We start from the raw sequence: 56,986 nt of genomic DNA on the forward strand, positions 1-56,986 counted from the left end.
TGAGCATTGAACATGAAACCCAATTGCCGGCGCAATTTCGCAACCGGTATTTGCTGGAAGCCCGGCGCCTGACGGTTTGCAATGGCTCCGAAGGCCGCATGACCACCCCGGCCCTGATCAAGGCCATATACGAGGTGAGTTTTCACTGCGGCATGGATATCGTCCTGATTACGGCACGTCACCCTGTTGACCGGATGTACCGGGCCATGCAGTTCAAGGATGCGCTGGATGGCAAGGAGCTATTGCTGCCAGACGTCAACAACGTGCCACACAGGTTGTTCTTCATGGAGGTGGCCACCGCAGACGCCACCTGGCGCGCCGTGAAATGGCCCTTTTACCCTTTCCTGGCCAAAACCTGGCATCCGGATATCGGGGTGGATTTTGAACTGGCTTACCAGCGCCTGTGCCTGCCCGCCGTGGCGATGCAGCGTGCTGGCTGACAGATTCAGCCTGGTTTTCTGGCGTCATATCGCCCCGCCGCACGAATCAAGCCCCAACGCCTAAAACTGGATAAGCCGTTGGTTACAGGCTTATTAAATGCTTGACATCCGAGGTCGCTGAAACATAAATTGCCGTCTGTGCGTCGCCCAGGTTAATCGTGGTCAACAATAGCTGGCCTTTCCTGGCTTCAAGTCTTCTGGCAGTTTGACTTTGAGTGATCACCTCATGCAGCGCATCTCGAGATCTCTGGGAAACAGAGGCTTTGCAAATCAAAGCCTGGAAGCTGATTTCATGGCAGCGTATCGCTCCTATGGTGCCAGTTTCCTGTTTGTTGCCTCGCTCGTCGGCGCCATTTACTTTCTGGTGTTCGTCCTGGTGGACCTCATTTCCGGTGCACGTGCACTCGATCATGTGGTCCAAGTGGCACGCCTGGGTGTTTCCGGATTTCTGCTGATATTCGGGATCTCTGCCCATTATTCCAAGCGTTTTTTCAAGGAGCACTATTCGATCAGTTATGCGCTGGTCGTGGGCTCTGTCATGGTGCTCAATGACTTCATTGCCTTTCAGGGTCATGTTGCCAATCAGCCCATGGCGGTTTACTGGAGCCTGACCTCCTCGGCCGTATTCGGCACCTTTCTGACCTATGGCTTTGCCCGCATGGGCGCGCTGGCTACCGTGTCGCTGGCTGTGGGCATCGGCGCAGGCGCCCTGGCCTTTGGCGCCCAAACCCGGCTCGATTTACCGGCCTATCAGCGGATGATCGTGCACATCACCGCAGCCAACGCGCTGGGTTTCCTGCTGTATCGCTTCTCCCTGCTGCGGGAACGCAAACTGTTCCTGCAATCCAAGCGCAAAAACCACATTGCCGAATTGCGCCGCATGAAGGATCAGGCGGAGGCGGCCAACCGCGCCAAGTCGGCTTTCCTGGCCAATATGAGCCACGAAATCCGCACCCCGATGAACGGGGTCATCGGTGCCTTGAGCATGCTCAATGACGAAACCCTGTCACAACGCGATCGGCTGTTCATCAAGTCGGCAAGGGATTCGGCCAAGAACCTCTTGCATGTTCTCAATGAAATCCTCGACTTTGCCAAACTCGACGCGCAGAAAATCCGGCTGACGCCCGCCCCTTTTGACCCGCGCGACACCATCATCAGCGCCTGCCAGGCTTTTCAAGCCACAGCCGAGCAAAAGGGCATCGGTATTCGCGGCCATGTCAGCGACATCCCGGACGACATCCGCACCTTGTCGGCCGATGAGGGCAAATTGCGCCAGGTCCTGCTCAATCTGGTCAGCAATGCCGTCAAGTTCACCCAGCAAGGTGATGTGGTGGTGAGCGCCGCCGTGCGCCCCCTGGATGCCGATCTGGCGCGCCTGACGATTGACGTGTCCGACACCGGCATGGGCATCCCCGATGACGCGCTGGACAGCCTGTTCCAGCCCTTCTACCAGGTGGAGTCAGGCAGCAAGCGCAGCTTTGGCGGCACCGGCCTGGGGCTGGCCATCTGCAAGCAGATCATTGACGAGATGGGCGGGCGAATCCAGGTCAACAGCGTGGTGGGCGTGGGCACGTCCTTCCAGATCGAGTTGACGCTGCCCTTCAGCCGCGAGGCCCTCGCACCCGTTGATGCCAGCGGCCATGACAGTGGTTTTCACGACACTTTGCCACCGCATGAAGCGGGCTTCCAGTTGAGTGGCGAGGTGCTGCTGGTCGAGGACAACGAGGTCAACGCCTTCATCGCGTCGATGACGCTGGAGAGCCTGGGCGTGACCTGTCAGCTGGCCCGCAACGGCGAAGTGGCCGTCGAGCTGTTCAAGACACACACCTTTGACGTGGTCCTGATGGACTGCGAAATGCCCGTGATGGACGGCTACGAGGCCGTGGGGCTGATGCGCGCCATCGAGGCGGAGGCCCCCGCCAGACAGCGCACTCCCGTGGTCGCGTTGACGGCCCACGCGCTGACAGGCGACCGCGAGGCCTGCCTGGAGCGCGGCATGGACGACTATCTCACCAAGCCCTTCGACCGCAACGCGCTGGCGCACACGCTGAGCAAGTGGCTGCCCGCCACAACCTCGGCGCCAGAGGCGAGCAGCCATTGAGCCCAGGCCTGCAGACGACCTTCAGGCGCCGCCCAGGTAATCGGCCTTGCCCAAGTCCACGCCACCGTGGCGCAGCAGCCCATAAGCGGTTGTCGTGTGGAAGTACAGGTTGGGCAGCACCCAGCCCGTCAGGTAGGCCTGGCCCTTGAACTCGAAGGTGCGCGAGGGGAAGCTCAGCACGATGTCGGCGTCTTCCTTGCCATCGATCTGTGCGGGCTGGATGGTCTTCAGGAAGGCCACGGTCTTGTCCAGGCGGGCCTGCAGTTCAGCAAACGTGGTCTCGTTGTCGTCGTAGCGCGGGATCTCGATGCCGGCCAGGCGGGCGGCCGCACCCTTGACCGTGTCGCTGGCGATCTGCACCTGGCGGCTCAGCGGGAACATGTCCGGGTACAGGCGCGCGCTCAGGAAGGCGTTGGGGTCGATCTTGCGGGCCTCGCAGTGGGCCGCGCCCTTGGCCAGGATGGCCGACAGGTTCTGAAGGGTGCGAATGGCCACGGGGATGAAGGCCGAGTACATGGTCAGGCTCATGGTGCTTCCTCTGTTGTGAAGGAGTGGGAGGCCGCTTTGTACCCCGTTGCGGCCGCCTTTGCTCAGCCGCGCCTGAAAAGGCCCATGATCTTTTGCCCCAAGGTGACCGCGGCCAGCACGATGGCCCCGGCTGCGATACCACCCAGGCCGTCGAGCAGCATGGGTGTGACCGCTGCCAGCGCCCCGCCCACCACGGGCACGCCATGGGCAGCATGTTCAGCCGCATCCAGCACCTCGTGTGCACCGGGCAGGCCATGCAACAGGATGCCGCCCCCCACCAGGAACATGGCGGCCGTGCCCACGACGGACAGAACCCGCATCATCACAGGCGCAGCGGCCAGCAGGCCCAGGCCCAGCTGGCGGCGTGAAGCAGCCAGGCCGCCCTGCCCACCTTGCTGGCTGAGGTACAGGCCAGCATCGTCCATCTTCACGATGGCCGCGACCAGGCCATACACCCCGATGGTCACCACCAGCGACACGCCGCTGAGCACCACGATCTGGTTGAGCAGCGAGGCTTCGGCCACGGTGCCCAGCGTGATGGTCACGATCTCGGCGGACAGGATGAAGTCCGTGCGGACTGCGCCTTCGATCTTGTCCTTCTCGAAGGCCACCAGGTCCACTTCGGCATCGGCCAGGGCATGGGCCAGCGCCTCCCGGTGGGTCTCGTCCTCGTGGTCGTCACCGTGCAGCAAGGGGTGCGCGAGCTTTTCGACACCTTCAAAGCACAGGTAGGCCCCGCCGGCCATCAACAAGGGCATCACGGCCCACGGTGCCAGGGCGCTGATGGCCAGTGCCGCGGGCACCAGAATCACCTTGTTGCGCACCGAGCCCTTGGCCACGGCCCACACGACGGGCAACTCGCGTTCGGCACGGATGCCGCTGACTTGCTGTGCATTGAGCGCCAGGTCATCACCCAGCACGCCGGCCGCCTTCTTGGCGGCCACCTTGGCCATGGCCGATACGTCATCCAGGACGAGCGTGATGTCGTCCAACAGTACCAGCAAGCTGGATACAGCCATGTGTGGGCTCCCTTTGATTCACTGCCTGATTGGCATTTGCCGAGGCGTGAATGTTAAGGGCTGCGCCAGCCCATGGGCGCCTCAGGCCGCTTCGAAGGTTTCCCGGAGCTCTTCTTCCCAGGCCAGCAGTTCGTCACCGCTGATCTGCAGCCATGCCATGGCCGCCCCGCCGTGGCTCTTCCAGTCCACATCGTGCTCCAGGCCTTCGTGGCGGTGCATGAAGTAGTCGGCCACCAGGCCCATGGCGATCAGGGTGTTGACCTCGGACTGCGAGCGGCTTTCTTCGAGCACTTCCAGGTCGTGGTGCAGGCGAATGGCCGCCGTCACCGTGGGCGCCAGGCGCCACACGCGCGACACCAGGGCGCCCACCACGGCGTGGTCCGTCCGGTGGTTGGCGTTCTCGGTTTCGACAAAGGAGCGGTCGATGCGAGCATGGGCTTCGACCAGGGTGCTCAGGTAGCCGCGCACGCTCTGCGCCATCACGGCCATGCCAACGTGGCAGAACAGGCCATAGGTGTGGGCCAGATCAGCCGACACGCCCGGCAGCTTGCCGGCCATGAAGGACATGGCCAGGGCGCGCTTGGTGCAGCGCTCCCAGAAGCGCATCAGTTGTTTGGAGCTGACCTTGATGGCGCGCTGCGCCAGGAAGCCGGTCATCACGGCCGCGGTCTGCTCCAGCCCCAGGCGGTTCATGGCCTGGCCGATGGTCTGCGCGGGCTGGCCCACGGCGTACAGGGGGCTGTTGGCCGAACGCAGCAGGGCGGCCGACATGGCCACGTCGCTGGTGGCGATGTGCGCCACCTCGTTGAGGTCGGGCTCGGCCTGAGCCATGGCGTGCTGCAGCCGGGTCAGCAGGTGAGGACAAGGGGGAATCAGGATGTCGTGCAGGGGCCCGTTTTTTCTGGCCCTGTCGAGTTCCCTGAGGATGTCGTCAATGCTGGTTGGCTCTGTGGCGGTCGTCATGGCGAGGGACTCGGTAGCGGATGGATTTTTATCGGTCTGGCCACCCGCTTCTTGAGGCCCGGATCAGGGTAAATTTGGTGACAAATTCAGGGTCAGACCCACCGGCGTCATGGTGAAGGACATGAGCTCGCGGGCCTCCTGCCCGTCGGGCGTGGCCACGTCGTCAATGTGGAACTGGCTCAGCAGCGTCGCCAGCGCCAACTTCATCTCGACCAGGGCCAGGTAACGCCCGGGGCAGACGCGCGGACCTGCGCCGAATGGGGTGGACACGCGCTTGGCGTGGCTCGCCGCCGCGGCGTCCGCCTCCAGCCAGCGCTCGGGCCGGAATTTTTCGGGTTCCGGGAAATGGGCCGCATCCAGGGCATCGTGGCGGGACACGCCCCAGATGATGGTGTTCTTGGGCACCGCCACTTCGGCCACCACGGTGTCCTGCAAGGCTTGCACCACCCGAAATGGCGCCACCGGCTTGAGCCGCATGGTTTCGTGGCACACCGCCTCCAGGTAGGGCAGTTGCGCCATGTGGTCCATGGTCAGTTGGGACAGGTCACGCCCCACCACCGCTTGTGCCTCTTGCTGCGCCTGGCGCAGGGTGTCGGGGTTGCGGTGCAGCAGGTGGATGGCCCAGGCCAGGGTGTTGGCCGTGGTGTCCTCGCCGGCCAGCAGCATGGTCATCACGTTGCCGGCCACGTCGGCATCGCTCACGCCGCTGTCGGGCTGGTCGGCAGCCACGATCATGGCTTCCAGCAGGTTGGTGGGCTGCGCCACGCGCGCCGGGTCTTGCTGGATGCGGGCACGGGCCTGCGCGATGAAGCCATCAATGGCCTGGCTGACCACCTCGATGCTGCGCTCCAGATCACGGTCACGTGCGAGCTTGAACCAGCGCCAGTAAGGCAACAGCGAGTTGACGCGGCGAAACAGCGCCGGAAAGATCTTGTCCAGGTGGTGCTGGATGATGTCGTCGTCGGACTCCAGCGTGTTGGTTTCGGCGCCGAAGGCCAGGCCCGCGATGGCGTCCACCGTGAAGCGCATCAGGTCGGCCTGCAGGTCGATGGGCTGGTGCGCCACGGCAGCCTTTTGCCAACGCCCTTGCAGGCGCTGCGCCACCGACAACAGCAACGGAAAATAGGCCCGCACATGGCTGGGCGAGAAGGCCGCCATCACCATGCGGCGCTGGGCATACCACTGCGCGCCTTCGGCGTTGAAGACGCCGGGCTTGAGCTTCATCTCCCGCGCGATTTCACCCAGCTTGGCGGGCCGTCGAAAGCCTTCGGGGCGATCCCGCATCACGGCATTGATGGCCTCGTGCTCGCGCAGCACCAGCACATCCACCGCCCCCAGCCTGACCTTGAAGACCGGGCCATATTGGTGTGCCCAACGTTCCAGATCGAGGTGGATCTGGTCGAGCTTGAGTTGCAAGGCACTGCCCACGAACGGCAAGGGCTTGGGGCCAGGCAGGTCTTCCCATCGACGTGTGGCGGTCTGGGTCGGGCGGTGGGCGTGCGCGGTCGTGCTCATCGATGGCTTTCGTGAAGCGGTTGGCGTTCCATGAGAGCCCATTGTGAATGCCTGCCCATACAAATCCGTACACTGGCGCCCCGGTTGTTCCCTTATTACCAGTCTTTACATGGCCATCCTGCTCGCCCCCATGGAGGGTTTGCTGGACTTCGCGTTGCGCGATGTCCTGACCCGCGTGGGCGGCATCGATCGTTGCGTGTCCGAGTTCATCCGCGTGACGGACACGCTCTTGCCTGCGCGCGCCTTCATGCGCGTGGTGCCCGAGCTGCGCCATGGCAGCCGCACACCAGCGGGCGTGCCCGTGCGTGCGCAGCTCCTGGGCTCGGACCCGGTCTGCCTGGCCGAGAATGCCGCCAGCCTGGCCGAGCTGGGCCCGGCCGGCATCGACCTGAACTTCGGCTGCCCTGCCAAGGTTGTCAACCGCCATGGGGGTGGCGCGGCGCTGTTGCAAGAGCCCGAACTGGTGCACCGCATCGTGCAGGCCGTGCGCCGCGCCGTGCCCGCCAGCATGCCGGTGTCCGCCAAGATGCGCCTGGGCTTCAACGATGACACCCAGGCCGAGGATTGCGCCCGTGCGATCGCCGATGCCGGCGCGGACGAACTCGTGGTGCATGCGCGCACGAAAGCCCACGGCTACAGGCCCCCTGCCTACTGGGACCGCATCGCTGATGTGCGTGCGGCCGTGTCCATCCCCATCGTGGCCAATGGCGAGATCTGGTCGGTGGAAGACGCCCGGCGTTGCCGCGAAGCATCGGGCTGCGATGACTTGATGCTGGGCCGCGGCATCGTGGCCGACCCGGGGCTGGCGCTGGCCATCCTGGCAGACCAGGGCCGCCCCATTGAAGGCATGCGCGAACCAGGCTGGGCCGAGCTGCAGCCCCTGCTGGCTGTGTTCTGGCAACGGATACTGGCCGAGATCGAGCCCCGCGCACGCGCCGGCCGCATGAAGCAGTGGCTCAACTACCTGCGCCGCCGCCACCCTGAGGCCGAACAGGCCTTCGCGCAGATCCGCACCCTGACGGATTCACGCGAGGTGGACGCCATCGTGCGCAGCTGGACCACGGCTTGTCAGTCCACCGAGACCATGTCCGACGACTGCCCCAGCACCCAGGCCACGGCCACGCCGCCCGCCAGATAACTGCGCGTCTTGACCAGCGGGCTGTCACGGAACACGGCGCCATTGAGGTTGTCGTAGCGCATGAACGCGCCCACCCAGGTGCGGTCAAAGCGCTTGCTCAGGCCGGCGATGAATTGCGCGCCCGAATAGCCCGCGGTGGCCCGATAAGCCGGGCGATCGGCGGTGGCGTACTGCGGGGCCACATCGTAGAAATAGGCATGGCGCTGGCGCGTGGCATAGATGGGCCCACCCAGCATGGTCAGGTTCCAGCCCTGGAAGCCCAGCACGCTGCGGATGTCGAGGTTCAAGTTGGGGCTGACCTGCCAGCCATCGGTGCCCACGCCGTTGCCGAGGGTGACACCGTAGGTTACCGGCACGCGCATCTTCAGGCGCACCTGGTCACCAGCGGATCGGTAGAAATGCACCTCCAGCGCCGGCCCGACTTCGATGGCCCCCGACAGGCTGGGCATGCCACGCCGCGCCGTGTTCTTCGTGCTGGACACGGGGATGCTGCCATTGAGCCCCAGGTCCACGTGGGCCTTGTCGCCGAAGTCGATCAATTCGGCGCGGGCGCCCTCGCGATCGGCCTTGAGCACATCCCCGCGGTACACCACATAGGGAATGGGAAAGGCGTAGACGTGTGATTCGTCCGAGCCGCGGTAATCGGGCAGGCTCAGGCCGGTGGCGCCCAGGCCCAGCTCCCATTTGGGTTTCTCTTCGGCGTGGGCGGTGGCGGTCAACAGCGCAGCAGACGACACGGCCAACAGCGCCGTCGCCAGGGCGTTCAAGGGTGTGCTCAACCACATGGCTGAACGCGTAGGCACAAGGCGCTGGAACATCAAACGGGACTCCTGATCGGTACGGTTGTGGTTGCTGCTGATTCTCACATCACGGCATGCCCGCGCCGGCGCGGATTCACCCTCAGGGGCCACCACGACTTCAGACGCCACGCCAGACACCACACCTGGCGCCTTTCCAACCCCTTTTCCAAGGACAATTGGCGCTGGCACCGCCGTGCCCCCATTTCGCACCAGAAAGAAGAGAACAAGCCGATGGCCATCCAATGGTTCCCCGGTCACATGAACGTGACCAAGAAAGCCATCATCGAACGCATGAAGGAGATCGACGTCGTCATCGAGATGCTCGATGCGCGGCTGCCTGGCTCCAGCGCCAACCCCATGCTGGCCGAGCTGACGGGCACGCGCAAGAAGCTCAAGGTCCTCAACAAGCAGGACGTGGCCGACCCCGAACGCACCACCGAATGGCTGGCCTGGTACAACGCGCAGGAAGGCACGCAGGCCATCGCGCTGGACGCCGGCGACACCGCCCCGGCCCAGCGCCTGATCAAGGCCTGCCGCGAACTCGCGCCCAACCGCCACGGCATGGACAAACCCTTGCGCGTGCTCATCTGCGGCATCCCCAATGTGGGCAAGTCCACCTTGATGAACACCCTGGTGGGCAAGAAGGCCGCCAAGACAGGTGACGAAGCCGGCATCACCAAGATCGAGCAACGCATCAACCTGGCCAGTGACTTCTACCTGTTCGACACGCCCGGCATGCTGTGGCCCAAGATCACGATCGAAAAAGGCGGCTACCACCTGGCGGCCAGCGGCGCCGTGGGCCGCAATGCTTATGACGAAGAAGAAGTGGCGCTGGAGTTGCTGACCAGCCTCAAGGGGCCCTACCCCCACCTGCTGGCGGCGCGCTACAAGCTGGACAAGGTCAACGAGATCCCCTCGCTGCACGACGAGGTGCTGCTGGCCGAGATCGGCCGCAAGCGCGGTGCCGTGATGACCGGCGGGCGCGTCAACCTGCAGAAGGCCGCCGAGATCGTGCTCAACGACTTCCGCAGCGCCATCCTGGGCCGCATCACGCTGGAAACGCCTGCCGAGTTCGAACAGTGGGCCGCGGTGGCCGCAGAGGCCGAAGCCGAGCGCCAGCGCAAGAAGGCCGAACGCAGCAAGAAAAAGGGCAGCGGGCGCCGCGCCGATGACGATGCCGCTGACGAACAGGCCGACTGAGCCGCTTCGCCAAGCCTTCAGCGCCCCACACCGCCAACACCCATGAGCGACGACCAACGTTTCACCCCCAAGGGCATCGTGCCCACGCCCGAGCAACTGGCCATCCAGCTGGGGCGGCACAAGCGCGTGATCGTTGAAGCCAATGCCGGCGCGGCCAAGACCACCACCCTGGCCCTGCGCCTGGCGCAAGCGCTGGCCCGTGGCGCCGACCCCGACCGCATCCTGGCCTTGACCTACACGGACGCCGCCGTGCTGGCCATGAAGAAGGCGCTGGAACGCATCGGCGTGGCCGCGGCGGTGCGCAACCGCCTCAAGATCCGCACGTTTGACGACTTCTGCCGCGCCCGCCTGCAGCACATCGAAGGCGGCAACGTGCACCACCACGACAAGCCCGAGCAGCTCAAGCCTTATGTGCTGCAAGCCATCGAGCGCGTCATGCTCAACCCCGACGAACGCCATTCGGACGAGTTCGCCGTGGAGGGCAATGGCGAGGTGATGGTCGAGAGCCTGCTCAACGCCTTTGCCCGCCTCAAAGGCACGCTGCAGTGGGCCATGGAGGCCGCCGACAAGGTGCTCACCCCCGCCCTGGCCGATGAGCTGGGGCACGACTACCTCACGCTGCGCGTCTTCTGGGCGTATGAAGCCATCCGCCGCGGCGGCCACCCGGATCACCCGGCCTTCCGCGCGCCGCATGACGCCACCTACGACCTGGCCTGCATGCTGCTGGGTGAAGATGCCTTTGTCGACCTGACGCCACCGCTGGCCCTGGGCCTGCATCTGGTGCTGGTCGATGAGATGCACGACACCAACCGCGCGATGTTCACGGTGCTGCGCCACCTGCTGGCCCAGAACCCGCAAACCGCCTTCGTGGGTGTGGGCGACCGCGACCAGGTGATCCATGCCGTGGCGGGCGCCGACGCCAGCTTCATGGCCGACACCTTCGAGCGCGAGATCGGCCCGGCCGAGCGCCTGCCGCTCACCGCCTCCTACCGCTTCGGCCCCACCCTCGCCGCGTCCGTCAGCCGGCTGTCCAACAAAGCGTACGAGTCCCTCAGCAGCATCCAGACCGATGTGAAGCTGATCACGCTGGAAGAGCCGAGGGAAGCCAACTGGCACATCATCGAGCTGATCCGCCAACGCACGGGGCTGGCGCCTCAGTCCACGTTGTCGGAGCTGGCCATCCTGCTGCGCCAGCCGCATCAGTCCGTGGCGCTGGAGAACCACCTGCTCGACAAGGGCGTGGACTACCGCACCAGCGGCTTCGACACCTACCTGATGCGCCCCGAGGTGCTGTTCGTGCGCGGCCTGATCGCCTGCGCGCAAGACAGCTTCGCCGGCATCGAGCAGATCGACACGCGCGTGCGCATCCTGCAGGCGATGCTGATGTTCGCGGGCTCGTTTGTGGAGAGCGATCAGGACAGCCCGGAAGACCGCCTCAAGGCCCAGCTTGACGCCATCAAGGAAGTGGCCCACGCACCTGATCTGGTCGGCGTCTTCCTCAACAACCAGATCCTGCGCAATGCCAGCGCCCAGGTGCGCCACCGCATCGAAGCGGCGATTGGCATCGCCAGCGTCAACACCACCGAGGTGCTGCTCGATCGCTTCGTGCAGGCCTTGTCACCCCAGACCCTGGCCGCGCGCGTGATGGTGCAGGCCAGTGACATCGAACAGGTCAGCGCCAACATCCAGGGCCTGATCGCCTCGGCGGCCACCTTCGACAATGTGGCATCCTTCTTCCGCGCCATGAACGAGCGCGAGATCCGCCAGCAAGGCATGCGCGGCAAGGATTGCGTGGTGTTGTCGAGCATCGAGGCCGCCAAGGGCCTGGAGTTCGACCACGTGATCATGCCGGGCCTCAACAAGGGCGAATTCGCCATCGGCGGCAATACCGCGGACAATCGCAACCTGCTTTATGTGGGCATGACGCGTGCCCGCCAGCGCCTCACCATCCTGTGCGAGCGCCGGCGCCCCAGTCAGTACCTCGTCGATGCCGGCCTGCTTTGACGCCGCATCACCCGAGCCACCCAACACAAGAAAGACAAGACAACATGGCCCTCCCACAAGACAACATCAGCATGGCGCTGTTCTGCGACTTCGAGAACGTCGCACTCGGCGTGCGCGACGCCAACTACGACAAGTTCGACATCAAGCGCGTGCTGGAGCGCCTGCTGCTCAAGGGCAGCATCGTCGTCAAGAAAGCCTATTGCGACTGGGAACGCTACAAGGGCTTCAAGGCCGCGATGCACGAGGCCAACTTCGAGCTGATCGAGATCCCGCATGTGCGCCAGTCCGGCAAGAACTCGGCCGACATCCGCCTGGTGGTTGATGCGCTGGACCTTTGCTACACCAAGTCGCACGTCAACACCTTCGTCATCATCTCGGGTGACTCGGACTTCTCGCCGCTGGTGTCCAAGCTGCGCGAGAACGCCAAGTACGTGATCGGTGTGGGCGTGAAGAACTCCACCTCCGACCTGCTGATCGCCAACTGCGACGAGTTCATCTTCTACGACGACCTGGTGCGCGAAAGCCAGCGCCAGGCTGCGCGACAAGGCAACCGCGACCAGCAGCCACGCCGCTCGCCCGAGGAAGACCGCCGCCGCCGCGAAGAGATGGACAAGCGCCGCACCAAGGCCATCGAGATGGCCGCGGAGACCTACGAAGCCCTGGTCACCGACCGCGACGAAGGCGGCCGCGTGTGGGCCTCGGTGCTCAAGGAAGCCATCAAGCGCCGCAACCCCGGCTTCAACGAGAACTACTACGGCTTCCGCACCTTCGGCAACCTGCTGGAAGAAGCGCAGCAGCGCGGCTTGCTGGAGTTTGGCCGTGACGAGAAGTCCGGCGCCTATGTGTCGCGAGGCAGCGGCCAGGCCACGCAGCGCGTCGAGCCTGTGACGGCGCCGGTGGTGGAAGAGGTGCTGGTGGCCGAGGTCATCGTGGAAGATGGCTCGGTGCCGGCTCACCATGTGGCGCCAACGGGTGAGGTGGAAGACGCCGTGGAGGTGCAACACCCCGCATCGGACGAGGCCACCAGCACGCGAGGCGAAAGGGGCCGAGGCCGCCAGCGCGACCGTCAGCCCGCAGCCAAGAAGAGCGGCCAACGTGGGCGTGGCGGCAGGCAGCGTGGTGAGGCTGAGGCACCGGCCAACACAGAAGCCGCCAGCACCACCGAAGCGGCACCCGTGGCCTCCAGCAAACAGCCCAAGGCCCCCAAGGAAGCGGCCGAGCCCGCGGCTCAAGCAGCCGCCACACCGGCACCGGCGCCAGCCCAGGCTGACGATGCGGCCACCACGGGCAAGCCTGCTGCCAAGAAGGCGGCAGCCCGCCCTCGCCGCCCGCGCAAGCCCGCTGCCAAGAAGAGCGCCGAATAAGCGCCCAGTAGGTCCCCATCCCCCTGTCCCAGGGCCTCCCCGTGGAAGCCCTGATGTTGCGGCGTGGTCCATTCACGCATATTGTTATGCAATATAACAATATTGCCGCCGCGCCCATTCGGGTGCGCCGGACTCGCACCATTCAACTTGAAAGGACCGGGACCATGACAAGCTTTTCCACCACCACCCTGCTCAAGCGGCTCATCCTGGGCGTCGCGCTGATCGGCTCGGCTGCACTGAGCAGCGGCTGCTACGCAGGCACCACCTCCACCACGGCCAAGACCCGCTACCCCATCGTGCTGGTGCACGGCATGGCGGGCTTCGATTCGATCCTGGGCATCGACTACTTCTACCAGGTGCCTGCAGAGCTGCGCCGCAATGGCGCCACCGTCTATGTGGCCTCGGTGTCCTCGTTCAATGACAACGACGTGCGCGGTGAACAGCTGCTCAAGCAGATGAAGGAATGGGCCGCCGCCTCGGGCTACACGCGCTTCAACCTGATGGCCCACAGCCAGGGTGGCCCCACTGCCCGCTATGTACACGGAGTGGCGCCCGAGATGGTGGCCAGCATCACCTCGATCGGCTCGCCGCATGACCTGAGCGCCATGCAAGGCAGCAACGCCCTGGGTGACCTGTTGACCAACTACAGCAAGGTCGTGGCGGCCTTTGGCAGCGTGATCGGCTGGGCGTCGGGCAACTCGAAGCTGCCGCAAGACCCCGTGGCCCTGCAGGCCTGGGCCGCCAACACCGCCGCCTTCAATGCCCGCTTCCCGGCCGGCAAACCCACGACCTATTGCGGTGAAGGCGCAGAGAAAGTCGGCAACACCTTGTTCTATTCGATCGCCGGCAACCAGCCCAAGACCAATGGCTGGGACATCTCGGATGCGGTGTTGGCGAAGGCCGCCGCCAGCACACCCGGCGTGGCCACCGATGGCCTGGTGCCGGTTTGCGCGGCGCACTGGGGCAAGGTCTTGCGCGACGACTACCCCTGGAACCACCTGGACGAAATCAACCAGGTATTGGGCCTGATCGGCAAGGAGGCACCAGACCCCGTGGCCTTCTATGTGCAACAGGCCGCGCGCTTGAAGCTCAAGGGCCTGTGAGGTCGGCACTCGGGGCCCAGCTCAGGCCGGATCGAACTGCTTGCGCCAGGCCCGGGGCGAGGTGCCCACGCGCTGTGTGAACACGCGCGACAAGGCCGAGGCATTGGCGTAGCCCAGCTCGTCGGCCACCTGTTTGAGCGAGCGGCCTGACCGCAACTGGGCTTGCGCCAGGCTCAGGCGCCACTGGATCAGGTAGTCAGCCGGTGTCTCGCCCACCGCCTGCTTGAACAGGGCGGCAAAGGCACTGCGCGACATGCCGGCGCACGCGGCCATGCTCGGCAGGCTCCAGAGCTCGCCCGGCCGTTCCTGCATGGCCACCAGCACCCTGGCCAGGCGCGGGTCCGACAGGCCGTTGAGCAAACCGGCCTGCACCCCACCCTCTTCAGGATGGCTCAACAGCCAGCGCAGCACCTGCAGCAGCAAGACCTCGAACAGGCGATCGGCCACCAGGCGCTGGCCACAACGCACATGCTCGGCCTCGCCAAAAAGCAGCGACAGGGTCTGCGACACATCGTCGACACGAGACAGCGGCAACACGATCAGCGACGGGAGCGAGCGCACCAGCGGGTGCATGTCACCGCCATCAAAGGCCAGGGTGGCGCAGGTGAAGTCGGCGCCTTCGGTGGGCGCGTTGTGGAAGTCATGCGCCAGGGGCCTCGGGTAGAACAACAGGCTGGGCTCGGTCACCGCCAGCTTGCGGGCCACGCCGCCTCGGGCCTTGTGCGTCACCGTCATGGTGCCGCGCCGCATCACGTGCAGAAAGCCGAGGCCGGGCTGTGCGGCAAAGTGCGTCACACCACACAGCGGCCCGTTGTGGAACATGTGGGCCCGCACGCTGAAGCGCTCCAGCAGGGAGGACAGTCGGTCCAGCTCATTGCTCGCGCTTGCTTCACTCATGGACGTTCATTTCTGGATGCCCTCACCTGGACGATATGGTTGATTTCATGGATTAAATGCATCCATCAGTGCAACCACAAACCAGAAACTGGCCTTGTGCACAGCGATGTGCCTTTCGCCCACCACCGACGCATCACCGCATCAACGGGCCTTCAACCAAGGAAAGACCAGACCATGAACCACCCAGCTCGACTCCCGCTTCTGACGGCTGAACAAGCACCCGCCGCCAGCCAGCCCCTGCTGCAACAGATCCAGCAGGCTTTCGGTGCCACCCCCAATATGTTCAAGGCCGTGGCCAACTCGCCCGCCGCCTTGCAGGCCATGTGGGGCTTCTTCGGCGCGCTGGGCAAAGGCTCGATCGACACCCAACTGGGCGAGCAGATCGCCGTGGCCGTGGCCGACCGCAATGCCTGCGAATATTGCCTGGCCGCGCACACCGCGCTGGGCCGCAAGGCCGGTGTGTCTGCTGAAGCCATGCGCGCCGCGCAGCAGGGCGAATCGGGCAACCCACGCACCGCTGCGGCCTTGCGCTTCGCCATCAAGCTCGTACACGATCGCGGCCAGGTCACGACTCAAGACGTGCAGGCACTGCATGATGCAGGCTTTCACGACGAGCACATCGCCGAGATCCTGGCGCATGTGGCGCTCAACCTGTTCACCAACTACGTGAACGTGGCATTGGCGGTGCCGGTGGACTTCCCGGCTGTGCCATTGAGTCGCCAGGCTTGAGCCGCAAGGTTTGAGCCGCAAGGCCTGATCGGCACCCTTCCCCCTTTGCCAAACAGGCATCATGGAGGGCCAACAAACAAAGGGGGAGCACGCTCAAATGAACACATGGTTCGCACTGGCCCTGGCGCTGAGCAGCGTCACGGCCATGTTGTTCTGGCAACGCCAACGGGTGCAGCGCCGGGAAGCACACATCCGCCACTTCAACTTCCCCAAGGGTGTTTTCAGCAAGGTGATCGCCAGGCACCCCCAACTGACGCAAAGAGACATGGAGCTGGTCAGCCAGGGCCTGCGCCAGTTCTTCCTGGCCTACCACCACAGCCGCTACCAGTACGTGTCCATGCCCTCACAGGTGGCCGATGACCTCTGGCACGAGTTCATTCTGTACACACGCCATTACGAAGCCTTTTGCCGCCAGGCCTTCGGGCGCTTTCTGCACCACACGCCGGCCGTCGTGCTGCGGCAGGCCCGCTTGAGCAACGAGGGCTTACGGCGCACCTGGCACCATGCCTGCCGGGAAGAGCACATCAACCCGCGCAAGCCTTCACGCCTGCCTCTGCTGTTCGCGTTGGACCGCAAGTTCGGCATCGCCCACGGCTTCATGTATGTGGCGGACTGCAGCGGCGTCCAACGCGAAGACCTGACGCGAGATGGCGGCGCGACCTACTGCGGCGGGGACTTCTCGGACGCCAGCGTGGACGGCGGCACCAGCGGCCTGGACGATGGCGGCAACCACGATGGGCACGACAACAGCCATGGCCACGGGCACGGCGGCGGTCACGACAGTGGTGGTGACGGATCGGGAGATGGCGGCGGCGGGGACAGCGGCAGCAGTTGTGGCGGAGGCTGTGGCGGCGACTAGCGCTGCACGCGGGCACAAGGGCAAACCGCCTAACGCCTCGTCGGGATGCGCCAGACCACAATCAGCCCGATCAAGGCCAGGCTCAGGATCAGCACCTGCAAACCAGGCCGGCCCGCCAGGCGCCAGGCCGACAAGCCCACCATGACGCTCATCATCCCGCTGGCCAGCCATTTCACTTTCAAGGGCAGCGCATGGTGCGCCTCCCAGTCCCGCACCATGGGGCCCAGCCATCGGTTGGACAACAACCAAGCATGCCAGCGCGGCAAGCCCTTGGCAAAGCAGGCGGCCGCCAGCAACACAAAAGGCGTGGTGGGCAGGCCCGGCAGGATGGCACCCAGCACAGCCAGGCCCAGCGACACCCAACCCGCGAAGATCAGGGCGTAGCGCAGAAGCCGGGCTTGCATGCGGGCAAGGCGGTAGACGGGCCTCGGGGCGCGCTTACTTCGCCCAGTTGCCGTCCTTCATGCCCGTGATCTTGTTGAAAACGGGCTTGCCGGGTGCATGGTCCTTGCGGTCGGCCACAAAGTAGCCGTGGCGCTCGAACTGGAACTTCTGATCGGCATGTGCCTGCGCCAGCGAAGGCTCGACGTAAGCCGTGACCACCTTCTTGCTCTCCGGGTTCAGGCTGGCCAGGAAGTCCTTGCCGCCGGCATCGGGCTGGGCGTCGGTGAACAGGCGGTCATACAGGCGCACCTCGGCGGCCACGCCATCGGCCACGCCCACCCAGGTGATGGCGGCCTTGACCTTGACGCTGTCTGCGCCGGGTGTACCGCTCTTGGTGTCGGGCACCACCGTGGCCAGCACCTCGGTGACCTGGCCATCCGCATCCTTGACGCAGCCGGTGCACTCGATCACGTAGCCACCCTTGAGGCGTACCTTGTTGCCAGGGAACAAGCGCTTGTAGCCCTTGGGCGGCACTTCTTCGAAGTCCTCGCGCTCGATCCACACTTCCTTGCCGATGGTGAACTGGCGCACGGGGGACTCGGTGCCTTCCGGCGGGTGGGGCAGCGCAGGCAGCGAGCAAGGCTCCAGATGGCCATTACCCATCACCTCGTCCCAATTGGTGAGCACCAGCTTGACAGGGTCGAGCACGGCCATGCCGCGGTGGGCCTTGTGCTCCAGGTCGTCGCGCAGGGCGATGTCCAGCGTGCTGTAGTCGATCCAGCTGTCGGCCTTGCTCACGCCGATGCGCTCGCAGAACAGCTGGATGGCTTCGGGCGTGTAGCCGCGACGGCGCAGGCCCACGATGGTGGGCATGCGGGGGTCGTCCCAGCCCTCGACATGCTTCTCGTCCACCAAAGCTTTCAGCTTGCGCTTGGAGGTGATCACGTACGTGAGGTTCAGGCGCGCGAATTCGTACTGGCGCGGTGTCGGCTGCTTGAGCAAGCCGCCTTCGGCCAGGCGGTCCACCAGCCAGTCGTAGAAGGGGCGCTGGTCCTCGAACTCCAGCGTGCAGATGGAGTGGGTGATCTGCTCCAGCGCGTCTTCGATGGGGTGCGCGAAGGTGTACATCGGGTAGATGCACCACTTGTCGCCCGTGTTGTGGTGGGTCGCGCGGCGGATGCGGTAGATGGCCGGGTCGCGCATGTTGATGTTGGGCGCGGCCATGTCGATCTTGGCGCGCAGCACCATGCTGCCGTCCGGGTGCTTCCCGTCACGCATCTCGCGGAAGCGCGCGAGGTTTTCTTGCGGCGTGCGGCTGCGGAAGGGGCTGTCCTTGCCGGGGGTGGAGAAGTCGCCGCGGTTGGCACGCATCTCTTCAGGCGTCTGCTCGTCCACATAGGCCAGGCCGGCTTCGATCAGGTACTCGGCGGCGCGGTACATGTGGTCGAAGTAGTTGCTGGCGTAGTACAGGTGGCTCTCGGCCTGGCCATTGAAATTCGAGTCCCAGCCAAAGCCCAGCCACTTGACGGCGTCCAGGATGGCGTCGACGTATTCCTGCTCTTCCTTCTCGGGGTTGGTGTCGTCAAAGCGCATGTGGCAGACGCCACCATAGTCGCGCGCCAGGCCGAAGTTCAGGCAGATACTCTTGGCGTGGCCCACGTGCAGGTAGCCATTGGGCTCCGGCGGGAAACGGGTGCGAATCTTGGCCGGGTCAGGCTGCCCCTGCTCGTGGTGGGCGGCGTCGCCCGGCGAGCCGCCCCAGCGGCGGCTGGCGTAGGTGCCCTGCTCCAGGTCGCGGTCAATGATGCCGCGCAGGAAATTGCTGGGTTTCGAAGGGGTGTTGTCGTCTGTAGGCGCGTTCATGCTCCGATTCTATCGAGTCCGCTTCGCCCCGAGGCCTCACCGCCGATTTGTCCGCCAATTCAATGGCAGGCACAACCATCCCGGCAAGCCCTCCAAGCTCATCGCTCGCGCTCATAACGCCAGAGGTAACCATTGGCCTTGCAGGCGTCCAGCGTGGCCAGGCTGGCCAGCAGGCGCGAGACACGCTTGACCATGTAGAGCGGCTTGACAGTCGGGCCGACCAGGACCAGATCCTCGCCCCGCTGCACGGCGCGCACGATGCGCCTGGCAACCAAGGCCGGTGGTGCGCCATGTTTCTCGTAGTAGGCCGCGATCTTGTCGAGTTGCGCCCCCGGAACAATGTCTGCAACAGCCTGCCGGTTGCGCACGATGGGGGTGTTGATCACGCCAGGGCACACCACGGACAAGCCGATGTTCGTCCCCCTCAACTCCATGGCCAGCGCATCGTGCAGCCCCATCACGGCGTGTTTGGAGGCGCTGTAAGCGCTGAGGTTGGGGGCCGGATGCAGCCCCGCTGCAGAGGCCACATTGACGATGTGTGCCGGCAGCCCCTCTTTCAGCATGCCGGGCATGAAGGCCCGACACACGTGCACCATGCCCATCAGGTTCACATCCAGGACACGCCGCCAGGCCTCCAGCGGTGTGTGCAAAAAGGGCCCGAGAAAGCCAATGCCAGCGTTGTTCACGACCACGGCTGGCGCGCCGCATTGACGCATGAACTCGTCGGCCACACCCTGCACGCTGTGAGGATGGGACACATCCAGCAAAGCAGCACGACAAGCCACCCCCATGCCGGCGATCTCCCGGCGAGCATGCTCCAGCGCATCAGCCTGAACATCGCTCAAGAAAACGTTGGCGCCGGCATGCGCAAAAGCCTTCGCGGTTTCCAGACCGATGCCGGAGGCGCCACCCGTGACGAAGACCCATCGTGAGCGCAAGTAAGGAATGGACATGATTGGCTGGAGCTGTAGGTCAAAGCCCGCGATTGTGCGGACGGCGCCCCCCTCCGCATGAGATTCAAAGACGCCATGGTTCCTATCATTTTTGACCACCCCCATGCCTGGCAGAAATTGATAACCAAACTGTCTTTTTGGGTGCTCACGTGGGAAGCGTCTGGCCTCCCAGACTTCGGACAGCAAGTTGCACCAGCAGCCCGGCATTGATGCCCCAGGCCGCCTGGGCGGCTTTGCATTCGCTTCATCAAGCTCGTCCGCGTCCACGACGCACAACCTCCCCACACCAGGAGACAAACATGTCTTTCAAACAAAAATCGAAGATGGCCCTCATCGCAGCCGCTGCGGCCATGTCCGTCACAGGCGCTCACGCTGCCGCCCCGAAGAACCCGGTCGTATTGGTTCACGGCTTCACCGGCTTTGACACCGTATTGGGTCTGGATTACTGGTATGGCATCACCAAGGCGCTGGAAAAGGACGGCGTCAAAGTGCTGGTCGCGCAGGTCAATCCGTCGCAGACCTCCGAATACCGCGGTGAAGAGCTGGTCAAGCAACTGGAAGCCTGGAAGATCGCCAACAAGGTCACCAAATTCAACCTGGTTGGCCACAGCCAGGGTGGCCCGACCGTTCGTTATGCCGCCAGCGTTCGCCCTGACCTGGTATCCAGCGCCACCACCGTGGGCGGCGTGAACCTGGGTTCGACGCTTGCTGACAAGATGGTCAATGACAAGACCATCGCTCAAGGCAACTGGCTGGACACGTTCGGCACCTCCTTGCTCAAGCTGCTGGGTCTGGCATCCAGCTATGACGGCAATGCAGACAAGATCAGCGCATCGACAGCCGCCATCGACATGACCTACGCCTCGGCCGTGGCCTTCAACAAGAAGTACCCTGAAGGTGCACCCGCCGTGGAGGGCACACCCGGCACGAATGAAAATGGCAGCAATGGGGTGAAGTATTTCTCCATCGCGGGTGATGCCAACGGCACGACCAACAGCCTCGACGTGATCGACTTGCTGCTCGTCAGCACAACGGCCAAAACGGTATTCAAGGATGTCGTGGCGGACGGCGTGGTGCAAACGTCCTCGCAATACTGGGGCAAGCACATCAAGACCTACCCCTGGAACCACTTCGACGAGGTCAACCAATCCCTGGGGCTGATTGGCAAGGACGCCCCTTCGCCCAAGGACGTTTACCGTTCGCTTGCACAGATGCTGGCAAGCAAGGGCCTGTGACCCTGGCCTGAACGTATCGAGGGGTCGCGTTCGAGCCCCCTCGGTCTCACTGTGATCGTTGGCCCAGGCCGGCGATCACAGCCTGCATTTCTGCCTTGCCTCCCTCTATGTTGCTCAAGATTAACCACGATCACAGAAGGCGCTGGATCACCGCAGGCGTGGTGATACTGGCAGGTGGCCTTGCCGTGTCTGCGCGCTGGTATGCGTCAGGCACCACCGCCACTCAACCAGCCAGGCAGACCACAGCCTGGGCCTGGTTGCAGCCTGACGCCGGCACCACCGCATCAGAGGTGGTTGCTGATACCCCATCACCGAGACCAGCCGGTGTGCGATCTCCAGACACCTTGCGTGCCGTGCTGTACCAAGGCTCATTCTCCGGAACCCAGGCTTTCGGAAGCTGGTGTGCAAGCACCGCCTCGACGCTGACGCCGTGCCTGGGCTTGCGCGAACGCTTCGAGTACTACATCAACGGCCTGGGAGAAATTTCTGTTGCCGAGGTGCGTGCGCTCATCGAAGACGAAGCCCGCAAGGCAAACGGCGCGCAACTGGCCCAGCAGATCATGGCGATCTATGACAAGTACTGGGATGTGCGCAATCACACCTACCGGCACAACGTCGACATGGCCGACATCTCCAGCTGGATGCCCGCCTTGCAAGAGGCTCAGCAGTATCGCAAGCAGATCCTGGGCGAAGACTGGGCCAAGGCGTTTTATGCGGAGGACGACCAGGAGTTCGTTGCCACCTATCAACGTGCATCAACAGGCAGCCCACCGCCTCCGTCCAGCAGCGATCCCGTGCCACTGCCCAGCACGAACAAGGATGCGCAAGCCATCCGATCGGAACGCATGGCGCGCTATGGCGCAGAGGTGACTGCACAGCTGGAGGCGCTGGATGCACAGCAAGGTCAGTTCGATCAGCAGGTGGCCCTCGCCCGTGCAGAGTGGAGCCGGCTGCAGGCACAACCCAATCTGAGCGAACTCGATCGGGACGCACAGCTCCATCAGTTCATTTCAACGCACTTCGATGCGCACAACCGCAAGCGGGCCACCGCGCTGGCCAGGCTGCCTGCGCCTTGACCAGAGGCCCGAGGTGTCAATCGCCGCTTGAGACGAGCTGAAAACGTTGCCGATACGCGCTGGGCGTCTCACCCGTCCAGCGCTTGAAGGCCCGCGTGAAGTTCGCCGGGTTCAGGTATCCCAGCCGCAGGGCGATATCGTCGATGCGCATGGAGGAAGAACGCAGGAGGTTCAGTGCCTCCAGGCGACGGCGTTCGTTGACCACATCCCGAAAGTTCACGCCCTGGCGCTCCAGTCTCCTGGCCAGGGTGCGCGGCGACAGGTTCATGCGCTCGGCCACCTGGGGAAGACTGGGAAAGCCATCATCGGACAGGTGCAAGGCGTCCGCCACAGCAGCAGAGAAGGACTCGCTGCTCAAGTGCACCTTGGCCAGCTCCTGCTCGCACTGCGCGCGAGCCTGCCTGGCTGCAAGCGGCTGTGCCATCGTCAGGCGCGTGGCCAGCAGCTGATGCGGGATGAAGAGCTGATTGGCTTTGCATTCAAAGCTGGTGCGCGGCAGGCACTTCTCGTATCGCACAAAGGCAGCAGGCCTGGGCCAGGTCAGACTGATGTGCGCGTGTTGCAGATGCCCCTCCTGAACCCGATGCCCGCCCAGGTGCTGCGCGCAATTGAGCCAGGCTGCAATGGTGCTCTCGACTGCGAACTGATGGGCGAACCCCAGTGGCATCTTTTCCGTGAAAGTCAGGACCACGCCGTCATCGCGCCAGTCTGGCGAGATGGCCATGAAGCGTGACCCCAATGGCGAAAAGCGGACGCCCACCTCCAATGCCTCGTGAAGCGTGTCGGCACAGATCAGGGCCAGGCCAAGGAAGCCAAACAAGGTGGGCGGCACATGCATGCCCAGTTCAATGCCAAAGCACGGGTCGCCGGTCATGCGCAACGCATGGTAGATCAGCGCGGCATAGTCAGGCGCCGCCAGCAGGGCTTCCGGGTCGTCCAGCGCATCCATGCGAAGACCTGCCATCTGCAGCAAAGCGGCCTGCTCAACGCCACGCTCCACCGCCAGCTTGCACAGCAAGGCAGCAACAGGCATGGGTACGGGCGGCGCCAGATGCGCGCCTGGTACTTCGTTGAGAAACACGTGCGTGGCCATGGCAAAAAAGGATAGGCACATTGTCTGAAGCAAGGCTGACACCTTCAATAAGGGATCACCAGAATCGTGCTGTCCGCTCCTCAGGGGCCAGCCAACATGGCAAGTGAGCGGCAACCCACAGCACATCCAACACCATGACAACTCACGGAAGACACCTCCTGCAAATGACCGCAACAGCCGTGCTGGCCTGCATCAGCATCACCTGTCTGGCCGCGGTACCTCAGGCTGCCGTCACCGCCGGGCCCGATACCCCCGGCTACGGCGACCGCGCCGACGTGGACAACCTGGCTCAGTTCGGCTTCACCGAGCGCGAGTACGCGATCTCGGGTCTGGCACGCAAGTTCAAAGGCGTCGGCACCTTGGGCAGCGACGGCAAGTGGGCGGCCTCCGTGGTTTCCAGCAACACCCCTTACAACACGATGATGATCGTGCGCCGGCCAACGGACCCGGCCCGCTTCAATGGCGTCGTGATCGTCGAGTGGCTCAATGTCAGCACGGGCTACCCCCTCGATGTGGACTGGGGCATGGCGCACGAGGCCATCCTGCGCGAGGGCTATGCCTATGTCGGCGTCAACGTCCAGAAAGTGGGGGTCCAGGGTGTCCAGAAGCTCACGGCCTACGGGAGCCGCTACGCGGCTGGCAGCATCCCCGATGACGACATCTCGTACGACATCCTGTCGCAGACGGCCCAGGCCCTGCGTGACCAGAGCCATCTGATACTGGGTGGCCTCAAGCCTCAGAAGCTGATCGCCACAGGCCATTCGCAATCGGCCATGCGCCTGATCACCTATGCCAATGCCATTCAGCCGCTGGACAAGGTGTTTGATGGGCTGTTCATACATGGCCGCACCAGCTCTGGGGCCAAGCTGGCGTCCAGCGACAGCATGCCGCTCAACACGGCGATCCGAAGCGACACCAATGTGCCTGTCTTCCTGCTGCAGTCGGAAATGGATGTGGCATTGCAACCGGGCACATCCAGGCAGGTTGACACCGACCTCATCCGGCACTGGGAGGTGGCCGGCTCCGCCCACGCCGACCAGTACCTGCTCGACAGCATTGGCAAGGTCAGCACGCGCGAGGTAGGCTGGACGCCGCCCGAATGTGGCAGCCCCTATAACGCCATGCCGTTCTACGAGGTGGAGATCGCGGCGTTCGATCACCTCAAGAACTGGATGACCACGGGCATCGCCCCCCCGACCGCACCACGCCTGCAACGCGACTGGTTGGGCGGCATCAAGAAGGACGCCAATGGCAATGCCATCGGGGGCCTGCGCCTGCCGGAAATCGACGTGCCCATCGCCAGGTACGGTCACGTCAACTTCACAACCGGCTCATTGGCCTTTCTGGATCTGTTTGCCTGCGTGGCGGGCGGCAATACCAACTACTTCACGGCCAGCAAGCTCCAGTCGCTCTACCCGACACACGAGGACTACGTCAACAAATACAAGGCTGCAGCAGACGCCGCGCTGGCCAAGGGCTATATCCGGCCGGTGGAGCATGCCAACTCGCTCAAACGCGCGCAAGCGGCCGCCGTACCACAGTAGCCCGCCGTTCCGGATCGACGTGGTTGCGGGGGCTGGCTCCTGCGCGCGCTTGGGTATAAGGTGGCAGACATCTCAGCCCGACAACGCGAGCCCATGGCCAACAACCACAAACACGACGACCGTTTGAGCAAGAAGGACTACGAAGAGCGCCTGGAGCCCCTGCAACTGGAACTCAACCAGATGGCCCGCTGGCTGCAGCACACCGGCAAGCGGATGCTGATCCTGTTCGAAGGCCGTGACACGGCGGGCAAGACCGGCGTGATCAACGCCATCTCGGAGTGCCTGAACCCGCGCCAGTACCAGATCGTGGCGCTGCCCAAGCCGTCCGAGGAGGAAAGCACCCGGTGGTACTTCCAGCGCTATGTGCCCCACCTGCCTGCGGGCGGCAACGTTTCGCTGTTCGACCGCAGCTGGTACAACCGCGCCGGTGTGGAAAAAGTCATGGGCTACTGCAACGACGAGCAGTACCAGCGTTTCCTCAAGCAGGCGCCCGTGTTCGAGAAGCTGCTGGTCGATGACGGCATCCTGCTGTTCAAGTACTGGCTGACGGTGGACCAGGCCGAGCAGGAACGCCGCTTCGCCGAACGCCGCGATGACCCGTTCAAGCGCTGGAAGCTGTCACCCATCGACCTGATGGCCCGCCAGAAGTACGAGGAATACGGCAAGGCCCGCGACGCGATGTTGGAGGCCACCCACACCAAGCACGCCCCCTGGACGCTGGTGGATTTCAACGACCAGCGCCTGGGCCGCCTGACCCTGATCCGCCACCTGCTGGACCAGTTGCCGGACTACGCGGTGCCCGACCAGTGGATCGACTTCGCGCCTCTGAACGGCAAGCTGGCGAAGGAAAGCTTCAAGGGGCCGCTCAAGCCGATACCGCCGGCCTTGAGTTGAATCAACGGCGGGGCGCAAGGCCCCCAAAACTTGATTTCAAACAAACGTTCAATTCTGTTTACTAGGGAAATAACACCGTTTCAAACACCCCTCATTCAGGGGTATTCGTTAAATAACAGGGTTGACCCTCTCGGGCGGGCTGCTGGCCAACTTCAACAATCGGCCCCACAGCAGTCGCAACACAACACCAGAAAGCAGTCGCCCATGCTCACCACCCGCTACCAGAAGGTCAACACCCTGAGTGTCGTGGACATTGCCCGCATGCACGCCCTGTTCGAAGAAAACTACGCGTTCAGCCCGCTGTCGACCTTCATCAATGACCTGGAAAAGAAGGACGGCGCCTTCATCGTGCGCAAGAAGTCCACCCAGGAGATCGTGGGTTTTTCAACGCTGGGCATCTACACCTTCAAGCTGGGCGGCAAGAAGGCCAAGGGCCTGTTCAGCGGCGACACCATCATCGACCGCAACTACTGGGGTTCGCGCTCGTTGCAGAACGCGTTCGCGCTCAAGCTGTTCTGGGAGGCGCTCAAATCCCCCCTGACGCCGCAGTACTGGTTGCTGATCTCCAAGGGTTACAAGACCTATCTGCTGCTGGCGCGCAACTTCCCTGATTTCTACCCCCAGCGTGGCAACGCCCAGCCCGAACTCAAGGACCTGGTCACCGAATACTGCGAGGCCATGTTCCCCGGCAAGCTCGACCACGACAGCATGCTGCTGGACTTCGGCGACAACGCCAATTGCCTGAAGGATCACGTGGCGGCCATCACGCCCGAGATGCGTGCCGCCGACCCGGACATCGCCTTCTTCGAGCAGCGCAACCCGAGCTGGCAGCGCGGCACCGAGCTGCCCTGCATTGCCCTGGCCGACCTCAAGACTTTCCTGACCTTCGTGTGGCCCTTCCTGTGGAAGACGCTGCTGGGCAAGAAGGCCGCACCGCAGGCCGGCACAGCTCAGGCCGAGGCGCAGGCCCGCCGGGCCTGATCGGGGTCAGGCGGCGCTCTGGCCGCCTTGGTCGGCTTTGTCGCCCGGCCCCTTGTCAGCCTGGCTGCTCGGGCCCTCCCCCGCATTGGCGGCTGCTTCAGGCGCCTGGCTGACGCCTTCACGGGCGCGCTCGGCATAACGGTTGAAACGCCAGGCGGTGTTCTCCAGCGTGATGCGGCGCCAGGTGGCGCGTTTTTCAGCGGGGCTCATCTCGGGCCACAGCTGCACTTCATCAAAGGTGCGGCCGCAGCCCTTGCACAGGTCATCACCCTGGCTGGTCGAGCAGATCGCGATGCAAGGCGTGTCGGGTGTGGTGCCGTACCAGGCCAGCCAGGCTTGCCGCGCGGCTTTCGGCATGGTGGCCTCGTCGCACTCGTTCTCGCGGTAATAGACCATGAGCGCGTAGACCTCGGCGAGCTTTTGCACCTCGGCGCACAGGCTGATGCCATCGGGCGATGGCCGCTGCTCGCGCCACCAGTTGATGGCCGATTCGATGTCGGTGATGTGGATGCCCGCCATGCCGCTCTTTGGCTCGTTGCTCAAGCCTTGGCCGGCTTGGCCGCAGCCTGCTCGGCCTCATGCGCTTGCAGCGCCGCCAAGGCGGCTTCGACCGCGTCATGCGTCACGCCTTCAGCCAGGCTCACGGGCGCATCGCCCAGCACCGCGGCACCTTCGGTCTTGAAGCGCTTGACCCAGGCGCCCGCCTCACGGCCTTCGGCAAAGGCCTGGCTTTGCAGCAGCAAGACGCCGTCCGCAGCGGTGAGCTTGAAGTAGAACTGGCCGTCGGCCTCGCGGTATTGCTTGAACACCGGCAGCTCGGACTTGCTGGCCTGCGCCTTGGCCACCTTGGCCTGGGGCACGGCCAGCATCGGGCGCAGGCCCACGGCATGGCGCAGCTCGGCCAGGAAGGGCGTGGCCGCCGCACGCGCCTTGGCAGCCCCCGCCTGCAGGATGTCCTCGATGTGCTCGGGGTGGGCCATCAGATCGGCATAACGCTCGCGCATCGGGCCCACATGGGCTTCGATCAGCTGCACCACGCGCTGCTTGGCGTCGCCCCAGCCCAGGCCGGCACGCAGGTCGGCGTGGAAGGCCTCGCGCGTGGCCGCATCGGCAAAGGCATCGTGGATGGTGACCAGGTGGGCGCTGTCCGGGTCCTTGGGCTCGCCGGGCAACTTCGAATCCGTCACGATGCGCGCGATCGCGTCCTTCAAGGCCTTGGCACCGCCGCCGAACAAGGGCACGGTATTGTCATAGCTCTTGCTCATCTTGCGGCCATCCAGGCCGGGCAAGGTGGCCACGCTCTCTTCGATCTCGGCTTGGGGCAGCACGAACAGCTCGCGGCCCTTGCCAAAGGTGTGGTTGAAGCGCTGGGCCACATCACGCGCCATCTCGATGTGCTGGACCTGGTCGCGGCCCACCGGCACACGGTGCGCGTTGAACAGCAGGATGTCAGCGGCCATCAGGATGGGGTAGCAGTACAGGCCCATGGTGATGTTGGCGTCCGGCTCTTCGCCCGCCGCTTCGTTGACATCGACAGAGGCCTTGTAGGCGTGCGCCCGGTTCATCTGGCCCTTGGCGGTCACACAGGTCAGCAGCCAGTTCAGCTCCGTCGTCTCGGGGATGTCGCTCTGGCGGTAGAAGGTCACGCGCTCGGTGTCCAGGCCGGCGGCCAGCCAGGTGGCGGCGATTTCCAGGCGTGAACGCTCGATGCGATCCGGGTCGTCGCACTTGATGAGCGCGTGGTAGTCAGCCAGGAAGAAAAAGCTCTCGACCCCGGCCTCGCGGCTGGCGGCAATGGCGGGGCGGATGGCGCCCACGTAATTGCCCAGGTGGGGGGTGCCGGTGGTGGTGATACCGGTGAGAACGCGTACGGTCATGGCTGGCTCGGGTGGAGATCGGACGGGAAAACAGACGGGGAAAGTGCCGAATTGTAGGTGCAGGCCCCTTTTTCCGGGGCCCGGCAGGGGCACTGCCCGGGGTGGGCCCCGATTACACTCTGGGCCGCATGAAAAACATCGTCATCCTGATCTCCGGGCGCGGCTCCAACATGGAAGCCATCGTGGACGCCTGTGCCAGCGAGCAATGGCCCGCCCGCATCGCGGCCGTGGTCAGCAACAAGGCTTCGGCTGGCGGCCTGCAGTTCGCCGCCTCACGTGGCATCCCCACCGCGGTGGTGGACCACAAGGCTTTTGATACCCGCGAGGCGTTTGACGCCGAACTGGCCCGCGTGATCGACGGCTACCAGCCCGACCTGGTGGTGCTGGCCGGCTTCATGCGCATCCTGACCGAAGGCTTTGTGCGCCATTTCGAGGGGCGCATGCTCAACATCCACCCCTCCCTGCTGCCGGCCTTCCCCGGCCTGCACACGCACCAGCGCGCCATCGAGGCCGGCTGCAAGCTGGCCGGTGCCACGGTGCACTTCGTGACGCCCGATCTGGACCACGGCCCCATCGTCGCCCAGGCCGCCGTGCCGGTGCTGGCCGATGACACCGAAGCCAGTCTGTCTGCACGCGTGCTCAAGCAGGAACACGTGATGTACCCGCGTGCCGTGCGCTGGTTCGTGGAAGGCGCGCTGACGCTGGCACAAGGCCGCGTCACGCACCAACAGGGCGCCTCGCAGCTGCTGATCGGCGATTGAGCCCGAGCCTCGCGCGCAGCCTCCTCTCATCCCTTGCACTCCTGATACGCTTGGCGGCTTTGTTGTGCTCGTACAAGTCGTACAGGGAAAGGGAGAGAAAAAAATGAAACACTGGATTCGCCAGGGGCTGGCCACACTGGCCATCATGGGTGCCGCGCTGTCCACCGCATGGGCCGAGGACGCGCCCAACCTGTCTCAACAGGAACAAGCCCACCGCGCTGCCGTCGAGGAAGCGGTCAAGACCATGCAGGGCGCCCAGATCAAGGGGCCCGCCGAGATCAAGCTGCGCGACCAGGCCGTGCTGAAACTGCCTGCAGGTTATGTCTGGGTGCCTGAACCGGCCGCAGGCCAGTTCATGAAGGCCGTGGGCAACCGCCCCGACGAGCGCGAACTGGGCCTGATCTTCCCGCAAGCCGAGGACCAGGACTGGATGGTCGTGGCCGAGTACGAGCCCGCCGGCTACATCAAGGACGATGACGCCAAGAACTGGAACGTGGACGACATGTTCAAGAGCCTCAAGGAAGGCACCGAAGCCTCCAACGAGGAACGCCGCAAGAACGGCTACCCCGAACTCGACATCCTGGGCTGGGTGGAAAAGCCCACCTACACGGAGGCCTCGCACCGGCTGGTGTGGTCCATGTCGGCCCGCCACAAGGGGGCCCCGGCCGATGCGCCCACCAGCATCAACTACAACACGTATGCACTGGGCCGCGAGGGCTACATCACGCTCAACCTGATCACCGCGCTGCAGGCCATCCCGCAAGACAAGGCCCATGCCCAGACCCTGCTGGCCGCGCTGGACTTCAATGAAGGCAAGCGTTATGCGGACTTCAACCAGTCCACCGACAAGGTGGCCGAGTACGGGCTGGCCGCGCTGGTGGGTGGCCTGGCCGCCAAGAAGCTGGGCATGTTCGCGCTGGCCGCCGGCTTCTTCGCCAAGTTCGCCAAGGTGATCCTGCTGGCCGGTGCCGGCGTGGCCGCCGCAGTTGGCAAGTTCTTCAAGCGCGACAAGGCCTGATCCTTCCTATTGCCCACCATGCTCAAGATCCTGTTTCTGCTGTTCAGCGGCCTGAAGTTCGGCAAGCTGCTCACCACGGGCGGCACCATGCTGATCTCGCTGGTCGTGTATGCCTTCATCTATGGCTGGAAGTACGCCGCCGGCTTCATCGCGCTGCTGTTCGTGCACGAGATGGGTCACTTCATCGCGGCCCGCCAGCGCGGCCTGAACGTGGGCGCACCCACCTTCATCCCCTTCATGGGCGCCTGGATCGAGATGAAGGACATGCCGCATGACGCCGAGACTGAAGCCTATGTGGGCCTGGGCGGCCCGCTGCTGGGCACGTTGGGGGCACTGGTCTGCTACTTCCTGGCACGCGACCTGGACCACAGCGGCAAGTGGCTGCTGGCCGTGGCCTATGCTGGCTTCTTCCTGAACCTGTTCAACCTGATCCCGCTGTCACCGCTGGATGGCGGGCGCATCACGGCGGTGCTGTCACCGCGCCTGTGGCTGCTGGGGGTGCCCGTGATGGGCTTTCTGTTGTGGCGCAACCCGCTCAACCCGGTGCTGATCATGATCGCCATCATGGCCATCCCGCAGGTGATGAAGGCCTGGCGCTTTCGGGCCGATGACCCGGCGCACGCGGGCTACTACGTGGCCTCCGCCGAAACCCGCCTGACCTACGCCACCGCCTACATCGGCCTGCTGGCCTTTCTGGCGGTGATGACGCACGACGTGCATGAGATGCTGGCCGTCGTGCGATGAGGTCGTGCCATAACGTCGTGGGATGAGGCCGGCCGCTCAGTTCGCGCTGATCGGCACCTCGAACCAGAACAGGCTGCCGCTGCCGGGCTGGCTGTCCACCCCGATGCTGCCGTTCATCATGTCGATGAGACGCTTGCAGATGGCCAGGCCCAGGCCGGAGCCGCCGTACTGACGGATGGTGCTGTCACTGGCCTTGTTGAAGGGCTGAAACAGCTGGCACAGTGCCTCATCAGGGATGCCGATGCCCGAGTCCTGCACTTCCACGTGCAGCGCCTGTTGCCCATCATCACGCTGCGTGGTGCGGCAACGAACGGCCACTTCACCTTGCGCCGTGAACTTCAGGGCATTGGCCAGCAGATTGAGCAGCACCTGCTTGACGCGCAAGGGGTCGCCCACGGCCTCGATCTCGTCACCGGAAAACTCGCGCACCAGGGTCACCCCTTTTTGCTCCGCGATGGACGACACCATGTCCACCGCTTCGTGCGCCAGCTGCACAGCATTGAAGCGCTGCTGATCCAGTCGCGTGGGGTGGGCCTCCAGGCGAGAGAAGTCCAGCACATCGTTGATGATCTGCAGCAAGGTGTTGCCGCAACGGTCGATCTGCTCGGCATACGTGGCCTGCTGCGCATTGAGCTCGGTGCGCTTGAGCAAGGTCGCAAAACCGAGGATGCCGTTGAGCGGTGTGCGCACCTCGTGGCTGATCTGCGCAAACAGGCGGGTGCGGTCCAGGCTGGACTGCTGCACCGCTTGCAACATGGCCTCCAGGCGCACGGCACGCCGCTCCAGCGACAGATTCTGGCTGTCGATCACGCGCTGGTTGGCATCGATCTCTTCGCCGAAGCGATCATAGGCACGGCGCACCACCACGCTGACCCCACCACCGATCAAGAGGAAGCACATCTGCATGAGGAACATGGGGTTGTCCTCGTCGCGCATCAGGGGCGTCAGCCAATGGAACTGGTGGTTCTGCCAGATCAGCACGGTGGCCACCATGGCGATGACCAGCCAGATCAGGCCATCGACCACGCCCATCACATGCGCCACGAACATGGGCCACCACACCAGCCACCACACGGCGGTGCTGGGCGACAGCCCCATCCACATCAAGGCGACGACCAGGCCAGCCAGGTTGCCCAACAGCATCAGGTGGCTGCACAGGCGGATGCGTGCCGGCGCCAGCCTGGATTTGAACAAGGGATAGAGCCCCAAAACCAGTGTGGCGGGCAAACCCAGTACAGCAGCGATGGGCCATTGGCCCAGATAAAAACCATAGGCGAGCGCGAACACGAAGTGCCCGGCCGCGGACACCAGAATCAATTCGCTGAAACGCCGGTATTTGACCCAGCCAGCGCCCCATTGCGCTGGAGGTGGTGATGCCATGTACTGCTCCTGTGGCCTCATCAACTGGTGTCTGCTGACACAAAGCGCAAGACTAACTCAAGCTGGCGCCATCTCGTCCCACGACTTGATGAGGGTTTGCGAGATGGCAAGCTCAAACAGAGATGGAACGCGTGGCCAGTGCCGCTGCGGCCGCGCGGGTCTCCACGCCCAGCTTCTCGAAGATGTGCTCCAGATGCTTGTTGACGGTGCGATGGCTCATGCCCAGGATGTCGGCGATGTCGCGGTTGGTCTTGCCCTTGGCCAGCCAGCCCAGCACCTCGGTTTCGCGCGGTGTCAGCGCCGCTTCGCTCAATCGATCAGGGCCGGATGCCGACGCAGCGCTCGTGGCCTTGCCATGCTGCATGACGCGAATGGCCTCGCGTGCCGCACGCGCATTGCGCACGTGCGTGGCCAGCCGCGCCAGCACTTCTTCAATGCGCACGGGCTTGACCACGTAGTCCACGCCGCCGGCCTCAAAGCCGGCCACCACATCGGCTGTCTCGGACAGGCCCGTCATGAAGATCACAGGGATCGCCGACCAGGCCGCGTGGTTCTTGATGCGCTGGCAAGTCTCGAACCCGGTGAGGCCGGGCATGACGCCGTCCATGAGGATGGCATCGGGTGTGACCACGTCCAGACGCGCCAGTGCCTGCTGGCCGTCGCGCGCCACGAGCACCGTGTAACCTTCATCGGCCAGCGCGTCACACAGCATACGCAAGGTATCGGGTGCATCATCCACCACCAGGACCGTGCCCTGGCTGGGCTCAAGCTTGGGGTTCATCCAGTGTGTCCTCTGCGAGATAAGGGGCGAGATACGAGACCATGGCGTCCAGATCGAACTGCTCCAGCAGCTCACGCAGCCTGCGCCAATGGTTGAGTTGATCGGGTGCGGCGCGGGTCCACTCATCGAGGGCCTCATGCAGGCCCTGTACGTGGCCCTTGCGCGCCAGACGGTCCAGTTCCCAGGCGGCATCGGCAGACACCGGTGAGGCGGCTTGCGCGAACAGGTCCAGCTGCGGCACGGTATCTGGTGGCTTGCTCTGAGCGTTGTATTCGGCACTGCATTCGGCGTTGTGCTCGGCGCCCGGCGCTGCGGGGTGGGTCGTGACCCAGCTCAGGCCCAGTTGCGCCGACAGGGTGTCCAGCAGTTCCGACTCCATCACGGGCTTGGCCACAAAGGCCTGGCATTGTGCGGCCGCCAGGTTCTCCGGCCGGTTCTCGAACACATTGGCCGACACCATGATGATGGGCACGTCAAGAAAGCCGGCCTGCCGGATGGCACGGGCCGTGCGCCAGCCGTCCATGTCATCCATGGTGATGTCCAGCAAGACCGCATCGGGGCAGTGCTCCTTGACGCTCTCCAGGCCCTCTTGCCCGCTGGCCGCTTCACGGATGTCAAAGCCCAGGGGCAGCAGCATGCCGGCCAGCATCTGGCGCTGGATGGGCTGGTCGTCCACCACCAGCAAGGTCTTGCGCGCGCCCTCGTAGCCCGTGACGGGGTGGTGCAACAAACGTGCGGCGCCCACACCGGACGCCAGCGCACGCGCCTCCGGCGGTGCGGCGATCTCGCGCAGGTACAGGCGCACGCTGAAGGTGCTGCCCTGCCCCATCACGCTTTGCACGCTGAGCTCGCCCCCCATCAGCTCGGTGAGCAGGTGGGTGATGGTCAGGCCCAGGCCCGTGCCCGGCTCGCTGCTGCGCCGCCCGCCACTGCCGCGCTCGAAGGGCAGGAAGATGCGCTCCAGATCCTGCGGTGCAATGCCGATGCCGGTGTCCAGCACCTCGAAGCGCAGCACCTCGCGGCGTGCATCCAGCACCAGGGTGATGCGGCCCTTCTCGGTGAAGCGCACGGCATTGCTCAGCAGGTTGAGCAGGATCTGGCGCAAGCGCTTGACATCAGCTTGCACCCAGGCGGGCACGCGGCCCCGCGTCTCCAGCTTGAAGCCCAGCCCCTTGGCTTCGGCCTGGGGCTGCACCATGCTGACCACGTCGTCCAGGAACTCGCGCAAGGGCACAGGTGCCGACTCCAGCCGCAGCCGGCCCGCTTCGATCCGGGCCAGGTCCAGCAGGCCATCGATCAAGCCCATGAGGTGCTCGCCGCTGCGCTGGATGGTGTTGAGCGCCGAGCGCTTCTTGCCGACTGCAGGCGCATCCTTCAACAAGATCTGCGCATAACCCAGGATGCTGTTGAGCGGTGTGCGCAGTTCGTGCGTCATGCCCGCCACGTAACGGGTCTTGGCCTGGTTGGCAGCCTCGGCCAGCTCCTTGGCCTGCTGCAAGGCCGCATCGGTGCGGCGGTGGGCGTCGATCTCGAGCTGCAGCAACTGGTTGTGCCGGTTGGAGTCGTCCTGCGCCATGCGCCGGCTCTCGGAGGCCAGCACCACCCACCAGGCGCACACGGCCGCAGCCAGCAGCATGAGTGCAAACACCTTGATGAAGGGGCCTTCGAGCCCGCCAGGCGCCAGGCTGCCGTCGGCCAAACTCGGGCGCACCACCCCTTCCTGGTAATAGACCACGCCCAGCACGAAGGCCAGCATGGCGGCGATCGACAGGAACACCACGAGGTAGTGCCCCACCCGGAAGTTGATTCGCCTCGACAGCTGCGTCGGCAGCACGGCCATCAGGCCATCCGAGACCTGCTCGGCCGCACGCGAACGCGTCTTGCAGCGGTCATGGCAGCGCGACTCCAGCGTGCAGCACAGCGAGCAAATGGGCGCGTCGTAGGCCGGGCAGGTGGCCATGTCCTCGGCCTCGAAGTGGTTCTCGCACACCGAGCAGCGCACCAGCTGGCCGGGCTTCCAGTGGGTTCTCGGCTGGCGCGCCAGGTAGTAACGCCCCTGCGTGGCCCAGGCCAGCAAAGGCGACATCACCAGCGCAATGCCCAGCGCGATGAACGAAGACCAGGCCACCAGGGCCTCACCCAGCAAGCCCGCGTGGGCCGATACGGCCAGCAAGGCCGCCGACAAGGTGGCGCCCAGCCCCACAGGGTTGAGGTCATACAGATGGGCGCGCTTGAACTCGATGCCCTTGGGTGACCAGCCCATGGGCTTGTTGACCATCAGGTCCGCCACCAGGGCCCCCACCCAGGCGATGGCCACATTGCTATAGAGCCCCAGCACACGCTCCAGCGCGCCGAACACACCCAGCGTCATCAGCAGCACGGCGATCAGCACATTGAAGACCAGCCACACCACCCGACCCGGATGGCTGTGCGTGAGCCGCGCAAAGAAGTTGGACCAGGCCAGCGAGCCCGCGTAGGCATTGGTCACGTTGATCTTGACCTGCGACACGATCACGAACAGCACGGTGGCACCCAGTACCCATTCGGGCGATGAGAACACCTCGCCGAAGCCCGCCAGGTACATCTGCGTGGGCTCGATGGCCTTGTCCACCGGCACCTCATGCTGCAAGGCCAGGAATGCCAGGAAGGCGCCGGCCAGCATCTTGAGCATGCCCGGCACCACCCAGCCCGGCCCGGCCACCAGCACGGCCGTCCACCAGCGCACGCGGTTCTCGCGGGTCTTCTCGGGCAGGAAGCGCAGGAAGTCCACCTGCTCGCCGATCTGCACGATCAAGGCGAAGGCCACGGTCGACGCCAGGCCGAACGCGGTCATGTCAAAGCCGTTGTGGCCCGTGCTGCGCCCCGTCAGGCCCGTGAAGGCCACATAGGCCTGCGGGTTCTTGAAGGCCACAAAGAGAAACGGGCAGACCCACAGCGTCAACCAAAGCGGCTGCGTCCACATCTGCAGCCGCGAGATCAGCGTCACGCCATGGGTGACCAGGGGAATGATGACCAGCGAGGACACCACATAACAAAGCGGCAAGGGCCAGTCGAACACCATCTGGATGGCCAGCGCCATGATGGCCGCCTCCAGCGCGAAGAAGATGAAGGTGAAGCTGGCGTAGATCAGCGAGGTCAGCGTCGAGCCCAGGTAGCCGAAGCCCGCACCGCGCGTGAGCAGGTCCATGTCGACGCCGTATTTGGCCGCGTAGTAGCTGATGGGCAGGCCGGTGAGGAAGGTGATCAGGCCCACCACCAGGATGGCCCACAGCGCATTGGTGAAACCGTAGTTCAGCGCAATGGCGCCGCCGATGGCTTCGAGCGCCAGGAAGGACACGGCGCCAAAGGCCGTGTTGGCCACGCGCAGCTCGCTCCACTTGCGAAAGGTGCGCGGCGTGTAGCGCAGGGCGTAGTCCTCCAGGGTTTCGTTGGCAACCCAGGAGTTGTATTCACGGCGAATGCGAAAGATCTTTTGCCGGGCTACGGACACGAACTGGCTCCGGATGAAGGGACGGCCACCCTTGTATGCAAGAAGCGATCCATGCGCGTTGCACGAGTCCTGCGTACGTCAACTACGTTAATTGACGTATTCATGGAAAACCCGCTCATCCGTACTGTTGCACCCAAGGCCGCGAGCAGCGGTGCCGGGTTCCCGCAGTATCCAGAGGACCTTGCACCAAAGCGCGGCATCGGCAACCCGTTTTTGTGCAAGGAGCCTTTTCATGTCGAAGTCCGAAAAAGATCTGTCCCTCAACCGCCGCCGCGTCCTGCAAGGCCTGGGTGCCGTCCCGCTGATGGGCGTCACCGGCCTGAGCTACGGCGCCGCACCCGCCACCTCGGCCGTCAACACGACCAAGCTGGCCGTGACCGACACCGAAGTGATCGTCGGTCAGCTGCACTCGGCCACGGGCACCATGGCCATTTCGGAAACCGGTTCGATCCAGGCCGAGCAGCTGGCCATCGACCAGATCAATGCCATGGGCGGTGTGCTGGGCCGCAAGATCAAGGTGATCAAGGAAGACGGCGCCTCCGACTGGCCCACGTTTGCCGAGAAGTCCAAGAAGCTGCTGGTCAACGACCGCGTGGCCTGCGTGTTCGGCTGCTGGACATCGGCCTCGCGCAAGGCCGTGCTGCCCATCTTCGAAAAGGAAAACGGCCTGCTGTACTACCCCACCTTCTATGAAGGCCTGGAGCAGTCCAAGAACGTGATCTACACGGGCCAGGAAGCCACGCAGCAGATCATCTGGGGCCTGGACTGGGGCGCCAAGGAGAAGAAGGCCAAGACTTTCTTCCTCGTGGGCTCGGACTACATCTGGCCGCGCACCTCGATGAAGATCGCACGCAAGCACATCGAGACGGTCGGCAAACTGGGCAAGGTGGTCGGCGAAGAGTACTACCCGCTGGGCAACACCAACTTCAACTCGCTGATCAACAAGATCAAGCTGGCCAAGCCCGATTGCATCTTCGCCGCCGTGGTGGGTGGCTCCAACGTGGCCTTCTACAAGCAACTCAAGGCCGCCGGCATCACCGGCGCCAAGCAGTTCCTGCTGACCTTGTCGGTGACCGAGGACGAAATGCTGGGCGTGGGCGGCGAGAACTTCGCCGGCTTCTACTCGTCGATGAAGTACTTCCAGTCGCTGCCCAACGACAACAACAAGAAGTTCGTCGAAGCCTTCAAGAAGGCCTATGGCCCGAAATCGGTGATCGGCGACGTGACCCAGGCCGGCTACCTCGGCCCCTGGTTGTGGAAGGCCGCCGTCGAGAGGGCCGGCAGCTTCGATGTGGACAAGGTCGTGGCCGCATCGCCTGGCATCGAGTTGAAGACCGCGCCCGAGGGCTACGTGAAGCTGCACGAGAACCACCACCTGTGGAGCCGTGCGCGCATTGCGCAGGGGCAGGCGGATGGGACCTTCAAGGTGGTGGCCGAGTCCAAGGACTTGATCGAACCCAACCCCTTCCCCAAGGGTTATCAATAAACCACCCCCTACGGCCTGACGGCCGCCCCCTCAAGGGGGCAACGCCAGCGGACCGGCGAAGCCGGATCCGCGGCGTTTGCTGGATCGGTTTCGTGTGGCGCGGAGATTGAGCGTGAGCGCGCGGTTGTGTTGTTGAAGGGGGTGCCCCATGTCTTTTGCAGAAATGATGAACATTGGCCTGATGCAGGGCTTTGCGGGCTTGAGCCTGTTCTCCGTCCTGCTGCTCATGGGCCTGGGCCTGGCAGTGATCTTTGGCCAGATGGGTGTGATCAACATGGCGCATGGCGAGTTCATGACCATTGGTGCCTACACCGTGTACATGGGCTCGACCCTGACCGAGAAGTACGCACCGAACCTGGTGCAGGCCTACTTCCCGTTTGCCATCGTGGCCGCCTTCCTGATCGCCTTTGGCGTGGGTTGGCTCACCGAATGGGCCTTGATCCGGCACCTGTACAAGCGCCCCTTGGACACCCTGCTGGCCACCTGGGGCCTGAGCCTGGGTCTGCAGCAGGTCTTTCGTACCGCCATCGGCCCCAAGGAGGTCAGCCCCACGCTGCCCGACTGGTTGATGGGTTCGTGGTCGCCCCATGAGGGCCTGGACATCCCCATCAATGGCATGTTCGTGATGGGCCTCACCGCCCTGGTCACCGTGCTGCTGATGATCGCGCTGTACAAGGCCCGCTGGGGTCTGCGTGTGCGCGCCACGGTGAGCAACCGCGTGATGGCCAACGCCATCGGCATCAACACCAAGAAGACCGACCGCCTGACCTTTGCGATTGGTTGCGGCATTGCCGGTGTGGCGGGTGCGGCCTTCACCACCATTGGCTCCACCGGCCCGACCAGCGGCTCGCTCTACATCGTGGACTCCTTCCTGGTGGTCACCTTCGGCGGCGCCGGCAGCCTCTTGGGCACGGTGGCATCGGCCTTCGGCATCGCCCAGACGCAATCGATCAGCGAGTTCTTCATGACGGGCTCGAACGCCAAGGTGCTCACGCTGCTGACGGTGGTCACCATCCTGATGCTGCGTCCGCAAGGCCTGTTCCCCTCGAAGGTCCGCAAGTAAGCCAACGGTTTGAAAGGAGTTTTTTCATGAGCAAGGTTCAAACCTGGATCGCACAGCAAAAGCTGGGCAGCATTGCGCTGCTGGCCCTGCTGCTGATCGTGGTCTTCCCCCTCACGCTGGACATCTTCCGGCTCAACCTGATCGGCAAGTACCTGACTTATGCCTTCGTGGCCTTGGGCCTGGTGATGCTGTGGGGCCACGCCGGCATCCTCAGCCTCGGTCAAGGCGTTTTCTTTGGCCTGGGTGGCTACATGATGGCCATGTTCCTCAAGCTGGAGGCCTCCGACCCCATCAGCACCAAGATCCAGTCCACACCCGGCATTCCCGACTTCATGGACTGGAACCAGCTCACCGCCCTGCCCTCCTGGTGGGTGCCGTTCAAGAGCCTGCCGCTGGCCCTGATCGCGGTGCTGGTGGTGCCCACGCTGCTGGCCTTCATCGTCAGCTTCGCCATGTTCAAGCGGCGCGTGGGCGGCGTGTACTTCGCCATCATCACGCAGGCGGTGGCCCTGATCCTGACGGTGCTGATCATCGGCCAGCAAGGCTACACCGGCGGTGTCAACGGCATCACGGACCTCAAGACGCTGCTGGGCTGGGACATCCGCACCGACCACGCCAAGTACATCCTGTACTACGTGTGCGTGGGCCTGCTGCTGGCCTCGGTGTTCCTGTGCCGCTGGGTGCAGTCCTCCAAGCTGGGCACGCTCTTGCTGGCCATGCGTGACAAGGAAGACCGCGTGCGCTTCTCCGGCTACGACGTGGCCATGTTCAAGGTCTTCGCCTTCTGCCTGGCCGCCATGCTGTCGGCGATTGGCGGGGCCATGTTCACGCTGCAGGTCGGCTTCATGTCGCCCTCCTTCGTGGGCATCGTGCCCTCCATCGAGATGGTGATCTTTGCCGCAGTGGGTGGCCGCATGAGCCTGGTCGGCTCGATCTACGGCGCGCTGCTGGTGAACTTCGGCAAGACCTACTTCTCGGAGAGCGCCCCCGATCTGTGGCTGTTCCTGATGTCGGGCCTGTTCATCGGCGTGACCATGGCCTTCCCCGACGGGCTGGCTGGCCTGGTGGAGCAAAAGCTCAAGCCCTGGTGGGCCAGGCGCCAGGCAGACCGTGCCGCGCAGGCCGAGCGCATCCAGGCGGCCCATGCGGCCTACCCCCAAGTGCTGCCGCCGGCTCAAGGCGCCATGCCGCACGGCATGAGCAGCCAGCAAGCGTGAACCGTTCAGCCTTTCAAGAAGGAGTCGCACCATGAGTGCCGCCGTCACCAAAGCCAAAGAGTTCGTTCTCTACATCGAAGACCTCACCGTGTCCTTTGATGGCTTCAAGGCCATCGACAGCCTGAACCTGTATGTCGACAAGAACGAGTTGCGCGTGATCATCGGCCCCAACGGGGCTGGCAAGACCACCCTGCTCGATCTGATCTGCGGCAAGACCAAGGCCAGCACCGGCAGCATCAAGTTCAAGGATGAAGAGCTGACGAAGAAGCCCGAGCACCAGATCGTGCGAGCCGGCGTGGGCCGCAAGTTCCAGACGCCCTCGATCTACGAGAACCTCAGCGTCTTCCAGAACCTGGAGGTGTCCTTCCCGAGAGGCCGTTCGGTGCTGGGCGCGCTGGGCTTCAAGTGCACCGACGAGGTCAAGGCCCGCGTGCAGGTCGTGGCCGAAGAGATCGGCCTGGCCGACAAGCTGGACACCGAAGCCGGCCTGCTCTCCCACGGGCAAAAGCAGTGGCTGGAGATCGGCATGCTGCTGATGCAGGAGCCCGAGCTGCTGATGCTGGACGAGCCCATTGCAGGCATGAGCGCCAAGGAGCGCGAGCAGACGGCCGAGCTGCTCAAGCGCATCTGCAAGAACCGCTCGATGATCGTGATCGAACACGACATGGCTTTCGTGGCGCAGATCGCCTCGAAGGTGACGGTGATGCACCAGGGAAAGATCCTGGCCGAGGGGACGATGGACCAGGTCCAGAACGACCCCAAGGTGATCGACGTTTATCTGGGTCACTGAGGAGACACACCATGCTGGAAGTCAAAGACCTGTTCGTGAGTTATGGCCAGAGCGAGGCGCTGCATGGCATCTCGTTCGAGGCCAACAAGAATGAAACCGTGGCCATCATGGGCCGTAATGGCATGGGCAAGACCACGCTGTTCAAGAGCCTGATGGGCGTGCTGCCCACCAAGTCTGGCGAGATCAGCGTGGCGGGCAACAGCGTTGTCAAGGACGAGAGCTACAAGCGCGTGGCCAAAGGCATCGCGTATGTGCCGCAGGGCCGCATGATCTTCCCGACCTTGACCGTGGAAGAAAACATCCAGACCGGCCTGGAGAACAGCAAGAGCAAGAAGATCCCCGACGAGATCTATGCGCTCTTCCCCGTGCTGTTCGACATGCGTGCGCGCAAGGGCGGCAACCTGTCGGGCGGGCAGCAGCAGCAACTGGCCATTGCACGCGCGCTGGTCACCGACCCCAAGGTGCTGCTGCTGGACGAGCCCACGGAAGGCATCCAGCCTTCGATCATCAAGGACATCGCCAAGGCGCTCAACGAAATCCGCAAGCTGCGCGAGATCACCATCGTCGTGTCCGAGCAGGTGCTGTCTTTTGCGATGGATGTGGCCGATCGGCTCTTCGTGATCGAAGGCGGCCGCCTGGTCCATGAAACAACCCGCGCCGATACCGATGCCGAGCGCATCAAAGCATACCTGTCCGTTTGATAAAGGAGCATGACATGGCTGACACCCTGATCAAGGTCGACCTGACCCAATCGCCCACCCTGAACGAAAACATCCACAACCGCTGGCACCCCGACATTCCCATGGCCTGCTGGGTCAACCCTGGCGATGAGTTCATCCTGGAGACCTTCGACTGGACCGGCGGCTTCATCAAGAACAACGACTCGGCCGATGACGTGCGCGACATCGACCTCACCACCGTGCACTACCTCAGCGGCCCGGTGGGCGTGAAGGGTGCCGAGCCCGGCGACCTGCTGGTGGTCGACCTGCTGGACATCGGTGCCAAGCAAGACTCGCTGTGGGGCTTCAACGGCTTCTTCAGCAAGCAAAACGGTGGCGGCTTCCTGACCGAACACTTCCCACTGGCCCAGAAATCAATCTGGGACATCCACGGCATGTTCACCAAGAGCCGCCACGTGCCCGGTGTCAGCTATGCCGGCCTGATCCACCCCGGCCTCATCGGTTGCCTGCCCGACCACAAGATGCTCGAAGCCTGGAACACCCGCGAGCAGGAGCTGATCGACTCGAACCCCGGCGTCACCGGCCTGGCCAACCCGCCGTTTGCCGGCACCGCCCACATGGGCAAGCTCACGGGCGAAGCCAAGGACAAGGCCGCCGCCACGGCCGCCCGTACCGTGCCCCCGCGCGAACACGGCGGCAACTGCGACATCAAGGACCTGTCGCGCGGCTCCAAGGTCTACTTCCCTGTGTATGTGGATGGCGCCGGCCTCTCCGTGGGTGACCTGCACTTCTCGCAAGGCGATGGCGAGATCACCTTCTGCGGCGCCATCGAGATGGCCGGCTGGGTGCACATGAAGGTCACGCTGATCAAGGGCGGCATGGCCAAGTACGGCATCAAGAACCCGATCTTCAAGCCCAGCCCGATCAAGCCGGTCTACAACGACTACCTGATCTTCGAAGGCATCTCGGTGGACGAGCAAGGCAAGCAGCTCTACCTGGACGTGAACGTGGCCTACCGCCAGGCCTGCCTCAACGCCATCGAGTACCTCAAGAAGTTCGGCTACAGCGGCGCACAGGCCTACTCCATCCTGGGCACGGCACCGGTGCAGGGCCACATCAGCGGCGTGGTGGACGTGCCCAATGCCTGCGCCACCTTGTGGCTGCCCACCGAGATCTTCGACTTCGACATCAACCCGACCGCGGTCGGCCCCACGAAGTTCCTGGACGGCAGCATCGACATGCCGATCTCGCCGGACGTCAAGTAAGCAACAGGAGCACGCGCATGCCCACCTATGACTACGCGTGCCCGAGCTGCGGGGGCTTCGATGCCCTGCGCAGCCTGGCGCAACGCAATGACCCTTGCGCCTGCCCGGACTGCGGCACGGACTCGCCTCGCGTGTTCGTGAGCGCACCCCGCCTGGCCTGCGTGAGCAGCCAGACCCGCACGGCCATGGAAACGAATGAGCGCGCGCAACACGCGCCCATGTCATCCAAGGAATACGGAGGCTACCAGCGGCTCAAGCACCCGTCGGGTTGCGGCTGCTGCTCGCCGGGGGCCAAGCGCAGTGCCACGGTCAAGGCGGCCAATGGCAGCAAGATGTTCCCGTCCAAGCGCCCCTGGATGATCAGCCACTGAGCGAGGCCCCATCGGGCCACTCAGGCACGCGCCCCCGTGATGTAGTGCTCCAGTTGCTCGATGATGAACTTCTGCTCGGAGATGATGCCTTTGACCAGGTCACCGATGGAGACCATGCCCAGCAGCTTGCCATCGTCCATCACAGGCAGGTGGCGCAGGCGGTTTTCCGTCATCAGGGCCATGCACTCGTCGCTGGTCTGGTTCGGCCGCACATACATCACGGCCATGGTCATGATCTCGCGCACCTCCGTCTCCCTGGACAAGCGGGACATGAGGGCGATCTTGCGCGCATAGTCGCGCTCGGTGACGATGCCGACCACCTGGCCGGACTCCATCACCAGCAGCGCGCCGATGCCTTTGTCAGCCATCAGCACCAGTGCGTCGTACACGGAGGCCGTGGGCGCGATGGTGTAGACGGTCTGGCTTTGTTTGCCTCTGAGAACTTCTGCAACGGTGGTCACGGCGTGCTCCAGTGAGAACGCTGCACGCCATCAAGGGAAAGCTGGCACGTTGGGCTCATGCCCCTCGAAGTCGGCTTCCGGGTTGCTGGCATTCAGCAGGGCCTCGATCTCCCTGACCCGATGATGCGGAACGTCCGCCATCAACAGGATCTTGCCGTGTGCCAGCGCGGGTGCAAAACGCGCGAGGCGGCGACTGGGGATCGACGCCCCGATCATGCTCGCAGTCCAGGCGCCAAACAAGGCCCCCGACGCGGCCAGCAGGCCGACCAAAACAGGCTTGCTCGCTTCCGCCAGCATGGGCGACACCGCGAATATGGCGCCCGAGGCCGCGCCCAGCGCCGCACCGATGCACAGCCCTCGTTGCGCGGAGCCGACCAGATCGGACGATTGCAGCGGGCTGGCCTTGTGCAGGCTGCCCAGGTCCGTGCCCTCACGGGCGTGGAAATGCAGGTGGCGGTGCTCGATGCGGGCCAGTAACAACTCGTCCATCGCACGGCGCGCACTCGCCAGGTCGGGCAACAGCCAGTAGATCCTGTGGCGCATGGTGACCTCCTGTCGGCGCAAGCCAAAAGGTGCCACGCCGCAACCCGCTTCTACGCCTGCCATCCCCTGCCGGCAAGCATAGCCATGCGCGGCCCAGGGTGGCTATTTGTCCAGTGCCGCCTTGTAGACCGACTGCCGTGGCGAAGCCATCACGCGCCGCACCATGGGCTCGAAAAAACTCAGGGGCAGGATCTCGGCCTGGGCGTCAAACGCGGGGTTGTCATAGCGCTCCACAAAGGTGGCGGTGTGCGCGTAATGCGGGTGGTCCTTGAACTGGTCGCGCATGTGGCGGTCCAGCCCGATGTGGTGGAAGAAGTTGTAGCCCTGGAAGATGCCGTGGTGCTGCACCATCCAGTGGTTGGCTTCACTGACAAAGGGTTTGAGAATGGCCGCCGCGATGTCCGGGTGGTTGTAGGTGCCCAGCGTGTCGCCGATGTCGTGCAGCAGCGCGCACACCACGTACTCTTCGTCACGCCCATCGCGGTGGGCCAGCGTGGCCGACTGCAGGCAGTGGCTGAGGCGGTCAATCGGGAAGCCACCAAAATCGCCGTCCAGCAACTGCAAGTGCGCCAGCACACGGTCAGGCAAGCCACGCGCCATCTTCATGGCCTCCGGCATGATGAGTGCCCAGTCGGCCTGGGTGCTGTCGTCCATTCTGGTGAAGGTGGCGCGTGCGCTCATGAGGGTCTCCTTGGTGTAGGCCTGATGGCATCTTAAGCCGCGGACCTCACGCGTGCTGCCATGGGCTCACCGCCCGATGATCCGGTCCATCTGCTGGTCCTTCAGCGAGGGCTCGTTGGGGTTGGGGCGTCCGACCAGCATGTCTCGCACATTGGGCTGGCTGCCGGTCTCGGATGCGGGTGAGGTGCTGGGCCGCTGGCCCTTGACCACGGTGACCGAACCGCCGCCAAGCGCCTGCTCGGCGCCCGGCTTCTCGCAAGGGGCATCGGTGTAGATCACGCTGGCGCCCACCTTGCATTTGTGGATGCCGGAAGTGGCCTTGCGCGAGACTTGCTGAGGAGCCGCCTCTTCAGCCGGGGCCGCTCCGGCCGATGGGGCTGAATCGTTGTCGAACTTGATGGCGGGCGCTGGCGTATCCCCCTGGCCCAGGCGGCTCAAGGCGCCGGACGCCCGGTACTTCCAGGCCAGCACGAGCCCAAAGGCCAGCAGCACCGCCAGCAGGTATTTTTTTGCAAACATGACGCGGTTCTCCCTTTTTTGAAACCGCGACAGCTTAACGGCAAGCGCGCCCCGCGAGCGCAGGGCGCACCACCTCAGGCCAGGGAGGGCCGCGCAACCCGCTCAGGGGTGCGACGCGGCGGACGCAGGCGGCGTGGCCGCAACGGGCTGGGCAGGTGCGCCCGCCAGGTACTTCAGCTGGCTGTAGTTCCAATTGGCGCACACCACGCCTTCGCTGGCCTTGGCCCCGCCATCGGCCTGGCCCCATTTGCAAGGCAGGGTCACCAGATTGTTATCCCGATCGTAGACACCGGCGCCCAGCTCCTTGGCCGTCGTGGGCAGGGTGAACTGGACGTACTGGCCCACTTTGGGCTGCTGTGCGTCAGGCACCGACACCGCCCACAGCACGTCGCCACGGTCGGACTTGGCCACGTCCACGATCAGCACCAGCAGATGCTGCGACAGCAGTTGGCAGACGTTGGCATCGGCGATGCAGGGCGCGAAACGCTCGTGCTTCTTCCAGCGGTCGACCCTGCGGATGCGACCGACGGCAAGCTGGTCGGCAAACTGCGCCCAGTTGTCGGCCATGTGGGCCGGTGGGGTGAAGGCGCCGCTGTCTGCGGCACCCGCAGGGCCCGTGGCACAAACCGTCAAGGCGCAAGCCGCGCCAACACTCAGCAGGAATTTGGAAAACTTCATGGCGATGCGATGGAGAAAGGCCAGAGAACAGGTTCGAAAGCCATGATCTCACCTGCCTCGTGCATCGGGTTTCAGGGATTGTCTGCCCCGCAAACGAGTTAGCCCGCAGCGCGCATGTCGTCAAATAGCGCGGCCCGTGCAGCCGCTCGGTCAGGGCTCAGTGTGTGTCGTCGCCGTAGACCTTTTCGCGCAGGGCCTGCAACTGGCGCTCCAGGGTGGCGGGGTCCTGCTCGGCCACGGGCGATTTCTGCCAACGGGCCACCAGCTCGGCTTGCTGCCGGGCGAAGTCTTCGTTCTTGCGTTTTTCTTCCTGCAGGGCCTTGGCTTGATCTTCCGTTTGCGTGCCCTGCAACTGGTTGCGCTGGGCCTCGACCCAGGCCTGGCGTTTGGCCGGATCGGCCTCCAGGTCGGTGGCCACCGCCGTCAACAGCAGCGAGGCCTCGCCGGAATTGATTTCGCCATTGGCGACATGGGTGGGCAATTGCTGCACCAGCTCACGCGCCAGCCCCTGGCGCTCGGCCACATTGGGGCCGTCCTTCATCTCGCTCCATTTGCTCACCGCGCGCTGAAAGCGCAGGTAAGACACCAGGCGGTTGCGCTCCTGCACCTTGTTGGGCTCTTTCTCCAGGGCCTTGTTGAGCGCATCCCAATCTTCTTGCGTGAAGTCCGCGGGCCTGGTCTCACCCACCGGGCCCTTGGGGATGAAGCCTTGGCCGTCGGCCGCAGCAACCGGCCCAGCTGAAGGCCACATGCCATTGGGCGCGGGCGCCAGTGCCTTTTGATGCTGATCCTGATCCGACTGTGCCTGGCCATGTCTCAACCAGATGTAGACACCAACGGCCAACACAGCCAAGGCCAGCAGCCAGAGCTTGGAGGGAGACTTTCGGACCAGGGTGGTAGACATGAATCGGATCACTAACAACAGAAAAAACCGCGGTGCGCCCGAGGAGGAACCCCAAGTGAATGAGGTACCAGCCCGCGCGCACCCCTGTCAGGGTTCATTAAAGCGGAATCAGATCCGCCAGACCATCCGCAATGACGTCACTGAGGTAAACCCGCTGTGCCGGCGGATTCAGCTCTTCGGCGCGCAGCACGGGGCCACTGCCATCCAGCAGGTTGTCCAGGAAAACGCCGAGCGACTGGTAGCCCCGCTCCGCGATGCTGGAGCCGCCAAAAGTCAGGATGGTGGCGCAATGGGCCTGGTTGAACTTGCGCCAGTTGGGGATGTAGTAACCCACGTTCGGGTAGGCGCTCAACGCCGCCAGCCAGGGCTTGAGGTCCTGGCGCCACTTCTGGTTGAGCAGCTTCAGGCGCTCGGCATCGGTGGGCGCGTTGGCGATCTCGGGGAAGAACTTCCGGTACGAGAAAGCCGAGAAAACGCCATCTTCCTGGAACAGGGTGTAGCCCAGGCGGTCCTGCGGGAACAGCTTGCCCAGATTGCCCTGCAGCGTGCCCAGGTTGTTGGGGTCACCCACGCCCGGGTACTTGGCCACGATCTCGGTGACCATGCCCTTGGGGCCGTCCAGCCCCCAGGCCTCGCGGATCTTGTTGTGCAGGGGCACGGAGGGGTATTGCGCCGGGTCGCCATTGCGCGGCGCGATCATCAAGGGGCCCGCATCCGACAGCAGCGCCGACTTCCTGGGGCGCAGTGCCTCACGGAACATGGCGTAGTGCGCCGAAGAGGCCACGCCACCGGCCGAGAAGCCCGTGATCAGCAGCTGTGCAGGTGAAGCCATGTTCGCCGCCATCCAGTTGGCCACGTACTTCATGTTGTTGAGGCCCTTGTGCTCGAAGGCATAGGCCTTGGCGGGGTCCTCGGGGTTGTAGACCACCGTCTTGTTGCCGGTCTGCACGTCGCCGGTGCAGTAAGGCACGTACACGATGTTCCAGCTTTGCGTCTTCACGGCCTGCAAGGGGTCGATGCGAGCCGTGAACGGCGTGACCAGCCCGAGGTGTGCCTGCCGGTTGAAGTCCGACATGTAATTGGAAGGCACGCCATCGGGGTTGACCGCCGCCAGCATGCTGCCGCCCTTGCAGCTGACGCCATCCCAGCAGGCACCACCGCCTTCGAACATGATGACCGTCTTGCTCGTGAAGGGCGTGCGGTTGACGAAGAAGCGGTAAGGCGTGCCATTGCCGCAGGTGGCGCCGCCGCCGGTTGGCGCGGTCACCGTGTCCCACTGGAAATAGCCTGCATGGGCCAGGCCACCAATCAGCGTGCCTGCCACGGCCTTGATGGCCAGAAGCGAAAACCGACTTGCTCTCATCTGGAACCTCTTGTGTGTGTTGTCTCGTTGTTTGCGTCAAGCGCGAAGCGAGTCTGCGCAGGGGGCATCAAGCGGCCAACACGTGATAACCCGAACGGGTTAACCCACACCACTCAAACAGGGGTGAAACAAGTGTCAGACGACTTACATTCAGCGCGTTTTCTCCCAGCAGAGCGCGGCCGAATAGGGGTTTTCTTCAATAAACATGGGGCCTTCAGAGCACTAGCCTGAAAAACGTTGTTATTTTTCAAATCAACGTTTCAGGATTTCACCATGAGCCAACCCAGCACCCCATCACGCCGCCGCCTGTTGAGCGGCCTGACCGCCACCGCTGCCGCCACCTTGCTGCCCGTTGGCAAAGACAACCTGGCGCAGGCCGCCACGGGTTCAGGCGCAGTGGGTGACTACAGCGCCGACGTCGTCATCGTGGGCGGCGGTTATTCAGGCCTGGCCTGCGCGCGCAGCCTGGTCGCGGCAGGCAAGCAGGTCCTCCTGCTGGAGGCACGCGACCGTGTGGGTGGCCGCTGCGTGAACCAGACCCTGCCTGCGCCCTTCAGCCAGTACGTGGTCGAGGGCGGCGCCGAATTCATCGGGCCCACGCAGGACCGCATGTACAGCCTGGTGCAGCAACTGGGCATCAAGACCTTCCCCGCCTACAACACCGGCAAGCAGGTCAACTACGTGAACGGCAAGCGCGCCACCTACAGCGGCGTGCTGCCCTGGACGGGCCTGTTCTCCACCGCCGAGATCGGCATCGCCATGCTGCGCATCGACGACATGGCCAAGACGGTGCCACTGGACGCCCCCTGGAACGCCAGCAAGGCCGTGCAGTGGGACAACCAGAGCGTGCAGACCTGGATGGACGCCAACTTGCTGACGGCCGACGCCAAGTCGCTGTTGCGCCTGGCCGTGCTGGCGCTGTTGTCGGTCGAACCGCGCGACATCTCCCTGCTCTACATGCTGTTCTACATCCATGCAGGCGGTGGCCTCACCACCATGCTGAGCACGGCTGGCGGAGCCCAGCAGGATCGCATCGTGGGTGGCTCGCAATCCATCGCACTGGGCATGGCGCGGGAGCTGGGCACGCGCATCCTCTACAACTCGCCAGCCCGGCAGATCAAGCAGGACGACTACGACATCACGGTCTCGGGTGATGGCTTCACGGTGCGCGCGCAGCATGCCGTGATGGCCATGTCGCCCTGGATGGCCTCGCGACTGAACTACGAGCCACTGGACGGCCCGACGCAATACCGCCTGCAGATGATGCAACGCGTGCCCATGGGCTCGATCTGGAAGGTGCATTGCGTGTATGACAAGCCCTTCTGGCGTGACGCCGGCCTGAGCGGCCAGGTCACCAGCGACGCCTACCTGCCCAAGGTCGTGTTCGACAACACCCCACCGGAGCCCGGTGCGCCCGGCGTGCTGATGGGCTTCATCGATGGCCAGGACGCCCGCGACGCGGTGTTGATGACACCCGAAGCCCGCAAGGCCAATGTGCTCAAGGCCATGAGCGTCTACTTCGGCCCGCAAGCGGCCACGCCCCTGGCCTACACCGAGAACAACTGGCAGTCGGAGAACCTCAGCGGCGGCGGCCCCACCGGCGTCTTCCCGCCCGGCGTGCTCACCGGCTTTGGCGCGGCCTTGCGGGCCCCCATTGGCCGCCTGCACTGGGCCGGCACGGAAACATCGACCATCTGGGCCGGCTACATGGACGGTGCCGTGCGCTCCGGCGAGCGTGCCGCCAACGAGATTCTGGGGCGCTGAGCATGCAACAGCCTGAGCAAACCGACACCCTCATCGTCGGCGCGGGGCCAGCCGGCCTGGCGGTGGCCGCCTGCCTTCAGCGCGAAGGCAAACCATTCGTGATGGTGGAGCGCCAGCCCCAGCTGGGCCACGCCTGGCGCACCCATTACGACCGGCTGCACCTGCACACCGACAAGGCGCACTCCTCGCTGCCCTACTTCAAGCTGCCACCGCATTACCCTCGCTACCCCTCCAGGCAGCAGGTGGTGGACTACCTCGAAGCGTACGCGCGCCACTTCAACCTGCACCCGCGTTGTGATGAAGAAGTCCTGGACGCGCACAGGCAGGGCACGCATTGGGATGTCACCACCAGCCAGGGGCACTATCGGGCGCGCTCCCTGGTGGTGGCCAGCGGCTACAACAACGAGCCGCAGATCCCGACCTGGCCGGGGCAAGCCCAGTACCAGGGCCAGATCCTGCACAGCAAACACTACCGCAATGGCTCGGCCTTCAAAGGCAAGGACGTGCTCGTGGTCGGCCTGGGCAACTCCGGCGGCGAGATGCTGATCGACCTGCACGAACACGGCGCCCGCCCCTGCATCGCCGTGCGCAGCCCCGTCAACGTGATCCCGCGCGAGATCATGGGCGTGCCCTTCCTCACCATGGGCATCTTGCAGCGCAACATGCCCTCGCGCCTGGTCGACAAGCTCAATGCGCCCATCACCAACGCCATCATCGGCGATCTGCGGCCTTATGGCCTGCGACGACCTGCAGAAGGGCCCATCACCCAGATCCGCGAGCAGGGGCGCGTGCCCTTCATCGATGTCGGCACCATCCAGCTGATCAAGCAAGGGCATGTCACCGTCTACCCCAACATCGAGTGCTTCACGCCAGACGGCGTGATGTTCGTGGACGGCCGCCAGCAGAAGGTGGACGCTGTGGTGCTGGCCACGGGCTTTCGGCCTGCCGTGCACCGCTGGCTGCACACCTCGCGCGACGCGGTCGACGAACACGGCACGCCCCGCTTCAGCGGCTCTGTCGTGGCGGGCCAGCACCTCTACTTCTGCGGCTTCTATATTTCACCCACCGGGATGCTGCGGGAGATCGCCATCGAGGCCAAGGCCATCGCCCAGGACATTGCCAGGGCCGCTTGATGCCACACATCTCGGGCTGAAGCGAGAGAAAAGTCGCTCATCCGCGAATCCGTGAATTGGCCGGCATCAAGATTCGCCCGACCCGACCGACTAAACCAAAAAGGTCGGCGCTTCGGTGCCGGCTCTTGTGCTGCCCTGCTTTGGTCTGGTCGTCTCCATGCTTTCTGCCCCGAATCCACAGCCCCCGGCGCCCTTGCCGAGCAGGATGGCATCGCTCCCCGTGTCGCCGCCTGGCGCCGAGGCGCCTGAACACTCGCAGCAGTCCCGCAACCAGGCCCTGATCGACACCACCTCCCGCATCATGGGCGCGATGTACGTCTACGTCGCCTTGTGGCTGGTGATCACGCTGGTCGCAGGCCTGCAAAAGGCGCATCCGCAACTGGTCTGGGGCACCACCGCCTGGCTGGGTGTGATCGCGGCAACCCGCGCCCTGGTCGCGCATCAACTCCAGAACCTGCTGGACCACAGCCCGGCCCTGGCCCACCGCCTCACCGTCGGGCTGGTGCTGGTCAATGGCCTGACCTGGGGCTTGCTGACCGCAGCCAGCGTCTACCTGCCCTCGCTCGAACCCATCCGCACGTCCATGCTGCTGGTCAGTGTCGGCCTGAGCTCCGGTGGCACCGTGGCCATGGCCATCAACCCGACGCTCAAGATGTGGTTCCCCGTGTCGGTGATCGCACCGGTGGCCCTTGCCACCGCTGCCCACGCCACGGACGGCAACTTCATGCTGGCCAGCCTGATGGTGATCTACACCGTGTACATCATGCACGCGGCCCGAACCGTGAGCCAGGACTACTGGCGTGCGCAAGAGGCCTTCCGCGCGCTGGAACACGTCAGCCTGACCGACCCGCTCACGCAGGTCCCCAACCGCCTGCACTTCGAGCGGCAATACCAGACCGAGTGGCGCCGCGCCTGCAGGCTGAACACCCGCCTGGCCGTGATGATCGTGGACCTGGACCATTTCAAACACGTCAACGACGAGCACGGCCACCCAGCCGGTGACATCGTCCTGCAGGAGGCCGCCAAGGCCATGGGCCAGGCCATCATGCGGCCATGCGACGTGCTGGCGCGCTACGGTGGCGAAGAGTTCGTCGTGCTGCTGCCCGACATCACCGAGGAGGGCGTGCAGGTTGTGGCAGAGCGCCTGCGTACCCAGGTTGAAAACCTGGCGATCACCTTGCCGTCCGGCGTCATCCGGGTCACCTGCAGCGTCGGATACGCCTGCGTCATACCGGGCCATGAGCTGGATACGGACGACCTGATCCGACAGGCCGATGAAGCGCTGTACCACGCCAAGGTGGGGGGGAGGAACTGCAGCCGCAGGTGGGCTGCGCCCCAGACCCAGCCCCCTCAGGCGCAGCGGGATGAGCCCATCAACGCACTCACGTGATGCGAGCGACAGGCCAGAGCGCACCTTGAACGCCAAGCCCCAAGCGGCCTTCACTCAAGATTTTCGGAAAGGGGCCGATACCCGGGTAAAGGCCCTGCACGCAGCCCGAGTAATCGCGTGCAATCTGCCCAAGGGAAAGCCCATGTCGAGCGTACACGCCCTGCCCATCGCGCAAAGGATGGGATTGATCATCGTCAGTGCCCTGCTGGGAGTCGTCGCGCTCGCCGCCACCTTCCTCACATCGGAAAGGACCTTGATCATGGCCGAGCGCGAACGCAGCGTTCGGCAGACGGTCGAGGTGGCTCACTCGCTGGTCAAACACTTTCATCAGGAAGTGGTCTCGGGGCACATGAACGAGGAAGAAGGCAAGCGACAAGCGCTGGCGGCCATCAAGGGCCTGCGTTACAGCGAAACAGAGTATTTCTGGGTCAACGACATGCAGCCTCGCATGGTGATGCACGCCACGAAGCCTGAACTGGATGGCCAGGATCTCGGCAGCATCAAAGACCCGAACGGTGTGCCTATCTTCGTCGAATTCGTGCGTACGGTGAAAGCAAGCGGGTCGGGCATCGTCAGCTATATGTGGCCACGACCAGGCAGCGACACCCCCGTACCCAAGGTATCTTATGTCGTCGGCTTCGCGCCGTGGGGTTGGGTGATCGGCTCGGGCCTGTACGTGGATTCCGTTGCTGCAACGGTCTGGGATCGCACGCTCAAATTTTCCATGGGCACCATGGCGCTGGCTCTGCTCATGCTGAGCGTGGGCCTGGTGATCTCGCGTGGGCTGCTCAAACAACTTGGTGGCGAGCCCGCTTACGCCGTGGCTTTGACCCATCAACTGGCTGCAGGCGATCTCAGCGTGGATGTTGCGCTCAAGCCTGACGACCACGACAGCCTGCTGCATGCGATCAAGTCGATGCGGGACAGCTTTGCCAGCATCGTGAGCCAGGTACGTCGAAGCTCCGACTCGGTGGCCATCGCCAGCACCGAAATTGCCCATGGCAATCAAGACCTGTCGGCTCGCACGGAGAATCAGGCCAGCGCACTCGAACAGACCGCAGCGTCCATGGAGCAACTCAGCTCGACAGTCAAGCAAAACGCCGACAACGCCAGGCAGGCCAACCAACTTGCCATCGGCGCATCGTCCGTCGCGGTCAAGGGCGGTGAGGTCGTAAGCCAAGTGGTGGACACCATGCGCGAAATCAACGACTCTTCGAAGAAGATTGTCGACATCATTGGCGTGATTGACAGCATCGCCTTCCAGACCAATATCCTGGCGTTGAACGCTGCCGTTGAAGCGGCGCGAGCCGGCGAGCAGGGCCGAGGCTTTGCGGTTGTGGCTGCCGAGGTCCGGACACTGGCTGTACGCTCAGCTGGCGCAGCCAAAGAGATCAAAACCCTCATCAACGATAACGTGCAACGTGTTGGTCAAGGCACCGACATGGTCGATCAGGCAGGCTCGACCATGAACGAAGTGGTTCACGCCATCCGGCGCGTCACCGACATCATGGGGGAAATCAGTTCGGCCAGCCAGGAGCAAAGCACCGGTGTGGCACAGATCGGTCAGGCTGTCACCCAGATGGACCAGGCAACGCAACAGAACGCGGCCATGGTTGAACAGATGGCTGCTGCGGCCAGCAGCCTGCAAACGCAAGCTGCAGACCTGGTGAGCGCGATCTCCGCCTTTACCGTTACGCGAGCCACTGGCGCAGACCAGCCATCCAGGCCCTGATCGACGCCTGCCCCGCCAGTACGTCAAACAACGTATTGGCCACCGCCCCTGTGGTTTCCACAATGAACCTCGTCACAGGTTCATCTACAGGAGCGCACCATGCTTCACGGCGATATTTCCAGCAGCGACGACACCGTTGGCGTCGCGGTCGTCAACTACAAAATGCCCCGGCTGCACACCAAGGCCGAGGTGCTCGAGAACGCGCACAAGATCCGCCAGATGATCGAGGGCATGAAGCTGGGCCTGCCCGGCCTGGACCTCGTCATCTTCCCCGAGTACAGCACGCACGGGATCATGTACGACAAGCAGGAGATGATGGACACGGCCTCCACCATCCCCGGCGACGAGACCGAGATCTTTGCGCAAGCCTGCCGCAACGCCAAGGTCTGGGGCGTGTTCTCGTTGACCGGCGAGCGGCACGAAGAGCACCCCAGGAAGGTGCCCTACAACACGCTGATCCTCATGAACCCCGAGGGCGAGATCGTCCAGAAGTACCGCAAGATCATGCCGTGGACCCCGATTGAGGGCTGGTACCCGGGCGACAAGACCTATGTGTCCGATGGCCCCAAGGGCATGAAGATCAGCCTGATCATCTGCGACGACGGCAACTACCCCGAGATCTGGCGCGACGTGACCATGAAGGGCGCCGAGCTGGTCGTGCGTTGCCAGGGTTATATGTACCCTGCCAAGGACCAGCAGGTGCTCATGGCCAAGGCCATGGCCTGGGCCAACAACACGTATGTGGCCGTGGCCAATGCCTCTGGCTTCGACGGTGTCTACAGCTACTTCGGTCACTCGGCCATCATCGGCTTTGATGGGCGCACCCTGGGCGAATGCGGCGAAGAAGACTACGGCATCCAGTACGCGCAACTGAGCAAGCGCCTGATCCGTGATGCGCGCAGCACCGGGCAATCGCAGAACCACTTGTTCAAGCTGCTGCACCGCGGCTACACCGGCATGATCAATTCGGGCGAGGGCGACAAGGGCGTGGCCACCTGCCCTTACGAGTTCTACGAGAAGTGGATCAAGGACCCCGAGGGGACAAGAGCGATGGTCGAGGCACTGACCCGGCCCACCGTGGGCACGGCCGAATGCCCGATCGAAGGCATCCCCAACGATGCTCGGCTGAAGTACGAGTAGCGCAGGCCTCAGCGGCCCGGCTTGCGCCGCATGCCGAATACTTCCATCGCCTCGATGAAGGACTCGGCCGTGCGGTCGATCAGGAAGCGCTGGTTGAAGCAGGCTTTGGCATTGGCGCGCATGCGTGCCCATCGGTCAGACGGCGTGCTCAACCATTGCTCGATGAGCCGCTCCGTGCCGGCTTGCGTGTCCACATCGATCAGGCCACCTTCGGCCTGCTGGATCTCGCGCCAGATGTTGACCTGGTTGGAGATCAGCACCGGCAGGCTGCAGGCCATGGCCTCGGCCACCGCGATGCCAAAGTTCTCCTGATGCGAAGGTAGGATGAAGGCCTCGGCTGACCGGAAGGCGCCCCACTTGACATCACCGCTGACCATGCCCGTCCACGTCACCTGATCGTCGATGCCCAGCTCCTTGACGAGGGCCTGCATGCGCTGACCATAGTCGTGGTCATGCGGCCCGGCCATCACCAGCTGCACGTCGCGCACCAGCTCAGGCTGCCGCTGGCGCAAGGCCGCAAAAGCCTTGAACAACAGATCCGGGCCCTTCTTCTCGTGCACCCGGCCCAGAAACAGCAAGCCCTTCTTGCCCTGCAACTGTGGGAATCGCTCGTAAAAGGCCTGGCGCTGCTGCGCCTCGTCGGTGGGCGGCGCGCTCGTGCCATAGCTGATCACGAACTCATCACACTTGTAGAGCCAGAACGATTGCCGAGCCAGCCGGCGCTCGTCTTCGCAGGTGAACATCACGGCCGTGGCGTCACGCAGCACGCGGTACTCGGCCCAGGGCCAGAACAACCACTTCTTGAGGTGCTTGAGCGGGTAGGTGCGCTTGAACCAGGGGTCCAGCATGCCATGGGTGAACACAAAGTACGGTGTCTTGGTGCCACGCAAGGCGCGCCAGACACCAAAGGCGTGGTACTGCCAGATGCCATTGACGATCACGGCGTCATAACGATGGGCATTGGCTTTCAGCCAGGGCACCCAGCGCGGGCTGTACTGGTAGTTGCCGATGTAGGTCGGCCCCATGGCATGGCAAACCAGCGGGCAATCCTTGACCCAGGGGTCCTCCGGCT

52 protein-coding genes (2 of these 52 running past the window's edge) are annotated in these 56,986 nt (G+C 64.1%); 29 read left to right on the forward strand and 23 right to left on the reverse strand.

From position 1 onward, the window contains the following. Both JY96_RS05930 and JY96_RS05935 read left to right on the forward strand, forming a co-directional pair. A protein-coding gene (locus tag JY96_RS05930; RefSeq protein ID WP_052162187.1) for a hypothetical protein crosses the window boundary here: on the forward strand, positions 1 to 440 show its 3' portion. It extends 286 nt beyond the left edge of the window; 440 of the gene's 726 nt are visible here — the last part of the coding sequence; its start codon lies off the left edge, out of view; the stop codon is at positions 438 to 440. Positions 441 to 732: 292 nt separating this feature from the next. Next, positions 733 to 2,541 carry an ATP-binding protein gene (locus tag JY96_RS05935; protein ID WP_052162188.1) on the forward strand — a complete coding sequence of 603 codons (1,809 nt, stop codon included), beginning with the start codon at positions 733 to 735 and terminating at the stop codon, positions 2,539 to 2,541. A gap of 21 nt (positions 2,542 to 2,562) precedes the next feature. On the opposite strand, the gene JY96_RS05940 is transcribed toward JY96_RS05935, so the two are convergent. From JY96_RS05940 to JY96_RS05955, 4 genes are all read right to left on the reverse strand, one after another. Further along, positions 2,563 to 3,069 (reverse strand): DUF1993 family protein, encoded by a 507-nt coding sequence (locus JY96_RS05940; protein WP_035035787.1) that lies wholly within the window; start codon positions 3,067 to 3,069, stop codon positions 2,563 to 2,565. Between the two features lie 62 nt (positions 3,070 to 3,131). Then, positions 3,132 to 4,088 (reverse strand): DUF808 domain-containing protein, encoded by a 957-nt coding sequence (locus JY96_RS05945; RefSeq protein ID WP_035035789.1) that lies wholly within the window; start codon positions 4,086 to 4,088, stop codon positions 3,132 to 3,134. Between the two features lie 81 nt (positions 4,089 to 4,169). Then, entirely contained in the window at positions 4,170 to 5,051 is an 882-nt protein-coding gene (locus JY96_RS05950; RefSeq protein WP_035035790.1) for an HDOD domain-containing protein, read from the reverse strand. A gap of 63 nt (positions 5,052 to 5,114) precedes the next feature. Beyond that, positions 5,115 to 6,566, reverse strand: coding sequence for a cytochrome P450 (locus JY96_RS05955; protein ID WP_035035792.1), 1,452 nt, complete (start codon positions 6,564 to 6,566; stop codon positions 5,115 to 5,117). A gap of 109 nt (positions 6,567 to 6,675) precedes the next feature. Here JY96_RS05955 and JY96_RS05960 point away from each other — a divergent pair, with 109 nt between their 5' ends. Then, entirely contained in the window at positions 6,676 to 7,704 is a 1,029-nt protein-coding gene (locus JY96_RS05960; protein ID WP_081961070.1) for a tRNA-dihydrouridine synthase, read from the forward strand. Here JY96_RS05960 and JY96_RS05965 read toward each other — a convergent pair. Beyond that, a complete protein-coding gene (locus tag JY96_RS05965; RefSeq protein WP_235333865.1) occupies positions 7,635 to 8,522 on the reverse strand; it encodes a MipA/OmpV family protein in 888 nt (295 codons plus the stop codon). The two genes, JY96_RS05960 and JY96_RS05965, sit on opposite strands and share 70 nt — an antisense overlap. Before the next feature lie 213 nt (positions 8,523 to 8,735). Between JY96_RS05965 and ylqF the strand changes: the two genes are divergently transcribed. From ylqF to JY96_RS05985, 4 genes are all read left to right on the forward strand, one after another. Beyond that, positions 8,736 to 9,704, forward strand: a complete 969-nt coding sequence (gene ylqF, locus JY96_RS05970) for a ribosome biogenesis GTPase YlqF (RefSeq protein ID WP_035035795.1) — start codon at positions 8,736 to 8,738, stop codon at positions 9,702 to 9,704. Between the two features lie 42 nt (positions 9,705 to 9,746). Then, complete coding sequence (locus JY96_RS05975) at positions 9,747 to 11,708, forward strand: UvrD-helicase domain-containing protein (RefSeq protein ID WP_035035798.1); 1,962 nt, start codon at positions 9,747 to 9,749, stop codon at positions 11,706 to 11,708. Between the two features lie 44 nt (positions 11,709 to 11,752). Continuing rightward, positions 11,753 to 13,072 (forward strand): NYN domain-containing protein, encoded by a 1,320-nt coding sequence (locus JY96_RS05980; RefSeq protein WP_035035800.1) that lies wholly within the window; start codon positions 11,753 to 11,755, stop codon positions 13,070 to 13,072. Between the two features lie 164 nt (positions 13,073 to 13,236). Beyond that, a complete protein-coding gene (locus tag JY96_RS05985) occupies positions 13,237 to 14,175 on the forward strand; it encodes a triacylglycerol lipase (protein ID WP_035035802.1) in 939 nt (312 codons plus the stop codon). A gap of 21 nt (positions 14,176 to 14,196) precedes the next feature. On the opposite strand, the gene JY96_RS05990 is transcribed toward JY96_RS05985, so the two are convergent. Further along, on the reverse strand, positions 14,197 to 15,072 hold the full coding sequence (locus JY96_RS05990; protein WP_035035804.1) for an AraC family transcriptional regulator: 876 nt from the start codon (positions 15,070 to 15,072) through the stop codon (positions 14,197 to 14,199). 174 nt (positions 15,073 to 15,246) lie between these two features. On the opposite strand from JY96_RS05990, the gene JY96_RS05995 reads away from it, so the two are divergent. Next, on the forward strand, positions 15,247 to 15,801 hold the full coding sequence (locus tag JY96_RS05995) for a carboxymuconolactone decarboxylase family protein (RefSeq protein ID WP_035035806.1): 555 nt from the start codon (positions 15,247 to 15,249) through the stop codon (positions 15,799 to 15,801). A 97-nt stretch (positions 15,802 to 15,898) separates the two neighbouring features. Further along, the gene (locus JY96_RS06000) at positions 15,899 to 16,660 is read left to right on the forward strand and encodes a hypothetical protein (RefSeq protein WP_200883438.1); all 762 of its coding nucleotides are present in this window, start codon (positions 15,899 to 15,901) and stop codon (positions 16,658 to 16,660) included. Positions 16,661 to 16,689: 29 nt separating this feature from the next. Here the strand turns inward: JY96_RS06000 and JY96_RS06005 are convergent, their stop codons facing one another. The 3 genes from JY96_RS06005 to JY96_RS06015 form a co-directional block, all read right to left on the reverse strand. Further along, entirely contained in the window at positions 16,690 to 17,064 is a 375-nt protein-coding gene (locus JY96_RS06005) for a YbaN family protein (protein WP_052162190.1), read from the reverse strand. A 34-nt stretch (positions 17,065 to 17,098) separates the two neighbouring features. Continuing rightward, complete coding sequence (locus tag JY96_RS06010; protein ID WP_035035808.1) at positions 17,099 to 18,907, reverse strand: glutamine--tRNA ligase/YqeY domain fusion protein; 1,809 nt, start codon at positions 18,905 to 18,907, stop codon at positions 17,099 to 17,101. Between the two features lie 98 nt (positions 18,908 to 19,005). Further along, positions 19,006 to 19,860 carry an SDR family oxidoreductase gene (locus tag JY96_RS06015; protein WP_052162191.1) on the reverse strand — a complete coding sequence of 285 codons (855 nt, stop codon included), beginning with the start codon at positions 19,858 to 19,860 and terminating at the stop codon, positions 19,006 to 19,008. A gap of 299 nt (positions 19,861 to 20,159) precedes the next feature. Here JY96_RS06015 and JY96_RS06020 point away from each other — a divergent pair, with 299 nt between their 5' ends. Together JY96_RS06020 and JY96_RS06025 are read left to right on the forward strand one after the other, a co-directional pair. Then, positions 20,160 to 21,095, forward strand: a complete 936-nt coding sequence (locus JY96_RS06020) for a triacylglycerol lipase (RefSeq protein ID WP_161784246.1) — start codon at positions 20,160 to 20,162, stop codon at positions 21,093 to 21,095. 185 nt (positions 21,096 to 21,280) lie between these two features. After that, complete coding sequence (locus JY96_RS06025; protein WP_161784247.1) at positions 21,281 to 22,171, forward strand: lipase secretion chaperone; 891 nt, start codon at positions 21,281 to 21,283, stop codon at positions 22,169 to 22,171. Between the two features lie 16 nt (positions 22,172 to 22,187). On the opposite strand, the gene JY96_RS06030 is transcribed toward JY96_RS06025, so the two are convergent. After that, entirely contained in the window at positions 22,188 to 23,264 is a 1,077-nt protein-coding gene (locus tag JY96_RS06030; RefSeq protein WP_161784248.1) for an AraC family transcriptional regulator, read from the reverse strand. 164 nt (positions 23,265 to 23,428) lie between these two features. Between JY96_RS06030 and JY96_RS06035 the strand changes: the two genes are divergently transcribed. The 3 genes from JY96_RS06035 (at position 23,429) to JY96_RS06045 (ending at position 26,683) form a co-directional block, all read left to right on the forward strand. Next, the gene (locus tag JY96_RS06035; protein WP_052162193.1) at positions 23,429 to 24,808 is read left to right on the forward strand and encodes an alpha/beta hydrolase domain-containing protein; all 1,380 of its coding nucleotides are present in this window, start codon (positions 23,429 to 23,431) and stop codon (positions 24,806 to 24,808) included. Between the two features lie 93 nt (positions 24,809 to 24,901). Further along, positions 24,902 to 25,702, forward strand: a complete 801-nt coding sequence (gene ppk2 / locus JY96_RS06040) for a polyphosphate kinase 2 (protein WP_035035821.1) — start codon at positions 24,902 to 24,904, stop codon at positions 25,700 to 25,702. A 204-nt stretch (positions 25,703 to 25,906) separates the two neighbouring features. Further along, a complete protein-coding gene (locus tag JY96_RS06045; protein ID WP_052162194.1) occupies positions 25,907 to 26,683 on the forward strand; it encodes a hypothetical protein in 777 nt (258 codons plus the stop codon). Positions 26,684 to 26,689: 6 nt separating this feature from the next. On the opposite strand, the gene JY96_RS06050 is transcribed toward JY96_RS06045, so the two are convergent. Then, entirely contained in the window at positions 26,690 to 27,202 is a 513-nt protein-coding gene (locus tag JY96_RS06050; protein ID WP_081961075.1) for a DUF3717 domain-containing protein, read from the reverse strand. Between the two features lie 20 nt (positions 27,203 to 27,222). Further along, a complete protein-coding gene (locus tag JY96_RS06055) occupies positions 27,223 to 28,560 on the reverse strand; it encodes a tryptophan--tRNA ligase (protein ID WP_035035823.1) in 1,338 nt (445 codons plus the stop codon). A gap of 128 nt (positions 28,561 to 28,688) precedes the next feature. On the opposite strand from JY96_RS06055, the gene purN reads away from it, so the two are divergent. The 3 genes from purN to JY96_RS06070 all read left to right on the forward strand — a co-directional run bounded on the left by purN (position 28,689) and on the right by JY96_RS06070 (position 31,083). Next, complete coding sequence (purN, locus tag JY96_RS06060) at positions 28,689 to 29,321, forward strand: phosphoribosylglycinamide formyltransferase (RefSeq protein WP_035041497.1); 633 nt, start codon at positions 28,689 to 28,691, stop codon at positions 29,319 to 29,321. Between the two features lie 103 nt (positions 29,322 to 29,424). Continuing rightward, positions 29,425 to 30,339 carry a DUF2167 domain-containing protein gene (locus tag JY96_RS06065; RefSeq protein WP_035035825.1) on the forward strand — a complete coding sequence of 305 codons (915 nt, stop codon included), beginning with the start codon at positions 29,425 to 29,427 and terminating at the stop codon, positions 30,337 to 30,339. A gap of 18 nt (positions 30,340 to 30,357) precedes the next feature. Further along, on the forward strand, positions 30,358 to 31,083 hold the full coding sequence (locus tag JY96_RS06070) for a site-2 protease family protein (protein ID WP_035041499.1): 726 nt from the start codon (positions 30,358 to 30,360) through the stop codon (positions 31,081 to 31,083). Between the two features lie 36 nt (positions 31,084 to 31,119). Here the strand turns inward: JY96_RS06070 and JY96_RS22015 are convergent, their stop codons facing one another. The 3 genes from JY96_RS22015 to JY96_RS06085 form a co-directional block, all read right to left on the reverse strand. Further along, entirely contained in the window at positions 31,120 to 32,463 is a 1,344-nt protein-coding gene (locus JY96_RS22015) for a HAMP domain-containing sensor histidine kinase (protein ID WP_052162195.1), read from the reverse strand. A 112-nt stretch (positions 32,464 to 32,575) separates the two neighbouring features. Then, positions 32,576 to 33,244 (reverse strand): DNA-binding response regulator, encoded by a 669-nt coding sequence (locus JY96_RS06080; RefSeq protein ID WP_035035828.1) that lies wholly within the window; start codon positions 33,242 to 33,244, stop codon positions 32,576 to 32,578. After that, entirely contained in the window at positions 33,228 to 36,734 is a 3,507-nt protein-coding gene (locus tag JY96_RS06085; RefSeq protein ID WP_081961077.1) for an ATP-binding protein, read from the reverse strand. Before JY96_RS06085 ends, JY96_RS06080 begins: the two co-directional genes overlap by 17 nt. Positions 36,735 to 36,966: 232 nt before the next feature. Here JY96_RS06085 and urtA point away from each other — a divergent pair, with 232 nt between their 5' ends. The 7 genes from urtA to JY96_RS06120 all read left to right on the forward strand — a co-directional run bounded on the left by urtA (position 36,967) and on the right by JY96_RS06120 (position 43,606). Beyond that, positions 36,967 to 38,220 (forward strand): urea ABC transporter substrate-binding protein, encoded by a 1,254-nt coding sequence (urtA, locus tag JY96_RS06090; RefSeq protein ID WP_035035832.1) that lies wholly within the window; start codon positions 36,967 to 36,969, stop codon positions 38,218 to 38,220. Positions 38,221 to 38,368: 148 nt separating this feature from the next. After that, positions 38,369 to 39,283, forward strand: a complete 915-nt coding sequence (gene urtB / locus JY96_RS06095; protein WP_035035835.1) for an urea ABC transporter permease subunit UrtB — start codon at positions 38,369 to 38,371, stop codon at positions 39,281 to 39,283. 26 nt (positions 39,284 to 39,309) lie between these two features. Beyond that, on the forward strand, positions 39,310 to 40,500 hold the full coding sequence (urtC, locus tag JY96_RS06100) for an urea ABC transporter permease subunit UrtC (RefSeq protein ID WP_035035836.1): 1,191 nt from the start codon (positions 39,310 to 39,312) through the stop codon (positions 40,498 to 40,500). A 31-nt stretch (positions 40,501 to 40,531) separates the two neighbouring features. After that, positions 40,532 to 41,290 (forward strand): urea ABC transporter ATP-binding protein UrtD, encoded by a 759-nt coding sequence (urtD, locus tag JY96_RS06105; RefSeq protein ID WP_035035839.1) that lies wholly within the window; start codon positions 40,532 to 40,534, stop codon positions 41,288 to 41,290. Between the two features lie 11 nt (positions 41,291 to 41,301). Beyond that, on the forward strand, positions 41,302 to 41,991 hold the full coding sequence (gene urtE, locus JY96_RS06110; RefSeq protein ID WP_035035842.1) for an urea ABC transporter ATP-binding subunit UrtE: 690 nt from the start codon (positions 41,302 to 41,304) through the stop codon (positions 41,989 to 41,991). 14 nt (positions 41,992 to 42,005) lie between these two features. Continuing rightward, positions 42,006 to 43,235 carry a formamidase gene (gene fmdA, locus JY96_RS06115; protein WP_035035845.1) on the forward strand — a complete coding sequence of 410 codons (1,230 nt, stop codon included), beginning with the start codon at positions 42,006 to 42,008 and terminating at the stop codon, positions 43,233 to 43,235. A gap of 17 nt (positions 43,236 to 43,252) precedes the next feature. Further along, on the forward strand, positions 43,253 to 43,606 hold the full coding sequence (locus tag JY96_RS06120; RefSeq protein WP_035035848.1) for a zinc ribbon domain-containing protein: 354 nt from the start codon (positions 43,253 to 43,255) through the stop codon (positions 43,604 to 43,606). A gap of 20 nt (positions 43,607 to 43,626) precedes the next feature. On the opposite strand, the gene JY96_RS06125 is transcribed toward JY96_RS06120, so the two are convergent. The 7 genes from JY96_RS06125 to JY96_RS06155 all read right to left on the reverse strand — a co-directional run bounded on the left by JY96_RS06125 (position 43,627) and on the right by JY96_RS06155 (position 48,755). Then, a complete protein-coding gene (locus tag JY96_RS06125; protein ID WP_035035850.1) occupies positions 43,627 to 44,067 on the reverse strand; it encodes a CBS domain-containing protein in 441 nt (146 codons plus the stop codon). 30 nt (positions 44,068 to 44,097) lie between these two features. Then, complete coding sequence (locus JY96_RS06130; protein ID WP_035041501.1) at positions 44,098 to 44,610, reverse strand: hypothetical protein; 513 nt, start codon at positions 44,608 to 44,610, stop codon at positions 44,098 to 44,100. A 102-nt stretch (positions 44,611 to 44,712) separates the two neighbouring features. Next, a complete protein-coding gene (locus tag JY96_RS06135) occupies positions 44,713 to 45,291 on the reverse strand; it encodes an HD domain-containing protein (RefSeq protein ID WP_035035852.1) in 579 nt (192 codons plus the stop codon). Positions 45,292 to 45,357: 66 nt separating this feature from the next. Further along, a complete protein-coding gene (locus JY96_RS06140) occupies positions 45,358 to 45,810 on the reverse strand; it encodes a hypothetical protein (RefSeq protein ID WP_035035854.1) in 453 nt (150 codons plus the stop codon). Between the two features lie 102 nt (positions 45,811 to 45,912). Beyond that, a complete protein-coding gene (locus JY96_RS06145) occupies positions 45,913 to 46,488 on the reverse strand; it encodes a hypothetical protein (RefSeq protein ID WP_035035856.1) in 576 nt (191 codons plus the stop codon). Positions 46,489 to 46,645: 157 nt separating this feature from the next. Then, entirely contained in the window at positions 46,646 to 47,392 is a 747-nt protein-coding gene (locus JY96_RS06150) for a hypothetical protein (protein ID WP_035035858.1), read from the reverse strand. A gap of 97 nt (positions 47,393 to 47,489) precedes the next feature. Beyond that, entirely contained in the window at positions 47,490 to 48,755 is a 1,266-nt protein-coding gene (locus JY96_RS06155; protein ID WP_052162196.1) for a pectin acetylesterase-family hydrolase, read from the reverse strand. A gap of 273 nt (positions 48,756 to 49,028) precedes the next feature. Here JY96_RS06155 and JY96_RS06160 point away from each other — a divergent pair, with 273 nt between their 5' ends. The 5 genes from JY96_RS06160 to JY96_RS06180 all read left to right on the forward strand — a co-directional run bounded on the left by JY96_RS06160 (position 49,029) and on the right by JY96_RS06180 (position 55,914). Further along, positions 49,029 to 50,519, forward strand: a complete 1,491-nt coding sequence (locus JY96_RS06160) for an FAD-dependent oxidoreductase (protein WP_035035860.1) — start codon at positions 49,029 to 49,031, stop codon at positions 50,517 to 50,519. A gap of 2 nt (positions 50,520 to 50,521) precedes the next feature. Further along, complete coding sequence (locus JY96_RS06165; protein ID WP_035035862.1) at positions 50,522 to 51,652, forward strand: NAD(P)/FAD-dependent oxidoreductase; 1,131 nt, start codon at positions 50,522 to 50,524, stop codon at positions 51,650 to 51,652. A gap of 205 nt (positions 51,653 to 51,857) precedes the next feature. Then, entirely contained in the window at positions 51,858 to 53,042 is a 1,185-nt protein-coding gene (locus JY96_RS22020) for a sensor domain-containing diguanylate cyclase (RefSeq protein WP_052162197.1), read from the forward strand. Positions 53,043 to 53,067: 25 nt separating this feature from the next. Then, complete coding sequence (locus JY96_RS06175) at positions 53,068 to 54,774, forward strand: methyl-accepting chemotaxis protein (protein WP_369796126.1); 1,707 nt, start codon at positions 53,068 to 53,070, stop codon at positions 54,772 to 54,774. 99 nt (positions 54,775 to 54,873) lie between these two features. Next, positions 54,874 to 55,914, forward strand: a complete 1,041-nt coding sequence (locus JY96_RS06180) for an aliphatic amidase (protein ID WP_035035865.1) — start codon at positions 54,874 to 54,876, stop codon at positions 55,912 to 55,914. Positions 55,915 to 55,922: 8 nt separating this feature from the next. Here the strand turns inward: JY96_RS06180 and JY96_RS06185 are convergent, their stop codons facing one another. Then, positions 55,923 to 56,986, reverse strand: the 3' portion of a protein-coding gene (locus tag JY96_RS06185) for a glycosyltransferase (RefSeq protein WP_035035868.1). Its footprint extends 130 nt past the window's final position; the window shows 1,064 of its 1,194 coding nt (coding positions 131-1,194); the start codon falls outside the window, past its right edge; its stop codon occupies positions 55,923 to 55,925.

It is taken from the genome of Aquabacterium sp. NJ1, assembly GCF_000768065.1.
Lineage (GTDB): Bacteria > Pseudomonadota > Gammaproteobacteria > Burkholderiales > Burkholderiaceae_C > Aquabacterium.

Excerpts from the sequence above, each read along its gene's own strand:
- urtE (WP_035035842.1), top strand. The coding sequence starts at position 41,302 with ATGCTGGAAGTCAAAGACCTGTTCGTGAGTTATGGCCAGAGCGAGGCG.
- urtB (WP_035035835.1), top strand. The coding sequence starts at position 38,369 with ATGTCTTTTGCAGAAATGATGAACATTGGCCTGATGCAGGGCTTTGCG.
- JY96_RS06135 (WP_035035852.1), bottom strand. The coding sequence starts at position 45,291 with ATGAGCGCACGCGCCACCTTCACCAGAATGGACGACAGCACCCAGGCC.
- JY96_RS06055 (WP_035035823.1), bottom strand. The coding sequence starts at position 28,560 with ATGACCGTACGCGTTCTCACCGGTATCACCACCACCGGCACCCCCCAC.
- JY96_RS05980 (WP_035035800.1), top strand. The coding sequence starts at position 11,753 with ATGGCCCTCCCACAAGACAACATCAGCATGGCGCTGTTCTGCGACTTC.
- JY96_RS06030 (WP_161784248.1), bottom strand. The coding sequence starts at position 23,264 with ATGGCCACGCACGTGTTTCTCAACGAAGTACCAGGCGCGCATCTGGCG.
- purN (WP_035041497.1), top strand. The coding sequence starts at position 28,689 with ATGAAAAACATCGTCATCCTGATCTCCGGGCGCGGCTCCAACATGGAA.
- JY96_RS06155 (WP_052162196.1), bottom strand. The coding sequence starts at position 48,755 with ATGAGAGCAAGTCGGTTTTCGCTTCTGGCCATCAAGGCCGTGGCAGGC.
- JY96_RS06050 (WP_081961075.1), bottom strand. The coding sequence starts at position 27,202 with ATGGCGGGCATCCACATCACCGACATCGAATCGGCCATCAACTGGTGG.
- JY96_RS06010 (WP_035035808.1), bottom strand. The coding sequence starts at position 18,907 with ATGAACGCGCCTACAGACGACAACACCCCTTCGAAACCCAGCAATTTC.
- JY96_RS06160 (WP_035035860.1), top strand. The coding sequence starts at position 49,029 with ATGAGCCAACCCAGCACCCCATCACGCCGCCGCCTGTTGAGCGGCCTG.
- JY96_RS06045 (WP_052162194.1), top strand. The coding sequence starts at position 25,907 with ATGCTCACCACCCGCTACCAGAAGGTCAACACCCTGAGTGTCGTGGAC.
- JY96_RS05975 (WP_035035798.1), top strand. The coding sequence starts at position 9,747 with ATGAGCGACGACCAACGTTTCACCCCCAAGGGCATCGTGCCCACGCCC.
- JY96_RS06165 (WP_035035862.1), top strand. The coding sequence starts at position 50,522 with ATGCAACAGCCTGAGCAAACCGACACCCTCATCGTCGGCGCGGGGCCA.
- JY96_RS06120 (WP_035035848.1), top strand. The coding sequence starts at position 43,253 with ATGCCCACCTATGACTACGCGTGCCCGAGCTGCGGGGGCTTCGATGCC.
- JY96_RS06000 (WP_200883438.1), top strand. The coding sequence starts at position 15,899 with ATGAACACATGGTTCGCACTGGCCCTGGCGCTGAGCAGCGTCACGGCC.
- JY96_RS06140 (WP_035035854.1), bottom strand. The coding sequence starts at position 45,810 with ATGTTTGCAAAAAAATACCTGCTGGCGGTGCTGCTGGCCTTTGGGCTC.
- JY96_RS06015 (WP_052162191.1), bottom strand. The coding sequence starts at position 19,860 with ATGTCCATTCCTTACTTGCGCTCACGATGGGTCTTCGTCACGGGTGGC.
- JY96_RS06070 (WP_035041499.1), top strand. The coding sequence starts at position 30,358 with ATGCTCAAGATCCTGTTTCTGCTGTTCAGCGGCCTGAAGTTCGGCAAG.
- JY96_RS22020 (WP_052162197.1), top strand. The coding sequence starts at position 51,858 with ATGGCATCGCTCCCCGTGTCGCCGCCTGGCGCCGAGGCGCCTGAACAC.
- JY96_RS05995 (WP_035035806.1), top strand. The coding sequence starts at position 15,247 with ATGAACCACCCAGCTCGACTCCCGCTTCTGACGGCTGAACAAGCACCC.
- JY96_RS05940 (WP_035035787.1), bottom strand. The coding sequence starts at position 3,069 with ATGAGCCTGACCATGTACTCGGCCTTCATCCCCGTGGCCATTCGCACC.
- fmdA (WP_035035845.1), top strand. The coding sequence starts at position 42,006 with ATGGCTGACACCCTGATCAAGGTCGACCTGACCCAATCGCCCACCCTG.
- JY96_RS22015 (WP_052162195.1), bottom strand. The coding sequence starts at position 32,463 with ATGGCATCACCACCTCCAGCGCAATGGGGCGCTGGCTGGGTCAAATAC.
- JY96_RS05960 (WP_081961070.1), top strand. The coding sequence starts at position 6,676 with ATGGCCATCCTGCTCGCCCCCATGGAGGGTTTGCTGGACTTCGCGTTG.
- JY96_RS05965 (WP_235333865.1), bottom strand. The coding sequence starts at position 8,522 with ATGTTCCAGCGCCTTGTGCCTACGCGTTCAGCCATGTGGTTGAGCACA.
- JY96_RS06130 (WP_035041501.1), bottom strand. The coding sequence starts at position 44,610 with ATGCGCCACAGGATCTACTGGCTGTTGCCCGACCTGGCGAGTGCGCGC.
- JY96_RS05945 (WP_035035789.1), bottom strand. The coding sequence starts at position 4,088 with ATGGCTGTATCCAGCTTGCTGGTACTGTTGGACGACATCACGCTCGTC.
- JY96_RS06145 (WP_035035856.1), bottom strand. The coding sequence starts at position 46,488 with ATGAAGTTTTCCAAATTCCTGCTGAGTGTTGGCGCGGCTTGCGCCTTG.
- urtC (WP_035035836.1), top strand. The coding sequence starts at position 39,310 with ATGAGCAAGGTTCAAACCTGGATCGCACAGCAAAAGCTGGGCAGCATT.
- JY96_RS06065 (WP_035035825.1), top strand. The coding sequence starts at position 29,425 with ATGAAACACTGGATTCGCCAGGGGCTGGCCACACTGGCCATCATGGGT.
- JY96_RS06020 (WP_161784246.1), top strand. The coding sequence starts at position 20,160 with ATGTCTTTCAAACAAAAATCGAAGATGGCCCTCATCGCAGCCGCTGCG.
- JY96_RS05950 (WP_035035790.1), bottom strand. The coding sequence starts at position 5,051 with ATGACGACCGCCACAGAGCCAACCAGCATTGACGACATCCTCAGGGAA.
- JY96_RS05955 (WP_035035792.1), bottom strand. The coding sequence starts at position 6,566 with ATGAGCACGACCGCGCACGCCCACCGCCCGACCCAGACCGCCACACGT.
- JY96_RS06150 (WP_035035858.1), bottom strand. The coding sequence starts at position 47,392 with ATGTCTACCACCCTGGTCCGAAAGTCTCCCTCCAAGCTCTGGCTGCTG.
- urtA (WP_035035832.1), top strand. The coding sequence starts at position 36,967 with ATGTCGAAGTCCGAAAAAGATCTGTCCCTCAACCGCCGCCGCGTCCTG.
- JY96_RS06080 (WP_035035828.1), bottom strand. The coding sequence starts at position 33,244 with ATGAACCCCAAGCTTGAGCCCAGCCAGGGCACGGTCCTGGTGGTGGAT.
- JY96_RS05990 (WP_035035804.1), bottom strand. The coding sequence starts at position 15,072 with ATGAGTGAAGCAAGCGCGAGCAATGAGCTGGACCGACTGTCCTCCCTG.
- ylqF (WP_035035795.1), top strand. The coding sequence starts at position 8,736 with ATGGCCATCCAATGGTTCCCCGGTCACATGAACGTGACCAAGAAAGCC.
- JY96_RS06035 (WP_052162193.1), top strand. The coding sequence starts at position 23,429 with ATGACCGCAACAGCCGTGCTGGCCTGCATCAGCATCACCTGTCTGGCC.
- JY96_RS06180 (WP_035035865.1), top strand. The coding sequence starts at position 54,874 with ATGCTTCACGGCGATATTTCCAGCAGCGACGACACCGTTGGCGTCGCG.
- JY96_RS05985 (WP_035035802.1), top strand. The coding sequence starts at position 13,237 with ATGACAAGCTTTTCCACCACCACCCTGCTCAAGCGGCTCATCCTGGGC.
- JY96_RS05935 (WP_052162188.1), top strand. The coding sequence starts at position 733 with ATGGCAGCGTATCGCTCCTATGGTGCCAGTTTCCTGTTTGTTGCCTCG.
- JY96_RS06005 (WP_052162190.1), bottom strand. The coding sequence starts at position 17,064 with ATGCAAGCCCGGCTTCTGCGCTACGCCCTGATCTTCGCGGGTTGGGTG.
- ppk2 (WP_035035821.1), top strand. The coding sequence starts at position 24,902 with ATGGCCAACAACCACAAACACGACGACCGTTTGAGCAAGAAGGACTAC.
- urtD (WP_035035839.1), top strand. The coding sequence starts at position 40,532 with ATGAGTGCCGCCGTCACCAAAGCCAAAGAGTTCGTTCTCTACATCGAA.